Genomic DNA, 57,671 nt, shown 5'->3' on the forward strand with positions numbered 1-57,671 from the left:
AAAGATTGCGTGGAAAGTTTAAAACATTGCATGGAAAGTTCAGAAGATTGTGTGGAAAGTTCAAAACATTAGGTGGAAAGTTTAAAACATTGGGACCAAAGTTGCGAACTTACGTCATATAGTAAACGACTGCTACAACCACGTTAGCGACTACTGCAATGATCTATGAAACTCTTACGCACAACTTTTTAAGAGACGAGACTTTTTTGCAATATGTCTCCGCATTTTCTCACACAATCAATAGGTAAATTTAAGTTTAAATAGTTCCCCATGCAAGAAAACCAAAAGAACAAAGTCGGCATTATGCAAAGCAGGCTGCAATGATCAAACTACAGCCTGCTTTGCAATTAATAGTCTTATTGGCGATATTTGTATTGTGTGGTAATTGAATATGTACCAACAACATTGGACAACGGATACGATACTGAGCTCAGAATTCCTTTCACATCAAAGCCATTGGTAAAAGTCATGTAGTCCTTATTGTTCATTTTTATAGATTGTAACACATTTGTTCCTGGATCGACGCCATAAATAGTATTTGTAAAGGTAAACAGTCTTATCCCATAGAACCATAACAGGTCACCGGCCCTTTGTGTCATAAATTTACCAAGATCGTTGAGTTGCCCGCTTCCATATTGATAGGTATATACAGTGGGGGTATTTTTACCGCTTTCCTGGGTTCTTGATATACGATTTCCCGCGGCTCTTGCTGAAAATGTTAACCACTAATTAATTATAATGCAGCCAGCATAAAAATCTCCAATAAAAAAAGGTGCCCATTCGAGCACCTTTAATTTATCTGTAATAAGTTTTATTTTCATTCTGCTTCATATCTAAAATTTATACATTTTTTTTGGAACTATTATACCATCAGATCGACTTCTTATTAAAATCCCGAATGTAGGAAAATTGAATAATCTTCAACACATCCTTTTTCCCATTTTGCCCTTCGCTAAAGAAAATAAAATCGTAGATAGTTGATCGGAAATTCAGCAATCTCATATCGATGGGTAAGATTATTCATATATTCATATTGCAATAAATTAAGTTTGCAAAAGTACGGATCGCTTATCATCTTTAAGAGAGAATACATTACATAGCTGAATTCCTTTACTTATTGGGTTTGCTTTATAAAATACCATACTTTTATAAAACAAAAATGAAATTGTTAAAATGGGTTAGGTCGTAAAATAATAGATGATAAGCGGACTTAAGCAAGGGACAAAGAACAATAAATCGCGACAAGGGCGAACGCACAACAGGCGGTTTGGCAATATGGTGGAACGACGAATAAATGCTCAACTTTTTGTTCGCTATTCGGCTTCAGTTCCAGACGACGAATAACGCCCGAGCTGTAGTTCTTATCATCATCTTTTGTAACTTAATTCATCAACAGTTACGGGCCGACGATTTTCAAATACCACCACATAGCCAAGTCGTGACCGTTACCTGCCATTGTAAATAAATGACGACATACTATGACATAAATTGGTTAACTGAAAGATTTGAAAGTGGTGACACTTTCAAATATATTTTCTTTTGGGGACATACCAATAAGTATAATGAAGAAGTTGGAAAGTTTTGTTTTAGTCAATGGTTTGAAAGTCCATTTACGGTTGACAACATTGTATATAAAACGGCTGAACATTGGATGATGGCTCACAAAGCACTATTATTCGGGGATAAAAATATTTTTGACAAAATCATTAGTTGTGACAAACCAGGAGAAGCAAAAGAACTTGGGCGACAAGTTTTGGGTTATGACGACCTGACTTGGAACGAAAAGAAATTTGAAATTGTAAAACTTGGCAACATTCACAAATTCAACCAATATCCTGAATTTTCAGATTATCTTTTGAAGACAGAGAACAGAATATTAGTTGAAGCAAGCCCAGTTGACACTATTTGGGGAATTGGATTATCACAAGACAGTAAAGACATAGATAATATTTATGCTTGGCGTGGACAAAACTTACTTGGTTTTGCTTTAATGGAAACAAGAGACTTTTTAAAAGAGTTTGGCCATTTCAAACCACTTGACAACTCAATTCAACCACCTTGGTCTAAATTTCCAAATGTTGACAGCAGCGATATGTTTTGGAGAATGGGAAAAGGCGAAGATTATTTGATAGAATTTAGCAAGTATTATCAAAACCTAACAGACAGAGAAAAAACGATTTATAAATTAATAAATCCACAGCCGTATGAATGGACAGATTTTTACGACTGAAACAAAAAACAACGACACCGATCAATCGCCGATCAACGACATGATCGAATCAGTAAAGCGTTTAGGAAGGAAAGAAAATTCATAATAATTCCAACTTCTCGCTTTTCAAAGCGGCTCTTCCGGAAAAGAAAGAAACGTAGGCTAAAATAATCAATCTTACCAGCAAATCAATTTTATAACTACTGCTGAAAATGTTAACCACTAATTAATGATAATGCAGCCAGCATGAAAATCTCAATAAAAAGGGTGCCCATTCGAGCACCGTTAATTTATCTGTAATCAGTTCTTACTTTTTAACAAGTCGCGCACGATCAAGCATTTTCCCTGCCTCTTCCATCTTTTTGGGAAATAGAATTTTCCCTTTAATTTGCGAAGCAACATATCAATGAGCCGCGATTCCAGGCACATGCTTTGAGTGCGTTAAAGTACCTTCTTATTCGTTTTCTCTATCTGTAGCTTTTGATTACTGGCCGCATCCGATGACTGCAATTGCTGTTGCCTTTCCTTTTCTCTATACCAGATTACGAGCGCTGCGCCTGCTATCACAAGATTTTTAATTATATACTGGCCCGTTAGTGATAAACCATAGGGAATGTGCTGAAAGGTGTCGCCGGGAAAAAGAAAAAGTGGCGCAAAAGTACAGGTTATATGCACGAACAATAATACAAGCATTGGCTTTACCCATTTTCCAAGCATTAGTGCCAGACCAACAACAGTTTCCCACGCCGCCAGTAACCTGATCTCTATGACCTCATTAAAGATCCCGAATGTAAGTTTGGTAATCGTCTTAATAGCCAGGTCTTCTGCGGGGCTGTACCCGTGGAAGAATTTGAGCATGCCAAACCAAAAATAAATGATACCAATACTAATTCTCAATAACGATAAACTGCGGGAAGATTGTGCGATAGTCCTGGTTTTCATACTATATTTTAAACTGAATAAAAGCTGGGACCCGGCATAAATAAGTAATTATGCCGTACATAAAAGTTCAAAAGAAACTGAGCGGTGATTAAGAAAAGCTTGCAGGCTATAGATTTCTGCAAAATACATTTATTTTGACAAAATAAATGGAAAAGATAAAAAAGACTTCCAACCTTTTTTTTCATATACCAGCTTCGTGATTGGAAATATATACCTGTTCGCCATTGGAGCGGCGGTAAATAATTGCAGGCATGGTTCCATGCCAGGAAGAAAAACCTCCATTAACGCCAAACCAGGCTGCAATGATAAAACTACAGCCTGGTTTGCATTTAATAGTCTTATGGCCGGTATTTGTATTGTGTGGTAATAGAATAGGGTCCAGCAGCAACGGTCAGCGGATACGATACTGAACTCAGGTTTCCGTTCACATCAAAGCCATTGGTATAAGTCACATAGTCCTTATTGTTCATTTTTATGGATTGTATCACATTTGTTCCTGGATCGACTCCATGGTTATTATTTGTACGGCTTAAATCTGTTCGGAATCCTTTTTATGGATATCATAATATTTACAAATTTGACGAGCTTCTAGTTCTTTTATATTTTCATTATAATCAAATGAAAAAGTAACACCTCCAACGGTATCGATAAAATGATGGTCGCAGTCTGAAAGTCCAATAAAGGTGCCTGCTGCTGTTTCGATATTATTTAAGGGCTTTGACACTACATATCTTTTATATACAATGCTTTTAGCATTCAATTTTTCTTCCACGAGAGATATTTGTCTATTCTTATAAATCCAGGGCATCCTCACTCCTTTAAAGTCCTTTTTAGGAAATGAAATATCTGGCCTGTAACTTATTCCATTAAACTTCTCATCAATTATATGGAACTCGATAAATCCAACTTTAATTATGCCATAAATCAATCCATTATTTTCAATTTCCTTCACATACCAATGGTCGTGGCCAAATATACACAATAATGTTTCCAGTGAAGTCCCTGGTAAAAGTCCTTCTATATATCCGTTTCTTAAAAAATGATCGAAGTCCTTATCTGATATCATATTTGCTCAATAACTGTAAAATTTTCTATTTGCATAAAATCCCTAATGCAATCATTCATCATCTTTGCAGAAATTTATGGCCCACCTTGCGAGAAATGCGGAAAACCATACCGGACTTCTAAAGCCAGTTTTTGTGCTGGATGTGGGAATAAACGAAATTTGCAAAACGTATGTTAGGCGCCCAAAAACGGAAGCCCCGTAGAAAAGCTCAATTCATTACCCGCAACTTTCTCCAGTTCTTCTTTTAATTCCTGTGATACAAAAATATATCGGTCATATCCCCACACTTTATAGCCATGTTTATTTTCAATATTTATGGTTTGGGGAGATGTCAAATTTAGAAATGTAAGTTCAATATAATCTTCAACCACTGTATTAAACTGGTAGTCGTGTATCTTAATTGGCCGGGTATTTATCTGGTCAAAGGCCAGCAGGAAGATGTCTTCATATTTCCTGTTGATAAGGGTATAACTGCCGTTATTTAAAATAGGACTGTATTTGCCATCCTGTATTACCCTGAAAGCATCCTTTTCAGTACGCCATAGTAACAGCTTAGTATATTCATTGTTATCTACATTCCAAATATGCATACAATTATTCTTGATATTTTACAGATAAATTTAGTTTATGAAGCTAATCTCTTAACTGTCTAATATTATTGCAAACCCCAAATTTTATTGTGGTGGCCCTGCCTGAATGATAAAATCGTCCCCGAACTTGATGCAACCCATTAGTTGAGTTATTGCATCATCTAAATTTGATTGATTACACCAATACTGGTTTATTTCTCCGTACTTGTTATACCTTGAAATGTTAAAGCCTTCTTCAATATCATTATACCAGATAACCCGGTATCCACAAATAGCCACTACCCAAAAGCCACCGCCTTCTTTGCCATATTGCTTTTCTTGCCATTTCTCAGGTATTATTTTTATTGAGCTTCCAAAAGCCGGCTTGTTCACCAATAATTCGATTTTCGGTCTCAATAATTAAATCATACAGTTTGTCAAAAGGAATAGGTGTCCACATTGTTTTTTTCATTGTATCGTAATACTGTCACCGATAGATGCATTTTCAAATATAATGTAAGTGGTAGTAGGTTTGAATATTTAGTAGAAATTTTGAATCCCTGCAAATCCCGTAATAGCCAGGAGTAAATTCCTGATGGGAAAGAGATTTTCCCCCTCACTCATTCTCCTTCCCCCTACCAGTAAGCTCTTGCAGCTCTTCAATCTTTTTGGAAGCCTCAGCCTTCGTCATGTTTTCATCAATCTGCACTTTGGCCTCATCAGCCAGCGTATGCAGGTAAGAACGTTGGGCTTCTGTCATTGGTTCATTGCCGGTTGTCCATTTGTCAGGGTCCTTAATGGCATTTCCTTTATTAGTGTTGTCATCATTCCGCATATACTAATATTTTTAGTATAAATACTATAATTATTGTGCCAACCAGCACCATGACGCCCCTGCCTGGCACAGTGTCAAAATTTCACCTGCTTTGAATTGGTATTTATGTTGTTTACTAAAAATATAAACCAAAAATGAACCTGCGCCATGCAAACCAAATTTTATATTAATTGCCATATTAAAACCCCGGCCGGACCAGAAACCTATGGGCGCTTTGAAATAGGTAACGACCGCCACGCAGCCGCACAGCTCTTCGCAAAACTCAAAGGCGATAAAGAAGTGAACGAACAAAATATACTGTGCATTGAACTTATGGAAACGGTAAATGAACTTCCCTTCAATATCAATATCCTGAGCTGTACACTCGACCAACTAACGGAAAATTGCCGCATTATTACCAAAGAAGTTTTTACCCAATACAATCTTGGTAAACTATTGTAACCCGCCTGCCTTCACCTTTAAAGGCCGGGAACTGCCGTTAGTTTTGACAGCTGTCAAAATTTCAAAGCGCAACGAACCAATTGCTGAAATTTTTGCATAAAAAATGACAAAATTTTAGGGCGACAGCCCCCTGGCACACAACTTGAAAAATGGGTTTTATAAAAATTGTCTTCCTGTTTATGCTTTTGTTTATTGATCATTCAAAAACATATTGTATGGTTAACAATTTTAACAATCCACTCAGCCCGCTTCGCAAAAGCCTGATGGCTAAGCCTCCTCCCCCGGTGCTTAAGAAATTCGCAGCCCATGCAGGGAAGCATATTTTGTATAATAGCTTATAAAAGGAGGTAAAGTATGCGTTATCCTATTAGTAAGTTGTACCATCACGTGTGGACGCCAATAAAAAATTACACCAAAAACCTGATACGCTTTATCAGTAAAAACGATGAAGACGATCATCACTTTAATAACCCCTTTGTTATTTATTAAAGGGGGGATGGTGAATATTTTTTTGATTAGAATTATTTTCAACTCGTTATAAAAAGGAGGATGTATGTCAAACATTTTGAAAAGAGAAAACAGCCGTCAACCGGCCAATTTTGGAAGTGTAGTTGATCAGATCTTCCAGAACAATTTATCCCGTTTTTTCGATGATTCTTTTTGGGGGTTCAATGCCGGTGATATGAACCAGGCCAAAGTGCCGGTAAACCTGCGCGAAACAGCATCGGCCTTTGAAATGGAACTGGTAGCCCCCGGTTTACAAAAAGAAGATTTTCAGTTGAATATTTCCAACGACATGCTTACCGTTTCTTTTGAAGAAAAAAATGAGAACCGGGAAGCAAATAAAGAAGAAGGATGGGTACGCCGGGAATACCGGAAACGTTCATTCAGCCGCAGCTTCCATTTGAATGATGCCATTGATACAAACGGGATCAGTGCGCATTATGAAAATGGCATCTTATACGTGCTGCTTCCTAAAAATGAAAAAACAAAACAGATCTCCAAAACCATTAAGGTTGAGTAATTACAGTTATTCAGTAATAAAAAGGTCTCCCGGTGATGTGGAGACCTTTTTATTTATCAAACCTTCCGGTTTACCTTGCAATTAATAGGCTTATGGCCGGTATTTGTATTGTGTGGTAATAGAATATGAGCCGCCAACAACATTGGTCAACGGATGCGATACTGTGCTCAGGTTTCCGTTCACATCAAAACCATTGGTATACGACAAATAAACTGTATTGTTTCTTTTTACAGTCTGCAACACATTTCCTCCCGCATTCTGGCCAATTTCGGCGTAGGTCAGGAAAAACAGGTTTTTCCTGTAGAACCAAAACAGGTCCCCCGACAATTGCTTTATAAATTTACCATAATCGTTGAGCTGCTCGCTTTGATATTGATAAGTATATACATCGGGGGTATATTTACCGTATTGATAAGTTTCTGTGATCAGGTTCCCGGCTGCATCGTACTCCAATTTATTAACGGAGCTATCAGTTCTATAAGCACTTATTATGGGAAAACTTTTAATATAAACAACTTTATTATTCACCAACGCCTGCTGGTAATAGTCCTGGCCATCTTCATAGTATGACGTATGTTTATGCGCCGAATCCAGGAAAGTAATAAAGGTGGTATCGCCCCGTTTGTCATAAGTAACTGTGCCTTCACTACTGGCCATTACACCATTCTTGTATTGTGACAACACTTTGGTCACCTGTCCATTGGCATTGCGCACAAATTCCATGCGGCTGATGTAAAGATCGGTATAGGCATCTATATGTTCATACAAAACGAGCTGGTTATTGCTATTATAGGTAAAGGTTTGTATAGAAGTATCATTGCTTCGCTTTGCAAGTCCATATTGCTTTAAGATAATTTTATTATTGACAGAGTCAATCTGCACATCGGTACTATCTCCTGAGTAGAAAGCTGTCTTATTAAATGTGGTTTTCAATATAGTTTTCAACTTAAACCAGTCGCGGGTAACCGCCGGCGGATTATTAGTGTCGTTACTGCTATCACTCTTGTTACAGGCAATCAAAAAAATACAGACCAGGCCGGCCAAATACAATAATTTGCTTTTCATGTTTTGAAGGGTTAATTAGTTAACAGGTTTGGCTATCCGGGAAAATTGGCGGTTGGCGATTACAGGGATGGACTTTACGTATTGGGGCCGCAAGATAATACATGTATTATTATAAATAACATTATTATACCATGAATTTTCTAACGTCAACTGCCAGCCATGCGCGTAAACCGGCTTACCCCAATAAAAAAGCCAGGGGAACGCAATCGTTTGCGTGAACCAGGCCCGGTTAGGCTATGGGCTTATGCGGGCGAACCCGTTTAACCATATTTTATGTAATTATATTGTGCACAATTTAATTTTGCCATACCTTTGTGTACAAATAGCGGATCATGGAAGATAAATTATTGTTATCGAGCCAGGTATGTTTTCCCATCTATACGCTGGCCAAAGAAATTGTAAACCAGTACCGGCCCCTGTTAAATGACCTGGACCTTACTTATCCGCAATACCTGGTTATGCTGGTGCTGTGGGAACAGCAGGAGCAAACGGTAAACCAGTTAGGCGAAAAACTAAAACTCGATAGCGGCACACTTACCCCCCTGTTGAAACGGCTGGCCCAAAAAGGGCTGGTAGCCCGGAACAGGGATGAAGCGGATGAACGCGTGGTAAACATTACCCTTACAAAAGAGGGGAAAAAATTAAAAGCCAAAGCGCAGTGTATTCCACAACAGCTGGCAGCGTCGATGAAAGTGTCGGTAAAAGACCTGCAGCTGCTGAAGAATTTGATCGAAAAAATATTAAGCAATTATAATTAAACGGAAATTATGAAAATCATGTATAGCACCGGCGCAACGGCCCGGGGCGGAAGAAATGGCCGTGTAAAAAGTGAGAACGGGATCCTGGACCTACAGGTAAGAATGCCCAAAGCCCTGGGCGGCGCCAATGATGAATACGCCAATCCTGAAATGCTTTTTGCCGCCGGTTATGCAGCCTGTTTCGACAGCGCTTTAAACCGCGTTATTAAGTTATCGAAAATAGCAACCGGTGAAACTTCGGTAACTGCCAGCGTAAGTTTAGGTCAAATTGAAAATGGCGCCTTTGGATTAGCCGTAGCATTACATGCCAACATTCCACAGGTTTCAATAGAAGAAGCGCAACAACTCATTGAAAAAGCGCACCAGGTTTGTCCTTATTCAAACGCTACCCGCGGAAACATCGCCATTACCTTAACCGTTTCGAATAATGAGGCAGTAATGCAGGCATAAAGCCCTATTCATCTATTTATTACAACCATAAAATCTGAATGCTCGCATGTAATTGTTTTTGCAGCCTGGGACAGGGTATACGGAAGAGCGGATAGACCAGGAAATGCCAGGCCGGTTCATCGTATTTTAACTATAGCGATCGAACTTACATTGCCGTACTGACTGCAACAAAGTGGCGTTTCAACTCCATTTTTCCAGTATACAGTTGCACCACCATCACCCCCGCCTACATAAATATCAGATTTATAAAATGCAATAGCCGAAGCGGCAGCGGAATAGCTCCGCCTGGCGAGGGTAATTCTTGCTCCATCTTTCCAGTAAACAGCATCTCCGCGATAACTGCCCGTAACATAAACGCTGTTGTTTACTACGGCAATTGAAGTGGCAGTAACCGGAGCATCACCCGGAAATTTCTCCAACACAACCCGCACGCCATTTTTCCAGTAAACGGCACTTCCCGAGTCGGTTGCACAAACATATACATCGTTACCGTTCGTTGCTATGGAGGTAGCTCCTATATCAATTAACCCCTGTGTGCCCAACAAGGTTTCAACGCCGTTCTTCCAATAAACCGAACGCTCTTCATTATTTGGTCCGGCTTCATACCCGGCTGCATATACATCATTGCCATTGATGGCCAGCGCATTTACCCGCGCATATCCGCCACCGAACATGGGCAAACTGTTCTTTACACCGTTTTTCCAATAAACAGGCCTGTAATTTTCGCTGCCACCTATATAGAGATCGTTGCCAGATAACACAAGGGCTTTTACATCTCCTGCAGAATCGGGCGACGAAATCGTCGTTTTTTTCCCGTTCTTCCAATAGGCCGCCTCGAAACCCGGGTAGGTACTGAAATGTGTATAGCCCCCAACGTACACGTTGGTGTCTGATACCGCAATGCCGTAAGCCCCGCCGATATTATTTTGTGTAGAGGCAAGAAACACTTCCTGCCCGTTCTTCCAGTATACAACTCCCATAGCCGGTGCAGATAAATACACGTCTACAGAGTCAGTAGTATAGGTGAAAACGGGGCCGGTTGCCGTACTTCCGGCTACCGCAACTGTAACGGGGCCCGACGTGCCGTTTGCGGGTGCAATTACAATCAAAGAGTCAACAGCAGATGCAAGCACGGCTGCCGAATCGTTGTTGAACTTAACGATGTTATCTGACGGATCAACCCCAAAATGAGCACCTTTAATGACTACCCTTGTACCTGCCGGGCCGCTGGAAGGAGCAATTGAACTGATCGAAACTTTGTCTGCTTCAGCTGGCCCCGGATCTTTTACACACCCTGAAAAAAAGAGGGCAGGCATTGCCAGTAAACAAACGGAAAGTTTCATGTACTTTTTATTTAGGTCATAAAGTTATTTTAAGGTACCCATAATTGCAATTTTGTAAATAAGTGCGTTGTTTTGGCGTATAACCGTGCACTTTGAGGCAAAATTCGTGCAGGCGTTATCTATAAGGGGCAGGCTATCATATGGGTAAAGGAAAGCGGGCGGATTTTCGGCAGGTAAACCAATATCTTAATTTTTTATCACGCTCAACACCCACAGTACGCGCTCAACCACCCCATTACCTTCCCAAACGCATAACCGCACAGATATCACATTTAAAAATATTCGTGACCGTTTGAACGATTTTTTTTAAATTCATTAAATTTTTATCCTGAAGCACTGTGTTGCCATACTGTTGCTTGCCGTTCACGGGTTTAACCTGGCAGGCTATACGCTGTTGTTCGATTACTTCATACAACAGTCGAATGAACAACTGGTGCAACAGCTCGACAACCACCAATACAACGACAACGAGCTCATTGAAGTGACAATACCCTTACATACGCCCTACCTCACCAGCTGGAGCGATTATGAACGGGTTGATGGGGAAGCGGAAGTAAATGGCTTGTACTATACCTATGTAAAAAGAAAGATCCACAACGATACCCTGTACCTGTTGTGCCTGCCTAATAGAACTAAAACCCAACTAACCGCTGCACGTATTGATTATGCGCACAAAGTGCACGACGTACCCTCCAATGCAGCAGAAACCGGCGCACTCAAAAAAAATCCGGCTGGCAGCGAATACCATCAGCCGGCCGCCCCATTCACCTTCACTGTAATAACCACAGTAACCGGTGAACAGGTTCCCCATGCGCCCACACCGGTTTTGCATGCATATAGTACCGCCCCCTATCATCCGCCCCGGGTATAAGCTCATTTTTACGACCAATGACTGAAACCCGGCCGGGATTAACCTCCCCTGCCCCATTACTAACATGTTGCTTATTATGAACCTCAACCGTTCATAACAGGCTCATAATATATTCTTCCATGACCATTGCCTTTTCCAAAACAAGGCCGGCTATATTCTTATGGCTGGCCATTTCCTGTAACACCCACACTTCGCCCAATAAAGAAATGACCAACCTGCTGTCAACGATAGCAGCCAGTGAAAACAACGTCAAAAACTCGTTTGCCTCCGCCACAAAGCTCCATTTCTTTGATTCGCTGCTACAGGCAGCCACCATTTACCCCGACTCGGCCACCGCCCTGTATGGCAGGGCCAATTGCCTGCTTGAACTGGGACAGGAAGAACAGGCCATCCCCATTTTTGAAGACCTCTTTAAGAACCTGCCGCCGTGGTTGAATGATAACCGCAGAATGATCCTGAAGAACCTGGCCATCTCTTATTTACGGCTGGGTGAAAGAAAGAACTGTATTTACAACCATACCGGCGAATCGTGTATTTACCCCATTGCCAACAAAGGCATACATGTAATTAAACAACCTGCCGAAAAAGCCATTGACCTGTACACCACTTTGTTAAAAGCCGACCCAACTGACCTGGAATCGCGCTGGCTGCTGAATATTGCGTACATGGCTACGGGCGGGTATCCGCAACAGGTTCCACCCGATCTCTTACTGGAACTCACCGGCGCCGATAGCAGCGTTACCGTAAAACCTTTTACCGACCTCGCCGGCCGCCCGGGGCTTAACCTGAAGAACCAGGCCGGTGGCAGCGTGGTGGAAGATTTTAACAATGATGGTTATGTTGATATTATCACCAGCAGCTGGTCGTTGCAGGAAGGCATGCATTACTACATCAATAACGGCAACGGCACCTTTACCGATGCCGCTGCTTCATCGGGCTTACAATCGCTCACCGGCGGCCTGAACCTGCAGCAAACCGATTACAACAACGATGGCTGGAAGGATATTTTTGTACTTCGCGGCGCCTGGCGTGGCCCCTTTGGTAAAGAACCCAATTCGCTGTTGCGGAACAATGGCGATGGCACCTTTACCGATGTTACAAAGGAAGCCGGCCTGCTTTCCTTTTACCCCACCCAAACCGCCACCTGGGCCGATTTTAACAACGATGGCTGGCTCGATGTATTTATCGGTAATGAAACAAGCCCCGGTTCCATGGGCGACTTAAACCCCTGCGAACTGTACATCAATAACCGCAACGGCAGCTTTACCAGCATGGCCGCCAAAGCCGGCTGCGCGGTGATCGGTTTTGTAAAAGGCGTTACTTCGGGCGATTACAACAACGATGGCTGGCCGGATATTTTCATCTCCACCCTCGATGGCAAAAAGGAACTGCTGAAAAATGATGGCGGAACCAATGGCGGCGTTCATTTCACCGATGTATCGCAGGCAGCAGGCATCAGCACCAACAATGCCCGCACGTTCACCACCTGGTTTTGGGATTATGACAACGATGGCTGGCTCGATATACTGGTATGCGGCTATGAATTCAACCGCTCGCTGGCCTGGTATGCTGCCATGGAAGCGTTGCATCAGCCATTGGGCAATTCAGGCAAAATGATCCTGTTCCGCAACAAACACGACGGCACGTTTGAAGACGTATCGGAAAAAATGGGCCTCACCCACATCGCCTTTGCCATGGGCGGTAATTTCGGCGACATCGACAACGATGGCTGGCTCGATTTTTACCTGGGCACCGGCAACCCGCAATACACTTCCCTGGTGCCAAACAAACTGTTTAAAAACGTCGATGGCAAACGCTTTGCCGATGTTACCATTCCGGCACGTGTAGGCAACCTGCAAAAAGGCCATGGCGTTTCATTCGTTGACCTCGACAACGATGGCGACCAGGATATTTATATTGATATGGGCGGCGCTTATGTAGGCGATGCGTATGAAAATGCACTGTATATAAACCCGGGACAGAACAATAACCACCGCGCTTTATTTTCGTTGCAGGGCAACACCTGTAACCGGGCGGCCATTGGGGCCCGGCTGAAAATTTCTTTTACCGATAACGGCCTCAAAAGAGCTGTTTATCGCGACGTAAACTCCGGTGGAAGTTTCGGGAGCAATCCGCTGCTGCAACATATTGGCACCGGCCAGGCCACCCTGCTCGATGAAGTGATGATACAATGGCCCGGCAATAAAACACCACAGGTATTTAAACAGGTGCCTGTTGATGCCATCATCACTATTAAACAGGGTGAAACAACTTACACTACAACAAGATTGAAAAAATTTGATTTTAACCAGGTAACACCGAGTACCATTGAATGTTTCCCCGCTGTAAAAGTGGCAGTTGGCGGGAAGTAGGTTTGAAGTAGGTAAGAGGTAGGAAGTAAGAAGTATGAAGTAAGAAGTATGAAGTAGGAAGAACCCGAAATTCGGGACTCGTAACAATTAGCAAGCGCGAGCTTCAACATTCAGACTCTTCCTACTTCTTACGTCCTACTTCCTACTTCCTATTTCCCTTCCCTTCTTCACTGAAAATCACTTCTTTAAAGGTGCTAAACAGTACCCCAATCGAAATTTGGCCTGTCTCTTGCTATATGTTCGATGTGAAGGGATCGTACATGGAAACATGTATTTCACTAATGATCCTTTTATCTTACAACCAACTCTGATTAGTTCCTAGGAAATTTGCAACCGCTATCCATTTTTGATAGCCATTTTTCCGGTTTTACCCTATCATATTGTACCGGATAACATGGTCCGTAACAAGAAAACCGGCAAACAATTAAACCTGTTTGCTTATCTATTATCCAATTGCAAACTATTTTCAGAGCTATGCGGCGTGAACAAACGACGATATTATATATTGACGACGACCAGGATGATCTGTTGATATTTGAAGAATCGGTAAACGCATTATATCCTGACGTTACGCTGTACAAGGCGCAAAGCAGTGAAGCAGGCATTGATCTGTTGAACCAGCTTGAATTGGAAAGCAAACCTTTCCCCACCCTCATTATGGTAGATATGAATATGCCTAAAATGAATGGCCGGGAAACCCTACAGCATATTCGAAGAAACGAAAAATGGAACGATATCCCGGTGGCCATCTTTACCACTTCGGCCAACCACGAAGACATTGAGTTTTGCAAAAATTATGGTTCGGCCTGTATTACCAAACCCATGAGCTTTACTGATTTCAGCGCTGCTTTACAAAAGTTGTTTAGTCACTGTAATATCATTATCGAAAAGTGATTTCTGAGTGGTTTATTGTTTTGGTTACCGGTTACCTGTTTCCGGTTTCCAGGACCTTACTGTCCAGAATACCCGCCAAAAATCGGACAGTCATTAATTTGAGCCCCGGCAACTGGTAACTGGTAACTGGTAACTGGTAACTGGTAACTGGCATTCACCACTCACTACCCTTAACAACAATCACCGGTCCTAATAACCCCGAAGGCATCAATGGTGCATCTTTTTTGAAGGTGATATTCGTTTTCGTCAATCTTTTCTCCGGTGGCAATGCGGCATCGCCGATGAGGCGGTTTGGCCAGCAATTCACTACCGCAATCTCCAGCACATTATCAGTGGGCTGTAACAAGCCGCTTACTTCCACCCGCCAGGGCGCCGTCCATAAAATGCCCAGCTTTTTTCCATTCAGCGTTAACTCAGCCAGATCTTTTACCACCCCGGTTTCCAGAAAATAACGGGCGCCGGGTTGTATACCGGTCATATTGAACCGCTTTACATAGGTGGCTTTTCCCGAATAATATTTTATGCCTTCTTCGGGCCGTTGCGTCCAGTCTTCGAGCGTGTTGAACTCCACGCTGGCCGGACCGCCCCATTTAGGATCGAAGTGAACCGTCCAGCCGCCGGTGAGTTCCTGCGCCGGGGTAAAGGAAAGAAAATTGGCGGCGCTGCTTTTTGCCGCTACCGTTTTCTGTGGGGCCGCTTTTTTGAAAATAATAAACCACGATTGAAAAGGTGCAAACTGCAGGGGAATGCTGGTATAACCACCCGCCTGGCTAAACTGTTTCACCGGGCTCATTTCACCGGTCACCGCATCCCAGAGCTCCGGCGGGCGGCCCGTAATGCGGAAGCGGCAGCTTCCTTTTTCTTCGCGGTTATTGCGGTTCGTTATAAAATACACCTCGGTATCCCCTACGCTGCGATGAATAAAATCAATAAAGGCATTTTCATTGTCACAAACAAAATCGGGCCCCACGCCTTTTTCTTTCAGCACGGCTTTGAGGGGAACATTCCAGTAGATCTTTCCTTTTCCGTACACCTGTTGTTTAATGGCCTTGCCATCGCATTTTCCCCACACGGCAGCGGCCAGCTGTTTTATTTGCTGATCGCATTGCGGAAAGTCTTTTAACCCGCTGTCGGTTTCGGGTTTTGGTCCTACTACAGTGGCGCCGGCCTGCACCAGCGCTTTTATTTTTTGCAACACCGGCAGCGGCATCACCGTTGTTTCGGGCAGCACCAGCAGGCGGTAGCTCATACCATCGGGCAATACTATTTTGCCGTTTTGCACACTCAGGCGCGTCAGCAGTACTTCTTCATTGCATACATCGTACTCATAGCCTTTGCCTGCTGAGGGGTCAACATGTTTGGGCAGCGCGATGTTCGGCGCTATATCGCCGTTATAATACAGGATATCGGCCACAAACAATCCCTGTTGCAACAGATACTGGCACCGGCTGATATAGTCCAGAAATGGGCCGGACTGGTTCCACCAGGTTACATTGGGGTTGAAGTGCGTGCCGGCGCCATATTCAATACCCGGTTTGCCATCCTGCGGGCGGGTAGCCGTTGAGGTATGAAAAAGAAAGCGGTTTATGCCTTCGCAAAAAGCGCGGTCGGCCGCCTGTTTCATGTTACCGGGATAATCGTACCAGTGCCGGAAAGAAGTGAATGATTCGGCGGACGCCGTTTTCTTCCCGTAAATATGCGCTGCCGAAGCAGTCATTTTAGTCACCTTGTTCTGCCCACCCTCGAGGCGTACCACGCCATAGCCCAGTTTTTCATTGAGCCCTCCTTCTTCATCATGTTTGCCGCCCAACCAGAACTCGCCCTGCGGCATATCGCTGCGGCCCAGGTTTTTCAGGGCATCCATACACATGGTGCCTGAACGGCTGGGGCCCGCTGCTTCATTTTGCACCTTCAACCCATTTTGATGGCAGAGGTCGGCAAAATGTTTATAGTGCTCATCGGCCAGGCAATCGGCTACGGTTTTGCGATAGTCGTTCAGGAAGCGGTCGCACCTATCAACACTTCCGATGATAAAGCCGTTCAATACCGGTAACCAGGGCGTGGGATCGTAACCGCGGTATTTTTTGAATTGGGCAATTATGTTTTCGGTCCAGTTGGGAAAGCCATCTTCAAAACTATCATCACACAAATACATCAACGTTTTACCGGCGAGGTCGCCGGCTTCCTGGATCAGCACCTTTCCTAAATTTTCAAATTGCAGGTCCACACCGGTACGGTTTAACCAATCGACCGAGAGCCCGCTGGCCTCGGGTTGCGCGATCATTACTTTGGAGCCGGTCATGCGGTGGCCGGTACGGATGATGGTCCATTCACCGGCAGGCACTTCCCAGTCGAGTTGCCCATCGGCGCTTACCTTGCCGGTAAGGTCGATCACCTGATCGGGTGCAATGGGTGCATCACCAGGCATGGTTGGCCAGGGGGTTGATACCGGGCCCATTACCTCATTGGCCTTTATAAAATTGCTGGCATCCTTGCGGTTGGTTTTGGCGGGAAACAACGCTTTTCGCGCATCCGTCTTCAGCGGGGTATTACCGGCGCCACCGGGAATGGCCACGATGGCCGTATCGCGGTAATCTATTTGATCGATAGGCAGGTCGAGGTATTCTTTAAAGCCCGGTGCATTCACCAGGTTATCGTAGCCATCGCGATTACCCGGCAGGGGTAGTTTGCCGGAAAAATGTTGCGGGCCGGTTACCGTTAGCGTTGATTGCAGGAACCAGCGGCAGGCATGTTGCGGCGGGATCCAGGGACCGCCCATACACCAGCCGCTACTCATGTTGACGCCCATTTTTATGCCGAGACGGCTGGCTTCTTTCAATGCATGGCGATAGAGGGCGCGCCATTCGGGCGACAGGAATACAGCGCCTTGTGGTACTTTGGCGCCGCCCAGTCCATCGGCTGAATTGATCATCAGCACTTCGCCCATGCCTTTGGCTTTAAATTCCTCCAGGTCGCGCGTAATACCTTCTTTATCTACAAACCCATTGAACCACCACCAGTAACAACCCGGCTGAAAGGGTTGGCCGGGCGCTACAAATTTTTCTTTCAGGGTTGCAAAGGAAGGCGCATCACCAAAATAGGATTCATTTTTCTGTACCCATTGTGCCATTCCACTTTGCATCAATGCCACCTGAAGGCCAGTTAGGGAACTTAATGCTATAAAATTGCGTCTATTGAGATTCATATTTTTAGTAGTTACCAGTTACCGGTTTCCAGTTGCCGGGGATAAATTCAGGATGTTCTACAATTGGCTGGCTACCCTGCTGCCTGCAACTCACTTTCTTCCAAAAAATTTCTTTTTATCACTGTTAGCCGGTGCTAACTCACGAACAGCAGCAGCTGCTTCTATCGCCCTGTCCGCTTCAATTACATCGGCCCCGCTTTTGATGAGCTGCACATAGGCTTTCGCCCGCTCTTCTGCAGTAGGTAGTTTATCATAAGTGGGAGCCGTAGAGATCATGCACATGACGCCACGCTGGTGCAGCAGATCGAACATTTCTTTATTCTCCGGTTTATCGTCAGGGCCTACATAGGCCATGATCTGCGCCCAGGGAATACCGGCCTGTTCATATTCTTCCAGGGCTTTCTTTGTTTTTACAAAAGCCTCGAACAGCAGGTTCTTATTATCGTCGTAATAGAATTTGGCTTCTTTGGCATTGTGCACCGTAAGCATCACCCAGGCTTCGGCATGGTGTTTTTTGATAAGCTTTGCCGTAGTGGCCAGCGGTACATCCTTTTTATCGAGGATGAGCACGGTTTTGCCTTTGGCCCATACAATGGCTTCTTCGAGGGTGGGAACCCGGTAGGGCGTCACCTGGCCATTCACATCTTTCAATCGCAGTTGTTGAACTTCGGCCCAGGTATATTGGTTCAGCTTGCCATGACCGGTAGTGGTGCGGTCGAGCGTATCGTCGTGCAGCAACACGATCACACTGTCTTTGGTTAGCCGCGGATCAATTTCAAAAGTGGCGGGTGTGAACGCCAGCGAATGCGCAAATGCTTCAATACTGTTTTCGGGCGCGCCTTTATCGGGCCCGCCGCGGTGGCCGCTGATGAGCGGAATATCATGACCGGTGTATTTAAAATACTGTTGCAGGTCGTGCGGCGTGTTTATCAGTAACACGTTCCCTTTGTTCGACTGTGCCTGTACGGACACGGCAATAAAACAGGCTACAACTAACGCGAGTTGCCTACATTGTTGAAGGAGCATGGTATTTATTTTTGGCTAAGCGATCAAAATTTTGAATTCAGGTGCCGCAGCACGAACGAACCACCGGGTTCCAGCGTGAACATACTGGGCAATGCATTCTCCATAAAGAACAGGCGGTAATTGCGCAACGGCATACCCAACTTATGCGCCAGGAACAGGCGGTTCACCCCATTATGGGCTGCAACCAGGAAATTACCGCGTTGATATTTTTTCTGTAACCACTGAAAGAAATCATCGACCCGTTGCACGATGGCAGCGCCTGTTTCGCCCGTGCCCCCGGCCTTGTTACCGGCGGGGTCGCGCATCCAGTTGTGCCACAGCTGTGCATTTTCGGCCATAAATTCTTCTTTGGTTTTGCCTTCCCACAAGCCGAAATCGGCTTCTATGAGCCGGTCATCTTTTACCACGTTGGCGCCGCTGGCGAGTGTTGCCGTGGTAAAGGCGCGTTGCAGGGGGGAAGAAAAAACGCCATCCAGTTGAATGTGCTGCAACTGTTGCCGCAATAGTTCGGCCTGTTTCAATCCTTTTTCGGTGAGGGGAAGATCTGTTCTGCCACAATACCGGTTGTTATCGGCGTTCCAGGCTGTTTCCCCATGCCTGATCAAATAAATGTTAAGCATATGCGGTTTTGCTGATATAGCCTTTGCCGGCCAGTACCTCAATAAATTGCTGATAGTTCTGTTGATAAATAGTGGCAGGCCCCGCCTGGGGATGCACTTCTTTTTCAATTTGGGTCAATGCTTTGGCAGCTTCGGTAAGCGACTTAAAATGCGTTTGTGAAGCGGCGATGATGGCGGCGCCTACGGCGCCGGTCACGTGCTTCATTTTATACACGGGCAGGTTGAGCACATTGCTCCTGATCTGCAACCACAGATCGCTGTTACTGCCGCCACCCGCGGTAAACACCGCCTGTACGTTTTCGCCCGACAATTGTTCAATTACTTCATAAGCGTAGCGTTCAATATAAGCCACGCCTTCAAGACAGGCGGCAAACAAAGTGGCCGGCGGTAAGCCAGCCGGTTGAAAACCTGTTGCCTGCGGCGCTATAAAGGGAAAGCGTTCCCCCTGTTGTTTTAAAGGCCAGGCCAGGTGTTTGGTAGGGACCAGTCTCGCAGCCTGTGCCGTTAAAGCAGCCAGGTCAGTACCAAAATCGCGCGTTACCCAATCGGCGCCGGTATTGCTGGCGCCACCGGGCATCCAGTACCCTTCGGGATGGCGATGACAATATAACCTTCCCAGCGGATCATTGATCTCCTGTGTGGTAACGCCTTTTACCACCAACGTTGTTCCTATAGTGGTGTTCCAGTCACCTACCTGTACCGCACCGGAGGCGATCTGTGCCGCACAACCATCCGTCATGCCGGCAACAATTTGTATCGTTTGCGGTAAACCCAATGCGGCTGCCAGTTCGGGCAAAATGGTGCTTACGGTTATGCCGCTGGGTTGTACCATTTGTAACCAGCTTTGCTGGATGGGCAATTTTTCCCAGATATAGGCCGGCCATTCTTTTTTGCGCACATCGTACCCCGATTTCAACGCATTGGTATAATCGGTTATATCGTAACGGCCGCTTAATTTACCAATGATAAAATCGGCGGCATGAATGAATTTACCCAGCTGTTCGGCCTTACCGGGATAGCGGTTGATAAACCATAACATTTTGGGCAATCCGCTGCTGGCATTGAAGGCGGTATAGCCATTGCTGTTCTCTGCGAGCGCCACTTTTTTGCAATAGCTGGCTTCCTCGGCCGACCGCGGATCGCTGTACATGATGGCATTGTATAATGGCTGATTGTTTTTATCGAGCGGGATAATAGTGCCGGAAGTGGAAGTAACGGAAATGGCCTGTATATCGGCCAACCGGATAGTCGCTTTCACCTGCGCTATCACCTGTTGCAGGCACAAAAAACAATCGTGCCACCATTGTTCGGGCGATTGTTCTTCGCGCGACTGGTTGTTTAAGGGAAAGGCCTGTTCGCCACTGCCCAGCACTTCGCCGAGCGAGTTGATCAATACGGCTCTTGCTCCTTGCGTGCCTACATCTATACCTATAAAATATGGACTGTTCATTTTAAGAATAATAATGTTAACCTGGATCCTTTATCGTTTTAAGAAACTGTTACAGGTCTCAAAGTTCAGTTACCGGTTGCCAGTTACCGGTTTCCGGTTACTGGTTGCCGGTTACAAGCTACTGGTTACCGGTTGCCAGCTACTGGTTTCCGGTTACTGGTTGCCGGTTACCGGGCCCTTAATGCGGAATGCTTGCCAGTAATCAGAATGCCATAAATTTGAGCCCGGCAACTGGTACCTGGTAACTGGCACCTGCTTTATTACATTCCCCTGAAACTCATCCTCACTTTCTTCCACTCTTTATACAAAGCAGCGTAATAGGATTGTTTTTCAGGATGAACCACTTCAATGGTATCATCAAATTCAACCGCCACTTTCAATGCTTCATTACAGATAAGCGCACCACCTATCACGGATGATTGTTCGAAGCCGCGGCGCACCTGCACTTTCTTGTTCAGCAAACCGGCAAGCACGGTACGCAGGGCCACGCTTTGCAAACCGCCGCCACAGGCCCATACATAATCGGGCTGGTGACCGGCCACTTCGCATAAGATCTTATAATTCTCTGCAATGGAACAGGCAATATCGACGAGGGTGGCCCATACAAAATGCGCGCGCGTTAACTGATGCGATACCGGGGTGGGAAAAACAAAACCGCCTTTGATCAGCGGGGTTTTTTCATCGGCCACCACCGAGCCCAGCGAGGCCACGCAAAATGCTTCTTTGGTGGCGGCCAGCTCCTGCTCTATCACCGCATAACTTTCGTTGGGATAAAAGATCTCTTTTAACCGTTGAAAGTTTAACCCCGTTACGCCGGCATTGGCTTCAAACACCAGGCGGGTGGGGTCAATATCCCTGCTCGTCCAGGTACGTTGCTGCGCATCGAGCATATAGGTATCAACCAGTTTTACGATGGGCGTGGTGGTGCCGGAGACGATCACCATATCTTCCACCGCCGGCTGCGTGCTGCGGATGGCGAGCTGTGTATCGCCACCGCCCACTACTACAACGGCATCTTTTGAAATATTGAAGTCAGCAGCGATAGCAGGTAATACATTGCCGAGAATAGCACCTGAATTGTTCAGGGGCGGCAGCAGGGAACTGTCTATACTAAAAAGATCACAGAGTTCTTCGCTCCATTGCCTGAACTGTACATCATACAACAGGGTTTCGGAAGCCTGCGAGTGCTCATATTTAATAACACCGCTCAATTTATATTCAACCCAATCGCTGATGCTGACAAAGCTTGCACAGTTCTGCCACACCTCTTTCCACCGCTTTTTTATACCCAGTAATTTGAAAGCAGAGAACAGGGAGGTGGGATACCGGCCGGTGAGCTTATACACGATGGTTTTATCGGGCACTGTTTCTTCCCACTCGCGGCCGCGGTGATCGATGTTGGGCAGGCCAACGAGCGATTCACCGTTCCTGCCCAACAGTACAATGCCTTCGCGCTGGCTGGTGCCTGTTAACGCCCGGATGGTAACACCGGGTAACCCAGCGATGACCTGTTTGGCCAAACGGGTCACCTGTTGCCATAAGGCATCGGCATTAAAGTACAGGGCATCGGGATATTTATCATCGCGGATGTATTGAATATCTTCCCGCGCAACACCCAATACTGTACCATTGACGCTGGTAGCTGCCACGCGTACATTACCGGTGCCGATATCAATAATTATATATGCTTCGTTTTTCATGGTATACTTTAGATCTGTACAGTAAGGATTTCTTTATTGGCCAGCCGTGCGCCGGTTTTTTTATTATGCACGAACCAGTCGACCAGGGTTTTATTTAAAATGGTCACATGATGATCTTCCACCTCAAAAGTGGCGCCGGCAATATGCGGCGTGGGCAGCACATTGGGATGGTCGATGATACGGTAATCGATGGCATCGGGTGGCTCATGATCAAAAACATCAAGGATCGCGCCACGGATCTTCCCTTCTTCCAGCACCCGCAACAGGTCGTCGCGTTTTACCACTACCGCCCGGGCCGTATTTACAAAAATGGCACCGGGTTTCATTTTCGACAACAACGAATAATCGATGAGCCCTTTGGTTTGTTCGGTCACCGGCAAATGTATTGACACAATATCGCTGGTAGCAAACACTTCTTCGAGCGACAGCGATTTGTAGGCTTTGTCGTATTCTGTAACATACGGATCATAGAACTGTATGGGGCAGGGATAGCATTGCAGCATGGTAGCAATGAGCTGACCGATGGCGCCAAAACCAACCAGGCCAACGGTTTTACCTGCCAGCTCGGCGCCCTTGAATTGCAGGTACGAGGTATGCGCCCCTTCGGCCCAGTTGCGGCCCCGTAACCAGTCGATACCCGCAATGGTGTTGCGCATAAAGGTGATCACATTGGCGACAAATAGTTCGGCCACGGCCTGCGCGTTGCGCGCCGGGGTATAAAAAACAGGGATACCGTGTTTGGTAGCCGTTTCAATAGCAACATTTGAAGGCGTTCCCCGGCATACGCCAATAAACTGCAAATGCGTATTGGCATTAATAACCTCGGCGGTTACATGATCGTGCTCGGTGATCAATGCGGTGGCTGCTGTAGACTGTAACAACGCCGTTAATTCATCGGCATAATAAGCACGGCCATGCGGCTTCCAGGGCCTGTAAATTACCTCGCCAAAATGTTGCTGCAATGTTATTAACCCGTTATCATTATACGGCGCCGTCACAAGGATCTTCATAATTTATGTACTTTGATTTTATGTTACTGTATACTATAGGTGAATGGTCAATGGTCAATGGTGAGTGAGCTCGCGATATTTCGGGAGTCTGAACATTTGGAAACCCTTTCACGTTTGCCGATTGCCGATTACCGATTACCGATTACCGATTCTTAATTCTCCAGTTTCAGTTTTTCCATTTCCGCCACCTGTACACTCTTCTCATTCACATGATGCAGGGTCTTCGCATTATCGGGCAGCGTAATGAATTTGGTGAGCACGGCGCTTATGAAATACAGCACCGCCAGGATCCAGATAAGCCCTTCTTCACCCACCAGCGTAAAGAACAGGCCAACCAGCGCGGGCCCAACAAACACAGGCAAACCGGCGCCCAGGTTTAAGATGGCCATGGCGGCGCCTTTGTCTTTTTTCACCAGCGAAGGCACCAGGGCCGATAAAGGCACATAACCGGCCAGACAGGCGCCCCATAAAATACCGGCGGTGAGCACAATGGCGAAATTACCGGGAGCGGCCTGGGGCACATAATACAAACCAAGGGTAGTAATAGCGCAACCTATACCGCCAAACCACATAATGGTATTGCGCCAGCCAAGGCGGTCGCCTACAAAACCGAAGATCAGATTGAAAATGATATTGCTGGTAAAAATGGTTCCCCAGATCTTGAGCCAGGTAATGGTATCGAATCCGTGTTTCTCCATGTACATAGGCAAAAACACGGGGAAGGCAAATTGCGCGGTGGTATTGATGATGCGCACGATACCGCCGATCAGTACTTTCGGTTCTTCTTTTACGATGGTTAACCCTTTCAGCAATTCCCCAGCTTTGCTGGTGGTGTTTTGCCCGTTGGCACCGGTTTTAAAGGAAGCCTTGTTCAACAGCAGGGCGAAGAACGCGCCGATCAATACCCAGAACACCGAGCTCCATAACGTATTGATGTATCCCAGGCTGTGAATGGCCCAGCTTGAGTAAAAAGCGCCGAGCACATTGAGGCCGCCCGTAAATACAAACCAGAACCAGCCCACAGCCCGGCCGAGTTTTTCTTTCGGGCTTTGATAGGCGATCCAAACCATAAAGGAGTACGCAAATAAAGGATAACCAAACCCACGCAGGGCGTAGGTAACGATCATAACGGGATAGTTCAGTTGCGGAAGCCCCATGCCTACAAAACCGCAGGTGCCGGCCAGGTATAATAACAACCCGGCGAGCATGGTCTTCCTGGGGCCAAACCCTTCGGCCAGCACGCCCGAAAACCAGGCCGAAACGGCAACGGTTATTCCATAAGCCGTGAACAGGGTGGCATTTGCTGAAACGCTTAAACCTCTTCCATTTAGGTACGGACTTAACCAGCCGGTTTCCATACCATCGCCCATCATGAATATGAGGATACCTATATAGCCCCAGAGCAGGGACATGGGAATGCCGGTTTTGTCGGCTAATGAATTTTTGTTGGCAGCAGTCATCGTTTATTAAAGTTGTTTGTTTGTGATTCGTTGTATTAAGACCCGGTTGCCGGTTGCCGGTTCCCGGGTACCCGGTACCGGACCTTTATTTCGGAATTGCCGGCAATAATCAACCTGCCAGAAATTTGAGCCCCGGAAACTGGTAACTGGTAACTGGTAACTGGTAACTGGTAACTGGTAACCGGCAACCGGTAACCGGTAACTGACATTCATTTACAAACCTTCACTACAGCATTGTCATCATAACTAAACCCAGCATTCAGGAACCATCGTCCTTTATATGCTTTCAACCCATTTAACTGAAAAACGGTATTTCCCTTGAGATCGATCACCTTATCATTGTACCACTGCTGATCGGTATCGATGGACTGCATCAAAATGGCCGGGTATTTATCACTGGGGCCATTTGAAACGCTTTTCACCCGGGGCAGCGCACATTGCCCGGTAACGGTTCGCTTTGTAAGATCTATCGACCACACTTTGCTGCTGGTAGATAACCACAACGAATCTTTGCCATATAACGGAAAAAGATCGTGACTACCACTAGCGGGCAGGGTTAAACTATCTGTAAGGGTGAGATCGGGCGCCGCACAATTGAAATTATACGTGAAGGCGTACAATTTGTTCCCTGAGGCGGTCCACAGCACCTGTCTTTTTTTATCCCACACCACATTATGCGCATCGGCCACGGTCACTTTTTTGGTATAACCGCTATAGGGATTGGCCGTGGTATCCATTTTCATCAACATGAGGTAACTGCCGGTACTGGCAGCGATCACCAGGTTGCCATCGGGCAGCACTTCGGCTGAATGAATATTGCCATTGCCGGCATAGCCGTAAAACACGGTCTTTTTATCGGCGATCCTGATGAGGGCCACCCCGCCGGCAGATGCATTGGCCAAAATGTACCTGTTGTTGTAAACCGGTTTGGCGTCGCTCATATTCACGAACCATTTTACGTCTCCGGCGGCCACACCCGCCTGGGCCGGTTGCCATTCCCACACCACCTGTTTGGTATCTACATCGGCTATTACCACCCGGTTCACCGATTGATCGGCAAAAACGATCTGCCTAACTGTGGCGCCGGTACCGGTGGAGTCGCCCCCATTATCGGGCGTATTCCCCGACGAAGATTTGGAACATTGAGTAATGAATGCCGCTGCCAGGCCGGTTATGACCATGATCCTGAAAGGAATAGTTTTCATATGCTTAATTGTAATCGCTTTAAATTTTGTTTAAATGTTATACATTACTCCCAGCGATTATTAACAATTGACAACCATTGCCCCAAAAAAGTACTAGAACGGATCAATAAAAGAGCTGCTATTTAATCGGGGCCCAGGGCCCGTACCGTTTAAATCTCTACCAAAGTAAGTAAAATTTACACTATTTAAACAAAAATTAAAAGAAATAAATCTTTTTAAACTTAAAATTAAACCCACTATTCTCCCGCAATCGAGTGCATTAATATTAACTCTTATTTAAAAAATTAAACCCCGCGTAAAGCTTTTTACAATAAATTTGAACCTGGGAATTTGGGATTTAAGGGATAGTGGGATTTCGGGATTTTGCGATTTCGCGATTTTGTGATTTCGGAATTGTGGGAATTTGAGATTTTGAAGATTGGAGTTTCCGAATTAATAAGGAATGCAGCGCATAAAGAAATCTCTAAATCCCTAAATCTATAAATCTCAAAATCTAATCCGCAATTGCCTTCATTATGACTATTACTGACAGACACCAGCTCATTATTCAGAAATTACAGGAAAAAGGACGGGTAGATATTCAGGAACTCAGCGAAGAGCTGCAGGTTTCGGGCGTTACCATTCGCAAGGACCTGAAATTGCTGGAAGAAAAGAACCTGTTATTCCGCACAAAAGGCGGTGGTTCTATCAATAATCCCTATGCCATTGAACGCACCATCAATGAAAAGGAGTTTATCAATGCCGATCAAAAGAAGAAGATCGCGAAAGCGGCGCTTTCCCTGCTGGGGCAGAACGACAGCATAATAATAGGTTCGGGCACTACGGTGTTTGAACTGGCGCAGGCGCTGTACCCACCCAAACATATAACGGTGATAACCCCGGCGTTGCGGGTGGCCATTGAATTATGCAACCGGCCCAATGTTGATATACTGCAAATAGGCGGGCTCATTCATCACAGCTCGGCTTCCGCTGCCGGCGCCTTTGGCGAACGCCTGCTCGAAGATATTTCGTGCGGATTGCTGTTTATGGGTGTTGATGGTATTGAACCCGAATTTGGCTTAAGCATCACCAACCTGGCCGAAGCCAGTCTCGATAAAAAAATGATCTCCGTTGCCCAGCAGGTAGTGGTAATGGCCGACAGCACCAAGTTCGGCCGCCGCGGCATTGGCCGCATCTGCGGGTTAGACCAGGTTGATTACATCATCACCGATGCGGGCGCACCAGCTGAAACCATCAGGCAGTTGGAAGAAAAAGGCGTGAAGACGATCATTGCCGAATGAGTTGCCGGTTACCAGTTACCAGTTACCGGTTACCAGTTACCAGTTACCGGTTACCAGTTTCCAGTTGCCGGTTACCAGTTTCCAGTTACCAGTTACCAGTTACCAGGAAACAGGTACCAGTTACCAGTTTACCTGTTTCCGGTTGCCAGATCCTAACTTCCAGACTCCCGAAAACAGCTGGCATTCCTGATTTCCCGGAAACCGGTACCCGGTAACCGGCAACCAATTCCAGATAATTCATCAACGCAACCAACTTTATCGATTGCCTATTAACTTACTATAATCCTCCTCATTCAAATACTCGAGGATATCGCCCGGCTGACAATTCAGGATCTTACAGATCTCATCGAGTGTGGAGAAGCGAATGGCTTTGGCCTTACCGCTTTTGAGCACACTTAAATTGGCAATGGTGATGCCTACCCTTTCACTGAGCTCGGTGAGGCTCATTTTTCGTTTCGCCAGCATTACGTCCAGATTCACTACAATAGGCATATTAAATAGTTAAGTCCTGTTCTTTTTGCAATTTGTTTCCTTTTTGAAATGCCTTTCCGGTTATATAGATCACAACCACCGCAATAAAAAGCTGCGTCTTAGCAGCTACTTTTGACCAGATACCGGGAAATATAAAATCATCAGGGATCATTTTCCAGAAACAGAGCCGTATGATATAAGGCGACAGGATAGTGCCCACCGTTGCTATCAGTAATGCCAGCGCCATGAGGTTCAACCGCCGCACGTTCTTATCATCAAAAGCATTGCCTCTTGAAATATTGATCAGGATCTGTAAAGGAAATCCCAGAAAGAAATAGCAACCGGCAGCCACCAGCAAACAGCTGGCTAAAGGACCTGCAATACTCAGCACCTTGTATAATTGTGCTGAAACCGGGATGAACAGCATTTTATTTTCGGCCGAATACCGCACCGGTATTTGCTTTCGTTCATAATGGCCATAACGCCAGGTATCACTATGCGACTGTTTTACTGAATCTATTTTCAGATAAGCCAGGTTATACGTCCCATTCTGAACAAAGAACTTTGTGCTTTCAGGCAGGGAATACCCCTGCAGGCTGAGGTAATGCAAATTGTCGGGCATAGGAACCCGCTGGTTCAACATGCGGTTGAAATAAGCCGTGGTATCGCGCAACTGGTCTTTAATGCGCCTGATACTGTCTTCATTGGTAAGCCTGGCTATTTTATTATTGGCTGCAATTGTCAAACTGTCTAACCGGTCAGTAATATGTTTTATTCTTATTTTTTCTTCCAGGCTGGTTATAGGCGTATGCAAGGTATACATACCCAGGGAGCCAAATGCCCAGCCGCCTTCCATTGACACCCCTCTGTTCTCCAACTGCCGCTCCTCATTCATCCGCTTTATGCTATCGGCCAGGTGTTGATACAAATAATGCGGCAGGGAATCATTTACAGGGGCCGGATTCGCGAATAAACCGCCAAAAGCAGTATCGTCGTCGTAAGTTAGATAGATATCTGTAGTAACCCTTCCGCTGAAATTTTCATTGCTGGTGGTTGTACCCCAAAATGTTAGTATGAACCAGGTGATGACTATACCTGTTACGACCAGCGCCAGCACGCTGCGGCTCCGTTTTCGCATAGAAATAAGTTTCCTGCAAAATAACATATTTATCGATAAACGATAAATATGTTATTTAAAAGGGAAATTTAATGCCTTTATTCAGGTCCATCAGACTGAACAAGATGCCATTCGGGGCAAATAAAAAACCCCGGTTGTTGCCGGGGCCTTTCAATATAATCAGCGAGTGTTATTGGGCATTTTCACTGGCCGCTTTTTCGGGAACTGAGGCAGTTGCGGGAACCGGAACGGGTTGAACCGCCACCGCCGCTGTTTGCACAGCCGCTACCGGCGCCGCTTCATCCTCGACCCAGTCGGCCGGCAGATAGCCCTTATACTTTTGCAGCACAGGACTCATTTTCTTCTTTACATATTTGGAAATGATCTCGAACACCACAAAACCAATGATAATGGAGATCATCCATTCCATGGCACTGAAGGTTTGCTTGTCGACCACCGTTTTTTTGGCGGTAAGCCCCCACAGGTTTTTGATGCTGCGGGTGGTAAAGAAATGCGCTACTAAACGTGTGGAGGCCATACCAATGGCAAAGCCAACAAAGTTGCCTGTAAAATTACTGTACATATACTGCAGGAACTTTTGGCTGGTATTGCTTTTCATAGTGTAATGTTTGGTATACACTAAAATAATACCTTCCTGCCGTAATCACACGCCTGTGTAAAAAATAACCTATTTACAACACGATCATCTTACGCACACTGTACTCGAGCAGGCGTTTCAGGTATTTTAAATTCCTGCGGCTGTAACTACTGATGCTCAGGGCAAATAAAGGGGTAATGGCCTTTGAAATGCCGGCGGGCCGGGCCCGGTGCCGTAACCGCATACAGGTGCGGTTTTCATCAACGGCCTGCCACCCGAAGGTGGTTTCCAGCATCATGCCATTGCTTTCGGTTCGCATCACCATTTTTTGACCGGCAATGAACTCCACCACTTCGTAGGTATGTTGCTGATAACGATGCATCACCTGCTCATTGATCACCAGTTGGGTGCCTGCCCGTAAAGGCATTCCTTTACTAAATTCAACCGATCTTATGTGCGTACACCAGTGGGGGGCATTGGCGGGGTCACTGACAAATGCGCTCACTTTTTCCTTGGGGAGATTGATGACAATCTCATTGATTACGTTTACCATAATAATATAACTTCTAAATAAACAATCTCTTACATGGGCGCGCGCGCAGGAACGGTGTTTTTCAAATTATGGCTGGAGGTACCTATGGAGTGCGGATACATAAAGATAAGCACCACCGCTTACCAATCAATACCCTTGTTTGTTATCTTATCGCAAATCAAGCCCCCAGCAGGGGTTCACGTAAATGTTAAATAACCATTGCCCCGGCCCGGGCCAAACCATAAATTGTGACCCAAAAACGGTAAACGTTTTACATTTGCAAAATGGATTATTTCAAAAGCCTGCTCGAACTGCTGAAAACCGAACGTGAAGAGGACCGGCAATTGTACCTGAAATTGAAGCAAACGACCTCTGTTGCACAACGCAGGGCCAACGGACTTACCTGGTACCCCATCGCCATCCGCGACCAGGAAATGAGCCGCGGCGATTACCTCACCGTTGAAGTGGAACGCACTACCCATCACGACGTCATACACCAGTTGCGCTTTGGCATGCCCGCCGTACTGTTCTCGAACCATGATGCAGAAACCAATAAAGTGGAAGGCACCATCAGTTTTGTGAATGGCAACCGGCTGAAGATCACCCTGCGCACCGATGAACTGCCCGATTGGGCCAGCGATGGCAAACTGGGCATCGATCTGCTGTTCGATGAGAACAGCTACGATGAAATGCAGAACGCCTGCAAACAGGCGATGCAACTGGCCGAAAAACCAGCCGAAGGCCGCCTGATCCAGATAATCACCGGGAACAAAGCGCCCACATTCGAAACCACTGTTGCAGCAGCTGTTCCCGCATTGAATACCTCGCAGCAGGCTGCGGTCAATAAAATTCTGCAGGCCAATGACCTGGCCATTGTGCATGGCCCGCCGGGAACCGGTAAAACCACTACCCTGGTGCAGGCCATCAAAGCCATGATAAAACAGGATAACCAGCAGATACTGGTGGTAGCGCCCAGCAATACCGCCGTTGACCTGTTGAGCGAAAAATTAAGCGATGAAGGGTTGAACGTGTTGCGGGTGGGTAACCCCGCGCGGGTGTCGGAACGGTTGCTGTCGCTGACGCTCGATTATAAAATGGCCGAGCACCCCCATACGAAAGAAATAAAGCGCCTGAAAAAACAGGCCTCGGCTTTTCTTGATATGGCGCACAAGTATAAACGCCATTTCGGCAAGGCGGAACGCGACCAGCGCAAAGCCCTGTTTGCCGAAGCGCGCAATATCATGAAAGACGTCGACAATTCGGAACAATATATCATCAACGACCTGGTTGCCAAATCACAGGTGATCACCGCCACCCTGGTGGGCGCCAACCACTATACCGTGCGCAACCTGAAATTTAAAACGGTGGTGATCGATGAGGCCGGGCAGGCACTGGAACCCGCCTGCTGGATCCCCATTCTGAAAGCACAAAAACTGGTGCTGGCGGGCGATCATTGCCAGCTGCCGCCAACGGTAAAAAGTTCGGAGGCAGCGAAGAACGGACTGGCCACTACCCTGCTGGAAAAATGCGTGGCCCTGCATCCCGAGGCGGTGGTATTGCTCGAAGAACAGTACCGCATGCACGAAATGATCATGGGTTACTCTTCCACCGCTTTTTATGACGACAGGTTAAAAGCCCATGCTTCCGTAGCCCGCCATGTGCTGTTCTCGAACGACAACCCGCTGGTGTTTGTTGATACGGCCGGTTGTGGTTTTGATGAAAAGACCGAACAAACCAGTACGTACAATCCGGAAGAAGCGGCCTTCCTGTTCAGGCACCTTACACAGCTGGTATCGGCGCTCGACAGTCATTACAAGCCCGATAATTTCCCCAGCATTGCGATCATTTCGCCTTACAAACAGCAGATAGATACGTTGAAAGAACAATTCCTGAGCTCGCCGGCGCTGCAGGTATATGAACATAAGATCGCCATCAATACCATCGACAGCTTTCAGGGCCAGGAACGCGACATTGTATACATCAGCATGACGCGCAGCAACCCCGACAACCGCATCGGCTTCTTAAGCGATATCCGCCGCATGAACGTGGCCATGACGCGCGCCCGTAAAAAACTGGTTGTCATTGGCGACAGCGCCACCCTGTCGCAATTCCCCTTTTATTCAGATTTTATTTCCTGGGCGCAGGACCGCAATGCGTATCAAAGCGCCTGGGAGTTTGTGGAGTAACAGATGAATGTTACCAGGTAACAGGTACCAGGTACCGGTTACTGGTTGCCGGGCAAAAAATTCGGAGAGCCTGACTACAGACAACCTTTTCGATATTCAATTCCTGGGAACCGGGAACTGGCAACCGGTAACCGGGAACTGGCAACCGGCAACCGGTAACAGCAACATTCTTCATTCACCTTTCAACCCTTTATCTATCCCTCACCTCTTCACTCTCTAAATACCTTTTTGCCTGCATGTTGTACAACGCGGCATATTGTTTATCGAGCAGCATCAGCTCCCGGTGCGAACCGTATTCAATGATGCGGCCATGCTCGAGCAAAATGATCTGATCGGCATTTTTTACGGTACTGAACCGGTGCGTGATGAGGATGACGGTATTGCCCTGCAAATTCTGCTCAAGCGTACTGAAGATCTTTTCTTCCGTTACCGCATCGATGGAAGCCGTGGGTTCATCGAGAATGGTGACGGCCGCATTGCGGTAAAACATGCGGGCAACAGCCAGGCGCTGGTGCTGGCCCTTCGACAGATCGATACCACCGGCAAATTCTTTCCAGATAAGCTGATCATAATCTTTTATAAAATCATCGGCCCCTGAATACTGCGCCGCCCGTTGCAGCCGCTCTTCTTTTTGCGCCGGCAGCTGGCCATTATCCTCAATACGCCCCACCCCAATTGATTCGCGGATGGTGAGGTTGTACACCGGAAAATCCTGGAACAAAATACCGAGGGCGCTTTGCCAGTCTTCGAGGTGAATATCTTTTAAATTAATGCCATTCACATAAATATTCCCTTCGGTAGGATCATAAATGCGGCAAAGCAATTTGATGAGGGTGGTTTTGCCTGAACCGTTCACGCCAACGATGGCCACTTTTTCGCCCGGCTTTATGGTAAAGGAAATATGCTGAAGTACAAAGGGCGTTTCGCCTTCTTCATTGGGATAGCGGAACGATACATTATCAAATTCGATCAACGGCGGTTCTTTAAAGGCAATGCGCACGGCATTCTCTTTTGATACAATGCGGGGTTGCAGCGCAAACAACTCGAACCAGCGCGCCGCATACCGCGATGCTTCTTCGGCGTAGCCAATGCTTTCAATGTACCCGTTAATAGTTTGGTAGAACCGGGTATAGGTGCTGAACGCCAGCAGCAAACCGCCCACTGCAATACCGCCGGTGAGGGCCTCCCGCGTCATAAGGCCAATGGCCGCAAACAGGAACAGCAGATACCAAAGGCTCATGATGCTGTAAGAAATGGCTTTCTTGCGTTCGGCGGCAATGATCTTGTTGTTATACGACATTTTATGGTCCCTGATCTGGTCTTTGAGCCAGGTTTGCAGCTTGAGCAGGATGACATCCACCGCTTTTTGCAATTCTTCAAAATGTGAGATGCGGTTATTGATGATGCGCTGATCGTTGATCGAAAAATACCGGATGCGGAACACCTCCATGCTGTACTTCTTGTAAAAGAAATATACCGGCGCCGCCGCCAGCACCGCAAAAACCACCAGCCAGTGGTTCAGCGACCACAGGATACTGATAGAGGTTATGATGCTGGCAAAATTGGTAGCGGAGTTAAAAAAGAAATCCTGCAGGTTCAGTACGCTGCCATTGCCCCACTCCTGGGCGCTGCGCAACAGGTTCTGGTACGAACTGCTTTCAATAGTGCCGATATCCAGTTTACCCTGCCGCTCAATTTTATACATCTCGAGCCGGACACTTTGCTGCATGCGGAAGATCATGCGGTAATGCGTATTGATGTTGCCTACCATCAATGGCAGCAAAAATGACAGCCCCAGCACTACCGACTGTGTTACCAACTCACTGGTTCGCCCATGCCCCTGTTTTATTTTAATGATCTCATCGACTATGGAAGAAAAACTGGTGAACTGTAGATATACCACTGCCCCCTGGAAAATATGGAACAGCATGATCATGATCATCAATCGCCGGTTGGTTTGCCAGGCAAAATCAATTGATTTGATGGCAACGCCAAACATATTCTTATAGTTCTTCATGCGGAAATGTGTGTTTTGACCTGGTGCCCGCCCCGCCGGGGAACTTACTCCCGACAAGCGGGGGTAAAGATTTTCATTGCAATTTATATTATAATGAAAATTTTGACAAAGAACGTTTCAGGCCTGAAATGTGTGTTTATACTGATGTGAACATAATTTACGGAAAAAAGTTCACCAGGCCTGTTTTGCTGTGAATTTGTTAATAGCTAAAATTTTATTTGGAACATTCGTTCCAATACCTATACCTTTGTTCCGGAATGATCATTCCAATATCATTACCTAAACAATTTAACAGTCATGAGTCGATTACAAAATAAGACCGCCCTTATTACCGGCGGCAACAGCGGAATAGGTTTTGCCACCGCCAAAGAATTCCTGGAACAGGGCGCCACCGTTATCATTACCGGCCGCAGCCAGGCTTCGTTGAACGAGGCCAAAAAAGAATTGAACGGAAAAGTGCATACCATTCTTTCGAACACCAGTAACCTGGGCGAAATTCGCTCGCTGGCCAAACAGGTACAGCAGATAACGCCGCAGCTCGATGTAGTGTTTATCAATGCCGGTATTGGCAAGTTTGCGCCTATTGAAGCGGTTACCGAAGAACATTTCGACGAACAATTCAACACCAATGTAAAGGGCGCTTATTTCACCATTCAGGAATTGTTGCCTTTAATTAAAGATGGCGGCTCCATTATTCTGAATACATCCATCAGTGCACATATGGGTATGGCCACTTCGAGCGTGTATTCGGCCACCAAGGCAGCCCTGCTCACCTTAACGCGCACCCTCTCAGCAGAATTATTGCCCCGCCGCATTCGGGTAAATGCTATTAGTCCGGGCCCGGTAACCACCCCCATATTCGGGAAAATGGGCATACCAGCTGAACAGATAGACGGCCTTAAAACTTCCATACAAGGCCAGGTGCCCATCGGCCGCTTTGGCGAGCCGGCCGAAATTGCCAAAGTTGCCACCTTCTTCGCTTCAGACGATTCTTCCTTCGTACTGGGCGCCGAGCTCATCGCAGATGGCGGCATGATCACTTTGTAAAATTTGTGGTAATTTTGGAACGCAAATTCCAAATACGCCCGATGCCAAAGAAAAAACAGTTCAACGAAACGGAAGTGTTGATGAAAGCAAAGGAGCTTTTCAGTGAAAAAGGATACAATGGCACTTCAATGGACGACCTGGTGCAGGCCACGGGGTTAAGCCGTTCGAGCATCTACGATACGTTTGGCGACAAACATGGCCTGTTCCTGAAAAGCCTTAACCATTACCGTGGTTCGCAACAGGGCGACCTCGAAAAACAATGCGCCCGTACAGACAGCCCGAAGAAAAAGATCAGGTATATTTTTGATTATACCATCAAAGATATACTGGCCGATAAGGAATGCAAAGGCTGTTTAATGATCAATGTGACCATGGAGCTGGGGGCAGTTGACAAGGAGGTGGCCGCAGTGGCCGTATCGAACATGGAAGAAATGGAACAGGTGTTCAGTTCGCTGGTAAAAGAGGGGCAGGCAAAAGGTGAGATCTCCAAAAAATTCACGCCCAAAGCGCTGGGCCGTCATTTATACAGCAGTTTAATGGGACTGCGCGTAACCGGTACAAGCCGGCCCGATGCAGATGCCCTGCGTGAGATCACAAAACTCGCACTCTCTGTTCTGGATGAATAAAGGGTTACCAGGTACCAGTTACCAGGTACCAGTTACCAGGTACCAGTTACCAGGTACCAGTTACCGGGCCATAAATCAATGGCAGGCCGGGGATTTTCCGGCATGCTTGCAATAAGGGCCTGGTAACCGGATACCGGTAACCGGAAACTGAAACATTTATCAACTGATCAGGTTTTATGCTTATGGCTTTTTCTTACTTTCAGGCGGTGATTTAAAAATGATCTTCCCGATGGGCGGCATGGTATCGCCCAATAAAAATCCCCAGGGGTTGAGCGGCGTAATTCTATCAAAAATAACTTTCAGGATGGCGGTAAGCGGCACCGCGAGGAACATGCCCGCAACGCCCCAGATAGCGCCGCCAATAAAGACCACCACAATGGACACCAACGCATTGATGCGCACTTTGGAGGCTACAATGCGCGGCATTATATAATGGTTATCGATAAACTGAACCGCCATATACAACGCCAGTACCCACAGCACATATACCGGCGATTTGGTGGTGTAGGCGATCAACACCGGTAATACCACGGCAACAATACCGCCTATATAGGGAATAATATTCAGCAGGGCCCCTATAATGGCGAGCAGCAGGGCATAATCGATCCCCAACAATAACAAACCAATGCCATTCAGCGCCGCTACAATGGCCGCCTCCAGCAACAACCCCACCAGGTAACTTTGAATAAGGGTTTTGGTTTCGTACAGTACTTCCCCCACCGTTTCATGGCTTTCGCGGCGAAAGACCCGCGAAAAAAAATCGAGCAGCAGGGGTTTATAAAAAAGGAACATGAACACATAAACGGGTATCAGAAAAAACAGCTTCAGCACAGCCGTAGCCGTGATGAGGGTTTGGCCCAGGATAGCGGCGGAGGCATTCAGCTGCCGGTTCTCGGTATCAACTATGTATTTATCAACTTTATCACCACTGACCCTGAATGTTCGCGATGCCCATTGGGTAAACTGCTGTAACAACATATTGAGCTTTTGCTGCAGCACCGGCAAACTGTCGGCAAACCGCAATGACTGGTCAATAACGAAATACATGAGCCCGAAAAACAGGAGTAACAATAAGATAACTGCGATGCCTATGGCCAGTACCCGGTTTATACGGTGCCGGCATAACCGGTTCACCAACGGGTTCAGTAAAACGGCCATGATGGCGGCATATATCACGGGCAAAATGATGCCACTACCTATATATAAAATATAAAAGAAAATGAACAACCCTGTGATCCCCAGGGCTGCAACAATTACAAACGGGGTTTTACCGGTGGTATTCATAATTTTTAGGGCAACAGTACGCCTGTTCCTTATTGTAATACAATTCCCGGGCCGCTGTTACTGACCTGGTTTATGGCAATTTGGCTACACCAATGTAGATTTGCCGGATATGATCCAGGACAACCTATTACTGATCCTTTCCTTGTTATTTGCCATCAGCATTCTTACGATGATCAGTGGCAAATTGAAAATAGCTTATCCTATCTTCCTCGTAATAAGCGGCCTGCTTATCAGTCTTATACCCGGTATTCCCCCTGTTTCGCTGAACCCCGACCTGGTATTCCTTATTTTTTTGCCCCCGCTGTTGTACGCGGCGGCCTGGAACACCAGCTGGAATGATTTCTGGCGGTTGAAACGCCCCATCAGCCTGCTGGGGTTTGGCCTGGTCATCTTCACTTCTGCCGCCGTTGCCTTTGCCTGCCAGCTCATGATCCCCGGTTTTTCGCTGGCAGCCGGTTTTTTGCTGGGCGGTATTATTTCACCGCCCGATGCCATTGCAGCCACGTCGGTATTACAGGGATTGAAAGTGCCCAAAAGAGCCCTTACCATACTCGAAGGCGAAAGCCTGGTAAATGATGCCGCGAGTTTGATCGTATTCCGGTTTGCGCTGGCCGCCGTAATGACGGGCCAGTTCCATATGTGGGAAGCCACCCGCACTTTTTTTGTGGTAGCAGGCATGGGCATATTGATTGGTCTCGTAATTGCGCATGTGGTATATGCCATTCACCGGTTCTTCCCCACTACACCCGCCATCGATGCCGCCTTCACCCTTATTACCCCCTACATCATGTACATTACGGCCGAACATTTTCATGTTTCGGGCGTGCTGGCGGTAGTAAGCGGCGGCCTGTTCCTCACCTACCGTTCGCCCGACCTTTTCAGTTATGATGCCCGCATACAGGTGCTGGGCCTGTGGGATACGCTGGTGTTCCTGTTGAATGGATTTGTATTTATACTGATAGGCCTGCAGTTGCCCGGGATCATTCGCGGTATGGAAAATTATTCAGTGGGCGAAGCCATCTCCTATGCCATTATCATCAGCGTGGTCACCATCCTCATTCGCATCATCTGGGTTTTTCCCGGCGCCTATGTACCGCGTATGCTGTTTAAAAGCATCCGGGCAAAAGAACCCGATCCGGGCTGGCGCAATATATTGCTGATAGGCTGGAGCGGGATGCGCGGCGTGGTATCGCTGGCTTCTGCGCTGGCGGTTCCGTTAACGCTGGCCAATGAACGCGCCTTTCCGCACCGCAATCTTATTTTGTTCATCACCTTTGTGGTGATCCTGTTCACGCTGGTATTGCAGGGCCTGAGCCTGAAACCGGTGATCAGGCTGTTGAAAATAAAAGGCGACCCAACAGAAAAAGAGACCATGCAGGCGCTCGATATGCGGTTACGGTTGGCCAATGCCGTACTGGCGCATATTGATGAAAGGTATGAGAAAGAAATAGGAACGAATGAAACGTATAAACGGGTGCGCGACCGGTATGCCCGCATGATAGAGATCACCCAGCAAAAACTGGATGCCCCGTCAACTAAGGATGAAGGAACGTCGTTTTTGCCGCATTACCGGCAAATGTTGCTGGAGCTGATAGATGTACGCCGCCGCGAGCTCAATCATTTCAGGCACAACAATACATTCAGCGAAGAGCTGATAAAGGAACGTGAATGGGAACTGGACCTGGAAGAAGCAAGACTGAGAAGATAGCCTAGAGGACCAGAAATTCTGAGCCCGGTCCCTGGTTCTTATCAAACACAACCGTTACGGTGCAGCCCTTCCCCGGCGCCGTTCGAATATTGACCTTCCCGTTGAACACATCGGCGCGGTTAAAGATGTTACTTAAACCAATGCCCTTGCGTTTTGCAGCGAGGTCGAAGCCTTTGCCGTTATCGTTGATGGAGAGCGAGATCTTTTTACCCTGTTCTTTTATGGTGATCCCTACTTTTGAGGCCTCTGCATATTTCAGGATATTGCTCATTTGTTCCTGCACAATGCGGTAAATGGTAAGCTTCAACCCATTGTCGAGCTTTGATTCATCGATGCCGCCATGATTGAAACATACTTCCATTTTTTGCGCACTCCTGATATCCCCGATCATATCATTGATGGTTTCAATAATACCCAGGTCGGCAGCGCTGGGCGATACCAGTGATTTTGACAGCTTGCGAATTTCTTCTATGGCCATATGAATATGTTCGGTGGCCTTATTCATGAAATACTCCCGTTCTTCGCTTTCAATAAAAGGCGACGACAGGAACAGTTTGGCCGAAGCCAGGATCTGGTTTACATTATCGTGCAGTTCCTTGCCTATTTCGGAGCGTTCTTTTTCCTGGATATTAATAGTGGCGCGGGTGATCTGCCGCTGGTGGTTCACTTTTTCTTCCACCATTTGGGCCTCCTGGTTCCGCAATTGTTCCTCGGCCTGTTTCTGATTGGTGATATCATGCACCACCCCTATCAGTTTCTCCGATTCACCAAGGTGATTTTTGACCACCTGGCCCTGCGAATGAATGACCCTGATGTCCCCATTGGGTCGAAGGCTTCTGAACTCCAGATCAAATTCGCCTTTACCTTCGGTCACAGCTTTCATTGTGGCCAATACATATTCCCTGTCATCGGGATGAACAACATCAAGACGCTGGTCCATCGTAGGCGCCGCATCAGTGGGTTCCAGGCCAAAGATGCGGAACAGCTCATCTGACCAAATGGTAGCGCCCGTTGCCAGATCGGTTTCCCAACTGCCTAACGAAGCGATGCGTTCTGCCTGTTGCAGTAAACGCTGGTTGCGCAGCATTTGCTCTTCCGACTTTATGCGTTCGGTACTATCAATGCCAATGGCAAAATAACCGGCAATATTCCCCTCATTATCGAACTGCGGTTGTGCCTGCATGGTAAGCCATACCTTGCGGCCCGATTTGGCATAGATCATCATATCAATTTCAAACGTGCGGCCGGCATTCTTATTCTCGATCACCCTTTTAATGGTATTGCGGTCGGTACCTTCCCCATACAAAAAATCTTCGGGCCTTCTGCCCAACACTTCCTCGAGGGTGTATTCTGTTATTTTGGTAAACGCATCATTGATCCATACGATCCTTCTTTTTACATCGGTAAGCACAATGGGGCACAGGGTTTCGCGGGCCACATGCGATAACTTTTTCAACTCTTCCTCTGTCTGCTTTTTGGCGGTTATGTCCCTGATGATCGTACTCATCCGTTCTTCCCCGTTCAGGTCTTTGAATGAGACCGATGAAAATTCACTGGGAAAATGTTCACCATTCTTTTTAATACTTATCTGTTCGCCCTGTATAAACCCTTTTTTCGCCCGTTCTTCCATTAGCTTCAGGAACTCTTCGTCATGAACCACCAACTTTGTACGCCCCAGCTTTTTGAATTCCTCCTCGGTATAACCAAACAATTCGACTGCATTCTTATTTACTTCCAGGATGGTGCCATCGGGTTTACCCAAAATAAAAGCATACAGGCTGCTGTTGGCAATGGACCGGTATTTTTCCTGGTTCAGGTAAATCATTTGCTCGGCCTGCTTATGCTGGGTAATATCCTGAAAGGTGCCAAACAGTTGTATGGTCTTGTTGAGCGCCTGTTTGGGGCGGCCAATGGCCCGCACCCATTTTTTATGGGGCGTACCTGTACAGCAATCCAGATCAAGGTTAAAAGGGGTGCCTTTTTGAATAGCCTGGTGCACAGCCCATTTAAATTGCTGATAAGCTTCCTTACCAACAAAGTTGAGCAGATCGTACCAGGTGATCGTTTTGGTTTTGGGCCGCTCAAGCAACTTGTACATGCCTTCAGTGCATGACAACTGGTTGGTTTGCACATCGAGCTGCCAGCCGCCAATGCCCGCCGCCAGCTCGGTTTCTTCGAGCAGGTGCTTGTAGTTGGTGGTTGCTGTGACATCGGTCATGCAAACCGTCATATACCGGAACCCATCCGGTTCGGTAATTATAGTTACACTGCAATTGGCCACGAATACATGGCCGTCTTTTCGTTGTACAGCAAATTCAGTGATCTTACGGGGAGCGCCTGAAGTAATATCCTCATTAAAGGAGCGCTGCACAAAGTCTTTTTGCATTTCGGGTACAACGGTTAAAAAATGATTGCCGATCAACTCGCTTCGATCGAAGCCGATCATTTGGCAATACGTGTCATTCATATCAATGTAATACCCTTTGCAGTCCAGTATCAGGATCCCTACATCCAGGTTATTGAAAACCGGATTGAATAGTAAACTGGCAGCCCTGGCCGTCGCAGGCTTTTTTTCCCGTTTTGCTTTTGAATGTACTCGCATATCACCCATTTTACCAACCCTGGTCACTCCGCCAGTTGGCGGACCAGCTTAAAAATTATGAATTAATAACTCTTCAGGTACAAATACTAAGGCATGCTTTTTCAGGAACAGGTTGAATTGATGATTTCACGAATACCGGGATAATGAGGTTAAAGTACAGGAGGTTAATGAATACAGGATCAATGATCAGTGTAGTAAAAAGGCTATCGGGAATGGTGTTTGAATAAATTTACTATTTTCTTATCTATCAAAACAGAAATTATTATGCCCGGTAGGGGTTTTATTTAATTTCAAAAGGGTTTTTGGCAATTTCCTGGCCCGGATCAAATTGCTGATAAATATTGCAGTTAAATTCTTCGACTTCGCTCAGAACAAATAAAAACGGACAACCCATTTTACCATGAATTGTCCGTTTTACTTTTTATTGAAAATCGTTGGTTCGCTTACTTCCCGATTTCTTTAAATTTTGTTTTGCTAAAATCATCGGCCAGCTGGTTCAACTGGGCAGGCGACAGGGTGGTAGTTCCCTGGTCAAAAACGATGCGGTAAACAAAACGCACGCTTTCGCCTGGTTTCAGGTGCAGGTTTTTGGCAGCATTACCATTGGTGAATACTTTTTCGCCCAACGGGTTGGCGGCAAACAGGCCATAGCCCCGCGCATGCCAGAAAGTGGGATAATTGACGTTGCCGGGGTGATCGATGATGGCGATACTGATGCTGTCGTTCTTCATTTTTCCATACATCTTGCACCAAACCCCTCTCGTGCTCCAGGCGCTGTCGCCTTCCTTACCGGCGCTGGTAAGGTAATTACCGGTGGCCACCGCATCGGTATTCCCTTTTACGACTGTAACATTTCCTTTATCATCGTTGAACAACTGATCTTTTTTGCTGCTGATCTGTAATTCATGCGCTACCCGCAAACCCAGCAACCCATCTTTGGCATCGGTGAACAGTACATCCTGTACTGCTTTCAGTACGGTGATACGGTCAACGATGCGCTGGTTCCCTGCGCCGCTGAATTCATATTGCGTGGTTTCTTCGAGCAGTACGTCGTTCTTGCTGTTTACCCAGTTGGCATGATAGGCCAGGATGCCTTTGGCCCCGTCTTCTTTTTTGATAATGCGATCGGTTTTGATCGATCCGTACATGCTTTTTCTGGAAGCGGGGATCGCAAAGGAATTATTCCAGAAATCGAGGCCGTTCACATTTTCAAAATTGAACCACAGGCCCACATGATGCGGATGATCGGTAGGATCGCCAGCCATGGGGAAATAGGGATAACCACGGGTAAGCATGGCGCCATTGGCCGAAAAGATCGGGTATAGTACCGGCTTCGCCAGGCTATCGGGAAATATAAAACGGGTGAACAGGTTTGAACCGATAAATACATTGATGGTGCTCTGGTCTTTTTCAGTTACCAGCTTTACCGTTTCTTTTTTCTGGGCAAAGGATACGGATCCAATGAAGCAACCGGTAACCCAAAGAAAAGCTTGTTTCATAAAAGGTATTAAAAATGGTTTTTGATGGATTTCTGATTTTGAGATGTAGCGATTTTGAGATTTCAATTTGCTTTAGCCTTTTTATAAAATCTCAAAATCCCGAAATCCCGAAATCGCTTAATTTTCTCCTAAGGTAAACTTAATATTTAAATACCTTTCCACCTACCATTACTTCCTGTGTTTTTTCATCGAACGTAGCCTTCATGCCTGAGTGAACAGCTGCATTGGTCATGATGGTGGCTATAGAGTGACTGTAACCTGCTTCAACAGGCGCATTGGGTTGTTTGCGGCTGCGGATGCATTCCATCCAGTTGCGTACGTGGTTGCTGGTTAGTTTATCGCCACCGGTATTGGCGCTGGCAATAACAGGCTCTACCGCAGATAAGCTCTGCTCGGGCAACAGGTTGGGCTGCATACCCATTTCATCGGCAAATCTCTTTGTCAACCCGCCTTTGGGCGAAACGGTATTGGTAATGAGGTTGAGCTCACCGCCATTTGAATAATACACTTCAGAAGGCCGTTCATCACCATTATGCATACGGCTGCCAAATACCACCTGAAAGCCGGTTGAAGCATCGTTTAACGGACCGTAATCAAAAACAGCCGTGATGGTGTCCCAGTTCTTACGGCCATCTTTCCACATGTATATGCCGCCATTGGCCACCACACTGCGCGGGTGCTCAATGCCGCTGAACCAATGCACCGTATCGATCTGATGGCTCATCCACTGACCGGGCAAACCTGAAGAATAAGGCCAGAACAAACGATACTCGAGGTATTTACGCGGATCGAATGGTTCATACGGCCGGTTCATGAGGTAGCGTTTCCAATCGGTATCTTCTTCTTTTATTTCTTTCAGCAATGCGGGCCTGCGCCAGCGCCCCGGCTGGTTTACATTCCAGGTAAGTTCTACCATGGTAATGGGGCCGAATTTGCCCGATTTAATAAAGTCATTGGCGGCATGGTAGTTGGAACCGCTTCTGCGCTGTGAACCGATCTGTACAATGCGGTCGGTGGCCTTGATGGCCTTCAGGGCAGCGCGGTTATCTTCCATGGTTTCGGCAAATGGTTTTTCAACATAGGCATCGCAACCGGCCTTTACGGCTTCAATGGCGTGCAGGGCATGTTGAAAATCGGCCGTGCTGATGAATACGGCATCTACCAGTTTCTTGCTGTATAGTTCTTCGTTATTGCGGCAGGCCACAATATCATGGCCCATTTTTTCTTTCCATTGGGCAGCGCCCTCTTCCCTTCTCTTATTCCAGATATCCGATACCGCCACAATATCAAAATTCAGTTCTTTGTAATGGTTCATAAAACAAGGCATGTGCGTGGAGCGATGCCGGTCACTAAAACCAACTACGCCTACCCGTACCCTATCATTTGAACCCAGGATCCTTCTATAACTTTGTGCAGAAAATCCGGCCTTTGCAGCTAACAGTCCGGCTGAGGCCATGGTAGTTTGCTGTATAAACCGGCGACGAGAATTTTTCATATCGGCTTTGTTAAATTGGTTGATTGGAAAGCATTAAAATTAAGTAGAACAATGAGATTTTTTTCATTAAAAAACAACAGGAATATATTAATGAGTTTATTGTTATTATAGGTTAATACCGTTACAGGTTGCAAGACGCAAATTAACAGTTGCAGGTTGCATGAGGAAGTTACCAGTTGCCGGGTACCAGTTACCGGGTACCAGTTACCGGGGCACAAATTATAAGCAGGCTGATTACAGGCGGGCTTTCCGCAATAAGGTTCTGGTAACCGGGAACAGGCAACCGGAAACTATTGAAACTGCAAAGCAAAATATTCAAGGGGTTCTGTACTGGTATTCTTGAGCGAATGCAGGGTATTTGAGGAAAAGAAAATAAGGTCGCCGCCGGTAGCGGTTTGCGTTCCGTCACCTATGAGTGCCAGGGCATTTCCTTTGCGAATGAGAATAATTTCTTCCTGCGGATGTTTATGCGGTGCGTGGCTTACCTGCCCGGGATTCAATGAAGTAACATGCAATTCCATTTTTTGAAACGCGGCCGTGAACCGGTCGAACACTTCTCTTCTTTCGCCTTTTTCAGTTGGCTGAACCGACCAGTTATCCCAGTCGCCGGCGAATGAGCCACCCGCTCCTTTGCCACGCTCTGCATTGATGGGCGTGTTTGTTTTGAACCGCAAAATATAGTACACGGTCAACACCTTACCCGTATTTTCAAAACTGTGTTCATCGCCCGGCATAATGAGCGCCACGCCACCGGGCCCAATGATGGTGGTATTGCCAATGGCCGTCACTTTCAGGTTTCCTTCTTTTACAATGATGAGCTCTTCCACATCGGGATGCACCCGGGGTGGGTACGGCATGCGGCCGGGGTCCAGCTCAACAACCCGCATTTCAAGATTAGCTAAAGTAGCCGTAGGCCCATTGGCCATTTTCATGAAATAAGTGCTGGAATCCTTTTGTACGATCAGGTCTTTCCAGGCAAATACTTTCGAGGTTATTGATGTTGGTGGTTGCGCCCTGGCAAAAAGGCACGCTAAAACCATAATACTCAGCAAGGTAGACTTCATGGCGTAAACATAACATCGTTTTGTTATAAGTCACGGTTCCATTTACTATAACGCCGGCGGGCGGGTGCGGATTGTGGATAAATGCCAATATCGCATGAAAAAAAGGGACATCCATGGTTGCGGATGCCCCTTGTGGCTTATGCTTCTATCTACTCTCTACTCTTTTATCAGTTTGGTAGTGACCACTTTGCCGTTATGCACCATTTTTAATGTATACAAACCGGCTGGCAAATGGCGTGGCTCAAAGCTTGCCCGGTGGCTGCCGGCGGCCAGGTTACCATTCACCAGTATGGCCACTTCTTTGCCGGTAAGGTCATATACCGAGAGGTATACATGGCCAGGCTGTTCCATATTGAACACAATGGTATTGCTTTGTTTGAACGGATTGGGATAGGCCTGCAGCGTAGTGCCTGCTGCTGGTGTGGTTGACCGGTCGATGAGCGAAGCGATGATCCGTGGCTGTACGGTCGTTGTTGTCGTTGTGTTGATCACCAGCTGCGGCGGGTTGTTACCGGCTTCTGAGGAGTTCCACAAAATACGCGGATCGGCCGGGGCCTGGCTCTTCATGACCAGGGAGATCAGTTTACGGCCGGCGGCCATTTCGCTTTTGACGTAATTGGTAATGTCCCAGGTAACATAACTGTAAGCCGCATTGGTTACCGTAGCTGAAGCCAGGGCGGTTGTGCCCGATGCCGGTTTGTTATTCCAGGTCAGTGCACTTTCCGTCCAGCCGGTGTTTGCCACGGAGAAAACCGCAACGGGTATGCTGATGGCTGTTGTGCCGTCTACTTTGCCATACACTTTTAACGCTACTGAGTTAATAGTGCCGGTAACCGCAGTGGCATCGAACAGCAAATAGGTTTCGCGGTTATTACCGGTGGTTGATGTAGGATTCACCTTGGTGATCAGCAGCGTTGAATCGGTAGTGCCATGGGTAACAGTGGCATTCGATCCGTCACGCACATACGCATCCTGTACAGGCAATAAGGTAATGAGCTGGTTATTGCCCGAACCGGTCGTGATCTTCACTTCGGTATAACTGTTCCAGGCATTCACGCTGTTCCCATGCCCCACGATGCGTACATATTTGGCAGAACGCGGCGAAAAGGTGAATGTTTCGAGGTTCAGCGTAGTGCCACTGCTTTTTAAACCGGTAGCGGCATTTGTCCAGGTTTGTCCATCGGTACCTGTTTGCACATCAAATGTAGACGTGCGGGTGTTGCCGCTGTAAAAAGCGATCTGTACGCCCGATACGGTGGTAGCGGTATTCAAGCAGAATTGGATCCACTGGCCGTCACCGCTGGCCGACCACCGGGTGTTGAGATCGCCATCGAGCACATTCGCGGGCAAATTGCCATCGTTACCGCTGGCGGTAACGGGTTCACAGGTGGGTGTTCCACTGCCGGGGAAATCATCGGCCGGGCTCATGATATGGTCCCTGATCCAGCTGCCGGCCGGTTTTAACCGGGCTGTTGTCCACGGACCGTTTGAACAGGTGCCGGTTGTCCATACGGCGCCGGAGCGAAAATCATCCGAATAGTTCCAGTTTGTCCAGCTGATCTTTTTTGTTCGTAACAGATCGAGGTATTTCTGGCTCATGGTGAAATTATTGCCACCATCGCCCGTATACGTTTGCGTACCGAATTCTGTAACGAACACGGGCAACCGGTCTGATGCCCAGTTCAACTCATTGTAATACTCATCACCATGCGAAGCCGCATAGAAATGGAAGGTGTACATGATGTTGGCAAAATTCACCGGGTTGCTAACGATATCCTGCGCCGTGCGGCCATCAGAAATACCGAAAGAAGACCAGCCATGGGTGCCTATCAATATTACGGCATCGTCATCAATGGCGCGGATGACGGGAATGATCTGGTCTGCATAACTTTTGATGCCGGCCCAGCTTACATTATTGGGTTCATTACAAATATCATAAATGATATTGTTCTTGGCCTTGTGCTGGTTGGCAATAGCGGTGAAGAATGTTTTTGCCCGCGCGAGGTTGTAATTGGGATCGCCGGGGTCTAACTGATGCCAGTCGACCAGGGCATACATGCCGCGTTCGGTGGCTTCTTCGATGAGGCGGTTCACCTGGGCGGTAAAGCCTGCGGGGTCGGTTTCATAACCGTCTTCCTGTACGTACAGCGAAATACGCAGTACATCGGCGCCCCAGCCATACGCCAGGGTATCGAGCGAGGCTTCGGTAAGGCAACTTCCCCACCCATACCACTGAATGCCATGGGTGCTCATGCCCCGCAGCTGAATGGGATTGCCATACTGGTTACATAATTTCAAACCAATAACGCGTAGCTGGCCGTTTTTGGCCACCGGCGTTTGTGCCTGCGCGTGCCGGCCCATGGCCAGCAGCAATAACAGGCTCCATAAAAAAGGAAAGGTCGATTTCTTCATTGGGTGTTTTTTTTATTAACAATTCATAATGTGAAAATTTGGTGAGATAATTTGATAATGGAATACAGTTGCCGGTTACCAGTTACCAGTTTCCGGGTCGCAAATCAAGGCCGGCTGAGCATTGGCGGGCATGCTGACATTTAGGGCCTGGCAACCGGAAACCGGGAACCGGAAACTGAATCATTTATCACTTCATTCTTTTACTATTTTTTTAGTAACAATCTTTCCATTATGCACCAGCTTAACCCAATACACACCGGCGGCCAATCCATGTGCATTGAACGGTGTGCGGTAGTTACCGGCTGACTGCTGGCCATTCACCAGCACGGCTACCTGCCGGCCCATGAGGTCCAGAATGCTCAACTGTACCTTACCTTCTTTTTCGAGTGTATAGGTAATGGTGTTACTATTATTGAAAGGATTGGGAGAGCTATTCAGTCCTGTTTTTGTAGTCAGGGTTTCTTCCATTAAACGGGCTGCTACAGAAGCGCTGGTTTGTATTTTTACTTCGGTATAACTGTTCCAGGCGTTTACACTATTGCCATGCCCAACAATGCGCACATATTTGGCAGTGGTGGCAGTAATTGCAAATGTTTCCAGGTTCAGCGAAGTACCGCTGCTTACGCGGCCGCTGGCGGCGGTGTTCCAACTGGCGCCATCGGTACTGGTGAGAAGATCAAAGGTGCTGGTGCGGGTGTTGCCATTATAAAAAGCGATCTGAACTCCGGTAACAGTGGTGGCATTGTCTAAACAAAATTGGATCCATTGCCCGTCGCCGCTGGCCGACCAGCGGGTGTTGAGGTCATTATCGAGCACATTGGCGGGTACATTGCCATCATCGGCGCTGGCAATCACCGGCTGGCAGGTGAGCGGATCGGCTCCATTGTAACCGACCATGCCTGTTGACAATATTTGTGCGATCACCGGGGCCGTGGAAGTTTCATCGGCGCCCACATCAAGAGGCGAGGTACGGCTTTGCCCATCCATATCAACTGTAACCGCGCTATAGGTACCGGTGGCGGCGCCAATGGCCGGGCTCCCCGATTGCAAATGGAAGGTGCCTGTAGCATTACGCGCCAGCAACGGATTCACTGAAGTATAACCGCTTGATGGCATGGCGCCGGCGCCATTGGTTTGATAAATAATATTGCCCGACCATACGGCGCCGGTATACGGTCCTGCAATGGAAGCTGCAGCGCCCCCACCCTGTATAATATTATTGGCAAACGTGGTACTGGTAGCACCTAACCCGTTCGTACGGCCGCTTTGCACGTAGTTGGAAGGGTTATTGACGAGGGTATTGAAAACGATCACACAACGGTCGGGCCGGTCGTGCACGGTGAGCGCATCGCCATCGGCCACTTCTCCGTCACCGTTGCCAATGTTGATGGCCGGATCGCAATTCTCGAAATGATTGCTGAAGATGATATGGTCATCGCCGAAGATGCGGATACCGGGCGTATTGATAAAATAGTTGCCATACACCACATTATGGTTACCATGCCGCAGGGTAAACTGGGCCGGGCAATCCCGGATGGTATTATACCTAATGGTAACTGCCGAGGCTTTTACCGAGATCATTTCATTTTCGCCTTCGCATTGTTCAAACAAATTGTATTCAACAATACTGTTGCTCGAGGAAAGACTGTAGCCACTTAAGCCGAATTGCAGGGTCTCGGCCCCGTTACCCGTTTGTGGTTGCTGATCGAAGAAGTAATTGTGATGAATATGCAGGCGCTGTGCGATCTGGCTGCCCGAACCGCGTACCGCAATAAAGCGGCCCAGCGCGTTCTTATGTTGAAAGGTATTGTAATCTACTTCATGGTCGTTCCCATTGAGTAGCAGGTTTTCGCCTTCACCGGGCGTTTCAAAAATATTACGCGTCCACCGGCAAAAGCTGGTGCCGCTGGCCATGGTAGCCTGGGAAGCGCTGTGCGTGAATTTGAATCCTTTGATGATAATGTATTTGGCCGGACTAACGATATTAAAACCGTTGGTACCGCCAATGATGGCGCCACCAATGGTTTGGGCCTGAATGGTGATGGGCGCTGTGGCCGTGCCCTGTTTACTGACATTGATATCGGCACTGGCCGTATACGTGCCATTGGCCAGAATGATGATATCACCGGCCGCCGCATTATTAATGACAGTTTGCAGGGCCGATAAAGAAGTTACCGTAACGGTGGCCGCAGTGAGCGTGGCCGGAAGAATGTACAACAGTACAAGCAATGCGTAGATCTTTGTGCTCATAAATTTTAATTGTTTTAAGTGCATTTGCGCAGGCATGGCAATCCCGAACAGGAATTGGCGCCCGCCTGTTTAAATAACCAGTAATTAAAGGGGAGAAATACTAATCGTATACGGCCATGTACACACTAATTGCCACACCGGTTGTAAGGGGAACCCGTGCGCACCAGCGATAGCATGGAGCGTATAATTCAATGGCTGATACCTGCCTGCATTTCCGGGAACGTAAAGGAAAGAAGAAGGATTGAAATGCAATCGCCATGCTTCCACATAAATCGCACCGCAATTACAAATGGGGAAAAATAAGGGGGAAATGCAGGGGAATAAATAAAAAGATGCGCTAGTAGTAATAAGAGTATACGTTACCGATATACTCGGGCGTAGTGTTTTTTTTCATGTGACAGGCGTTTTGGTGAATGGTATAGTAAACGAAGTAACATTTTATTGTTTTTTATAGCACCCCCGTTATTAGCTGATGAATAACCTATCTTAACACGAATTGTATTTAACGCTAATATTTTCTGCTGATAGCCCGTGAATTTGTACATTGCGCATTAACCGAACAGTTGCTTTACCATGCACGAACATTTGATAAACGCCATTCAGTATTTAATTCCGCTTGCTGACAACGAGAAAGAATTTATACGCCAACTCTTCAAAGAAAAGCATTTTGCCAAAGGCGATTATTTTTTAAAAGAGGGACAAATATGCCAGCATGCGGGCTTTATTCAACAGGGACTGGTACGTTATTACATCAATAAAGAAGGGGAAGACCTGATCTATGGTTTTGGGAAGGAAGGGAATTTTGTTTGCAGTTATGAAAGCTTTCTCGACCACTCCCCTTCAACCAAGATCATTCAGGCTATTGAAGACACTACGATGCTGACGATCACCTACCAGGAGCTGCAACAATTTTATACTGAAATAAAAGGGGGCCAACAATTCGGCCGCCTGGTAGCCGAGCAGATCTTTGTGGAATCGGTAAAACAGATCACCTCCCTGTATACCGACCCGCCGGAACAACGTTACCGTAATTTTTTAGCGCTCTATCCCGATCTGCAGCAGCGCATTCCGCAATATCATATTTCCAGCTATGTAGGGGTAAAACCGCAATCATTGAGCCGCATCAGAAAAAGATTATTATAGGGGCAATTGCATTTGTTAACCCGGGTGCATGAAATTGTTTGCCGCCGACCTGAAATTTGTACTCAGTTAATCACTACTAAAAAAAGTACAAATGAAAAATTCAGCTAAAAACTTCGCATTCTGGACATCTATCCTTACCGGAGCATTATTGTTATTCATCGGCGGCCGTTTTTTTGCCATACCAGAACCTGCCACTACTGCATATGGCATTCATGTGCCCACTAATGGCGACTTTTCGTTCCAATACATTAAAGGCATTCGCGATATCTTCACCGGCGCCATTTTATTAGTGCTGTTGTTTGCAAAAGAGTTTCGCGCCCTGGGCATCGCTTTATTGGTGGGTTGTATGATTCCCATGGTTGATTTTTCGATCGTGTTAACGCATCCGGGTTCTGAAACTGCGCGACTGTACCCGCATCTGAGTGCCGTACTGATCAGTTTGCCATTAGGCATCTATTATCTTAGAACAGCCAGGGTGAAAAAGGTGTAGGGTTCAGGGCCCGGGCCTGTACAGTTCAATACCCGCGTTTTTTGATAGGCTGGAACTGAGCAGAAAGCTTTCTTCTTTTTTACCATATATGATGCGAAGGAGGGCCGTATTGGGCGGAAACATGCCCAGGCTCTCGGCATAGATCACCAACCGGTTGGGATAAGCAGGATACAGGGGAATTTTAATAATGTATGGTTTTTCTTTTAAACCCAGTTTTGGGACCAGCAGCTGGCCGTTATAGTACACAGTGATAGTATCACCATCAACAATGCCATTATCCATGAAACGGATCTCAACGGAATCGGCGTTTATGATATACCGGTTAGCGGGCGTTACCGGCCTGCCGGCAAAGAAATCACGGCCAACAAGTGAATCCCTGTAAATAGGTTTTGCAAAAGTAAAGCTGGTTCCCCCGGTTTTCACAGCGAGCTGGCGGGGCGTAATATCGGGCTCATAAAGGAATGCAGCTTTATATACCAATGACCCCACGTTCTTTGTATAGCGGGCCACAATGTTACACAGCGTATCGCATTGTCTTTCGCCCTGTAACACCACGCTGTCGCCCTCCTTTTCAAAGGTATACTTCATACTGTCGCACAAAGCGCAATGCTTGGCCCAGGTATATTGGCCCGGCGGGTCCTTGAAGTACAGCACTTCCTTTAATTTGGTCATGATGTGATCGGCATAAATGCGGCCGGTGATGCGGGTATGCAGGCGAACGGTTGTATCGGTGGGCAAAATGCATTGTACCACGCCTTCAAACTGTGAACCCTTCACCTTTGAGATCAGCAGGCGGGTATCAAAGGTTTTGGTGAGCTTGCTTTTTTCGCCAAAATATACACCGTTCCAGTTCCCTGCTATCCATTGGTTATCCTGGCTGAAGCCCTGTAAAAAAGCCAGCGTACAAACCAGACACACAAAAACCAGTATATATTTTTTCATTATTGGTACAGTTGTACAATTGTCATTGTTTGCGCCGATACCCATCGGGCGCAAAATTGAAAAAATTGCCTGTACAGTTCAGGAAGTGTGAAGGGGGTGCGAAAACGAAGCAATATAAAGCCAAAAAACAACCCGGCCAAAACCGAAAACAGGAATGGTAATAGCCTGTGAATTCCGGGGCGAGCATAAAAAAATGAGGCACAGCCTGTAGCCATGCCCCTTCTCTCAAACATGTAGTATTCGGAACCTTATTTAGATACATTTATGCCACATTCAAAACAGGCTCATGCTGTTTATCGAGCACCTGTGCCAATAGATCTTCATTGAGCAGGTCCTTTACCGATTTAATAATAAAATCAGGGGTATAACCAAACTGATCAAGATCAGTTTCCTGGGTTACGCCCGATAAGGTTAGCACAGTGGTAAAGCCCATTGAGCCCGCCCCCAGGATATCGGTGCTCATGGTATCGCCGATCATGATGGTTTCATCGGTTGACAGCTGCAATAGCTTGCGGGCCATACGCATCATCACCGGACTTGGTTTACCCACGCTGAATGCCTGCTTACCGGTAGCAAATTCGAGCATGGCGACAAATGCGCCACAACCGGCCCGGTATTTTCCACTGCCCACGGGGCAATTGGGGTCGAGGTTGGTGGCGATCAGCTTTGAACCGTTCATGATCATATTGATCGCTTTGTCGACCGACTCCAGCATAATGGTGCGGCCCTCGCCGATGATCACATAATCAGGATGATCGTCAACAATGGAATAACCCACATTATGTAGTTCGGTCAACAATCCGCCCTCCCCTATTACATAAGCCGTACCATGCTCTTTACGCGAGGCCAGGTAACGCGCCGTAGCCATGGCACAGGTAAAAATATCTTCATCAGTTACATTAAAACCCATTTTGCGCAATTTGTAGCACACATCGCGGGGTGTACGCTGACTGTTGTTCGTTAAGAACAAAAAAGGAAAACCTCTTTCACGCAATGAATTGATGAACTCAACTGCGCCGGGTATTGGCTCACTGCCTTTGTAAATAACCCCATCCATGTCGATAAGAAAGCCTTTTTGTGCCATAGGTCTAATTTTTTTGTTTTAAAAATTGCTGCTTTTTTCAAAATGGCAGGCATCCTCTGGCTGCGTTCAACGCAAGCAGTTCATGACGAATGGACAAGCGAATAAATAACTCACAGGCAAGAAAAGATCGACGGCAAGAATTTGGCAAGAAGTTAAGTCAGGGGGCGAGTGTAGATTGTAACAGACGTACTATTTACAAACGATAAGTGCGTATCTTTTATTGTAAATAACGAAGCAAATATAAGTGTTATTGATTGAAGATCAGGTTATGTTACCATTAAATATAAATGCACCACAAAGCATGTCAGGTTATTTCATTCCTTACAATGAAAAACAATAGAAAAACATTACACAGATCACATTTTGCACTAAGAAATTTTTTCTTCCAGGTCTTTAAGCGCTTTATTATATCTGTATAGCACTTCTACATATTTTTCCAACACGGGTAATAACAACCAGCCGTTGGCCTTTCCATCAACCAGCATAAAATAATATTGCACGGCGCGTTGGATATCTTTCTGTTCAAGACAGATCCATAAACGGGTAAGCCAGAAATTGATCACTTCCGATGCATGGTATTGTTCATAACCCGGCACCGCCTCGCGAATATCGGTGTGTGCATAGATGTTCTCAAAACGCGTATCCGCTTCTTCCTGTATTAAAGCACCCAGGGCCATGCTAAAATGCAACACCGGGTAATATTTATACATTTTCAACGCATGTTGTTTGGCTACTTCGCACAGGCCATCCAGATCGAGTAAGATCCCCTGCTCATAAATAGTTTGTAATGCCAGCGGATTATGTGCATACTGGTTGGCCAGCGCGATCATGCGCGTTTCAAACTCCTGCATCTGTTGCTCATTGTTACGATCGAGCAAATCGGCCAAATCATCAGTAAGCTTTACCACTTCGGTATGTTCAGCCAAATGTTCTTCCAGTACATTATTGGGTTCTTCGGCCCCATGCCCTATTTCATCCCACATCTCGTGCCATACCAATTCTTCATTCGGCGTGCAGGTATTTATTTCGGGTGGCAGTAAACGCGTCAGCAGCTCGGCATGAATGGTGATCTGTTCCAGCACCGAGCGTTGCTGCACCTTTTCAGTATTCAACATATCATCTGAACGAATGTTCTGCACATTGCTCAAACTCACTTCACCATGTGGTATGGAATCCATCGACATATTGATGGCGGCCGTTTCTTCCCGTAAACGGGGTGGCGCATCAGGATCTTCTACTGTATAATAGTAATTTCCTTCGCCTGCATATTGCTTCAGCTTCAACAGTACATCGGCAAACTGACCGTGTTTTGCCACGATCAAATGTGGCAATCCGTCAGTACCAACAGGCACATCCACTACAGGAACTGCATTATTGTCTTCTTCCAGGATATAGCGGGTAATTTCGAAATTATGATGGGGATGAATATCAAACTCAAGGGCAAAATCGTGACCGGCATAAATGATATTATGCGCCAGGGCATAATCTATTTCCCTGAAATCGGCCAGCTGCTGGCTGTAGGCCAACATAAACTCCTCTTCTGAAGTATTGAAAAAAAACACGGTATCTTTTACGCCCAGGCACAGGAGATCGACCCGGTATAAACCAATCGTAACATTGCCGTTTGCATGTTTTCGCATTACCGATACGTTGGCTATCTGGCTTTCTTCCCAATCTTTATTCACCATACATTTGCTCACAGGCATTGTGCGCGCTTTTGTTTGCACAAATTTCCGGGGAGACAGCGTTTGCATATCCATGTAATTTAATGTTGAGGTTATCGCCCGCCCCAACAAGTGAGCGCGAACGGAGTTGCTATTAGTTGAACAATCGTTTGTAATGCCTTTTCGCAGCAGTTGATCCCAGACCACCAAAGTAAACGTATTTTACACTATGACAACAGAAAAGTTGTTGTCATAATTTTCACACATTTCTTAACATTAATGATAAAAGGTTGTTTGATATTGTTTTGCATGCAACAAACTATTAGATAAGGATCATTAAATTTTCTTACCCCCTTTGTGGTATTGTTCTGACCGTTACAAACCCCTAGATTTGATGTTGCACGAATTACAATCACTCCTGCCCGGCCAACATTAATCGAACTATATGTTTTTGCCTGCAATTTTTAAAAACACACTGTCATTGCTTTTGTTAGCAATCCTGCCTGCAATAACCTGCATAATTACCAGCTGCAGCAGCACTAAAATCATTACGGAATACGATTGTGCCGATGCCGCCAATATCAACAGGGACACTACGGTATGGCATTACTTCTGGGGCTTGAAACAGGCAAAAGACATCAGGCCGCAATGCGACAAACGATACAACCACCTGAACAAAGTGGTGGTAAAAAGCACCCCGGCCCACGTGTTATTAACGGTTATCACCCTGGGCATTGTGATACCACAAAAAATATCCTGGTGTTGCGCGCCCCCCAATCTGCAACCGGGACACCTGGGGAATTAGGAAAAAACGTTGACCATGACATTACCTGAAGGCATAAACTTACTACCGATCACTGACTGGCAAAACGGTCATCAGAATTTCACCGTAAACCTCACAAAAGACGCAAGCTTTAACTTACGGTTGCCTTTTGCATTTACCGAAACAGAAAAGAATTACCAGGCCACTACAAAAAATTTTCAGTGGCTCATACAACATGCTGTTGACAACAACCTCAAATTGCGCGCCCTTGGCAATGGCTGGAGCTTTAGTGATGTGCAGGTTTGTACTGGCGGACTGGTTGATACCCGTGAGCTGCGCACTTTCTTTAGCATTGGCAACAGTTTTTTATCGCCGCAATACCTGGCAAGCGGCAAAACCGCCAAAGACCTGGTATTTACCCAATGCGGCATGAGCATTTTGCAAATGAATAAAGAGCTGGAAGAGGAAAATGGCTGGCTGCGCAGTCTGCGCGCCTCCGGCGCCAGTAACGGACAAACCATTGCCGGCGCTACGGCAACCGGAACACATGGCGCGGGTATTAAAGCAGGGGCGGTTCATGACGCCATTGTAGGGTTACATCTTGTTACCGGCTTCAACCGCCATGTGTGGCTCGAGCGCGCTTCGAACCCCGTGGCATCGCCCGCATTTACCGACTGGCTGGGCGCTGAAATCTTCCGGGACGACGACCTCTTCAACGCCGCTGTGGTAAGCTTTGGAAGTTTTGGTTTTATTCATGGCGTGCTGCTCGAAACAGAACCTATTTACCTGTTGGAAAAATACACCTCGGCGAACATCCCATATAACGACAACCTGAAACAGGCTATCAATGAATGGAAATTTGAAGCATTGAACGATTTTCTC

50 protein-coding genes (1 of these 50 running past the window's edge) are annotated in these 57,671 nt (G+C 46.7%); 19 read left to right on the forward strand and 31 right to left on the reverse strand.

The window, feature by feature from the left end:
• Positions 1-1,465: 1,465 nt before the first annotated feature.
• Positions 1,466-2,230: an NADAR family protein gene (locus A3860_RS03545; RefSeq protein WP_081145178.1), complete on the forward strand. Its 765-nt coding sequence runs from the start codon at positions 1,466-1,468 to the stop codon at positions 2,228-2,230.
• A gap of 420 nt (positions 2,231-2,650) precedes the next feature.
• Here A3860_RS03545 and A3860_RS03550 read toward each other — a convergent pair whose 3' ends face one another.
• From A3860_RS03550 to A3860_RS03575, 6 genes are all read right to left on the reverse strand, one after another.
• Positions 2,651-3,151, reverse strand: coding sequence for a hypothetical protein (locus A3860_RS03550; RefSeq protein ID WP_216823367.1), 501 nt, complete (start codon positions 3,149-3,151; stop codon positions 2,651-2,653).
• A gap of 338 nt (positions 3,152-3,489) precedes the next feature.
• Complete coding sequence (locus A3860_RS42035; protein ID WP_262497277.1) at positions 3,490-3,621, reverse strand: hypothetical protein; 132 nt, start codon at positions 3,619-3,621, stop codon at positions 3,490-3,492.
• A gap of 59 nt (positions 3,622-3,680) precedes the next feature.
• The gene (locus A3860_RS03560; RefSeq protein WP_081145180.1) at positions 3,681-4,217 is read right to left on the reverse strand and encodes a hypothetical protein; all 537 of its coding nucleotides are present in this window, start codon (positions 4,215-4,217) and stop codon (positions 3,681-3,683) included.
• Positions 4,218-4,390: 173 nt separating this feature from the next.
• The gene (locus tag A3860_RS03565) at positions 4,391-4,807 is read right to left on the reverse strand and encodes a hypothetical protein (protein ID WP_081145181.1); all 417 of its coding nucleotides are present in this window, start codon (positions 4,805-4,807) and stop codon (positions 4,391-4,393) included.
• An 84-nt stretch (positions 4,808-4,891) separates the two neighbouring features.
• Positions 4,892-5,179, reverse strand: coding sequence for a hypothetical protein (locus A3860_RS03570; protein ID WP_216823368.1), 288 nt, complete (start codon positions 5,177-5,179; stop codon positions 4,892-4,894).
• A gap of 223 nt (positions 5,180-5,402) precedes the next feature.
• Positions 5,403-5,621: a DUF3072 domain-containing protein gene (locus A3860_RS03575; protein WP_081145182.1), complete on the reverse strand. Its 219-nt coding sequence runs from the start codon at positions 5,619-5,621 to the stop codon at positions 5,403-5,405.
• 147 nt (positions 5,622-5,768) lie between these two features.
• On the opposite strand from A3860_RS03575, the gene A3860_RS03580 reads away from it, so the two are divergent.
• The 3 genes from A3860_RS03580 (at position 5,769) to A3860_RS03590 (ending at position 7,086) form a co-directional block, all read left to right on the forward strand.
• The gene (locus A3860_RS03580) at positions 5,769-6,062 is read left to right on the forward strand and encodes a hypothetical protein (protein WP_081145183.1); all 294 of its coding nucleotides are present in this window, start codon (positions 5,769-5,771) and stop codon (positions 6,060-6,062) included.
• Between the two features lie 354 nt (positions 6,063-6,416).
• On the forward strand, positions 6,417-6,551 hold the full coding sequence (locus A3860_RS42040) for a hypothetical protein (protein WP_262497278.1): 135 nt from the start codon (positions 6,417-6,419) through the stop codon (positions 6,549-6,551).
• 64 nt (positions 6,552-6,615) lie between these two features.
• Positions 6,616-7,086, forward strand: a complete 471-nt coding sequence (locus A3860_RS03590) for an Hsp20/alpha crystallin family protein (protein WP_081145185.1) — start codon at positions 6,616-6,618, stop codon at positions 7,084-7,086.
• A 90-nt stretch (positions 7,087-7,176) separates the two neighbouring features.
• On the opposite strand, the gene A3860_RS03595 is transcribed toward A3860_RS03590, so the two are convergent.
• The gene (locus tag A3860_RS03595; protein WP_081145186.1) at positions 7,177-8,151 is read right to left on the reverse strand and encodes a hypothetical protein; all 975 of its coding nucleotides are present in this window, start codon (positions 8,149-8,151) and stop codon (positions 7,177-7,179) included.
• A 332-nt stretch (positions 8,152-8,483) separates the two neighbouring features.
• On the opposite strand from A3860_RS03595, the gene A3860_RS03600 reads away from it, so the two are divergent.
• Both A3860_RS03600 and A3860_RS03605 read left to right on the forward strand, forming a co-directional pair.
• Complete coding sequence (locus A3860_RS03600; protein ID WP_081145187.1) at positions 8,484-8,909, forward strand: MarR family winged helix-turn-helix transcriptional regulator; 426 nt, start codon at positions 8,484-8,486, stop codon at positions 8,907-8,909.
• Between the two features lie 9 nt (positions 8,910-8,918).
• Positions 8,919-9,359 carry an organic hydroperoxide resistance protein gene (locus A3860_RS03605; protein ID WP_081145188.1) on the forward strand — a complete coding sequence of 147 codons (441 nt, stop codon included), beginning with the start codon at positions 8,919-8,921 and terminating at the stop codon, positions 9,357-9,359.
• Between the two features lie 116 nt (positions 9,360-9,475).
• On the opposite strand, the gene A3860_RS03610 is transcribed toward A3860_RS03605, so the two are convergent.
• Positions 9,476-10,702, reverse strand: a complete 1,227-nt coding sequence (locus A3860_RS03610; RefSeq protein WP_081145189.1) for an IPT/TIG domain-containing protein — start codon at positions 10,700-10,702, stop codon at positions 9,476-9,478.
• A 352-nt stretch (positions 10,703-11,054) separates the two neighbouring features.
• Here A3860_RS03610 and A3860_RS03615 point away from each other — a divergent pair, with 352 nt between their 5' ends.
• The 3 genes from A3860_RS03615 (at position 11,055) to A3860_RS03625 (ending at position 14,839) form a co-directional block, all read left to right on the forward strand.
• On the forward strand, positions 11,055-11,573 hold the full coding sequence (locus tag A3860_RS03615; protein ID WP_081145190.1) for a hypothetical protein: 519 nt from the start codon (positions 11,055-11,057) through the stop codon (positions 11,571-11,573).
• Positions 11,574-11,692: 119 nt separating this feature from the next.
• Positions 11,693-13,945: an FG-GAP-like repeat-containing protein gene (locus A3860_RS03620; protein WP_081145191.1), complete on the forward strand. Its 2,253-nt coding sequence runs from the start codon at positions 11,693-11,695 to the stop codon at positions 13,943-13,945.
• A gap of 474 nt (positions 13,946-14,419) precedes the next feature.
• Positions 14,420-14,839 (forward strand): response regulator, encoded by a 420-nt coding sequence (locus A3860_RS03625; RefSeq protein ID WP_081145192.1) that lies wholly within the window; start codon positions 14,420-14,422, stop codon positions 14,837-14,839.
• 154 nt (positions 14,840-14,993) lie between these two features.
• Here A3860_RS03625 and A3860_RS03630 read toward each other — a convergent pair whose 3' ends face one another.
• From A3860_RS03630 to A3860_RS03670, 8 genes are all read right to left on the reverse strand, one after another.
• Positions 14,994-18,044, reverse strand: a complete 3,051-nt coding sequence (locus A3860_RS03630; protein WP_081145193.1) for a glycosyl hydrolase — start codon at positions 18,042-18,044, stop codon at positions 14,994-14,996.
• 90 nt (positions 18,045-18,134) lie between these two features.
• Positions 18,135-19,070 carry a glycerophosphodiester phosphodiesterase family protein gene (locus tag A3860_RS03635; RefSeq protein ID WP_081145194.1) on the reverse strand — a complete coding sequence of 312 codons (936 nt, stop codon included), beginning with the start codon at positions 19,068-19,070 and terminating at the stop codon, positions 18,135-18,137.
• Between the two features lie 23 nt (positions 19,071-19,093).
• Entirely contained in the window at positions 19,094-19,690 is a 597-nt protein-coding gene (locus A3860_RS03640) for a histidine phosphatase family protein (RefSeq protein ID WP_081145195.1), read from the reverse strand.
• Positions 19,683-21,140: an FGGY-family carbohydrate kinase gene (locus A3860_RS03645; RefSeq protein WP_081145196.1), complete on the reverse strand. Its 1,458-nt coding sequence runs from the start codon at positions 21,138-21,140 to the stop codon at positions 19,683-19,685. The genes A3860_RS03640 and A3860_RS03645 overlap by 8 nt, the downstream gene beginning before the upstream one ends.
• Positions 21,141-21,400: 260 nt before the next feature.
• Positions 21,401-22,840, reverse strand: coding sequence for an FGGY-family carbohydrate kinase (locus A3860_RS03655; protein WP_081145198.1), 1,440 nt, complete (start codon positions 22,838-22,840; stop codon positions 21,401-21,403).
• A gap of 8 nt (positions 22,841-22,848) precedes the next feature.
• Positions 22,849-23,850: a 2-hydroxyacid dehydrogenase gene (locus A3860_RS03660; protein WP_081145199.1), complete on the reverse strand. Its 1,002-nt coding sequence runs from the start codon at positions 23,848-23,850 to the stop codon at positions 22,849-22,851.
• A 152-nt stretch (positions 23,851-24,002) separates the two neighbouring features.
• A complete protein-coding gene (locus A3860_RS03665; protein WP_081145200.1) occupies positions 24,003-25,310 on the reverse strand; it encodes an MFS transporter in 1,308 nt (435 codons plus the stop codon).
• 209 nt (positions 25,311-25,519) lie between these two features.
• Positions 25,520-26,515, reverse strand: coding sequence for a DUF6528 family protein (locus A3860_RS03670; protein WP_081145201.1), 996 nt, complete (start codon positions 26,513-26,515; stop codon positions 25,520-25,522).
• 515 nt (positions 26,516-27,030) lie between these two features.
• On the opposite strand from A3860_RS03670, the gene A3860_RS03675 reads away from it, so the two are divergent.
• On the forward strand, positions 27,031-27,795 hold the full coding sequence (locus tag A3860_RS03675; RefSeq protein WP_081145202.1) for a DeoR/GlpR family DNA-binding transcription regulator: 765 nt from the start codon (positions 27,031-27,033) through the stop codon (positions 27,793-27,795).
• Positions 27,785-27,985, forward strand: coding sequence for a hypothetical protein (locus A3860_RS41595; protein WP_216823369.1), 201 nt, complete (start codon positions 27,785-27,787; stop codon positions 27,983-27,985). The genes A3860_RS03675 and A3860_RS41595 overlap by 11 nt, the downstream gene beginning before the upstream one ends.
• 65 nt (positions 27,986-28,050) lie before the next feature.
• Here A3860_RS41595 and A3860_RS03685 read toward each other — a convergent pair whose 3' ends face one another.
• The 4 genes from A3860_RS03685 to A3860_RS03700 all read right to left on the reverse strand — a co-directional run bounded on the left by A3860_RS03685 (position 28,051) and on the right by A3860_RS03700 (position 30,534).
• On the reverse strand, positions 28,051-28,287 hold the full coding sequence (locus A3860_RS03685) for a helix-turn-helix domain-containing protein (protein ID WP_081145204.1): 237 nt from the start codon (positions 28,285-28,287) through the stop codon (positions 28,051-28,053).
• Between the two features lies 1 nt (position 28,288).
• Positions 28,289-29,404 (reverse strand): DUF2975 domain-containing protein, encoded by a 1,116-nt coding sequence (locus A3860_RS03690; protein ID WP_158085128.1) that lies wholly within the window; start codon positions 29,402-29,404, stop codon positions 28,289-28,291.
• A 169-nt stretch (positions 29,405-29,573) separates the two neighbouring features.
• Entirely contained in the window at positions 29,574-30,002 is a 429-nt protein-coding gene (locus A3860_RS03695; RefSeq protein ID WP_081145206.1) for a hypothetical protein, read from the reverse strand.
• Between the two features lie 73 nt (positions 30,003-30,075).
• Positions 30,076-30,534 carry an SRPBCC family protein gene (locus A3860_RS03700; protein ID WP_081145207.1) on the reverse strand — a complete coding sequence of 153 codons (459 nt, stop codon included), beginning with the start codon at positions 30,532-30,534 and terminating at the stop codon, positions 30,076-30,078.
• A gap of 263 nt (positions 30,535-30,797) precedes the next feature.
• On the opposite strand from A3860_RS03700, the gene A3860_RS03705 reads away from it, so the two are divergent.
• On the forward strand, positions 30,798-32,699 hold the full coding sequence (locus A3860_RS03705; RefSeq protein WP_081145208.1) for an AAA domain-containing protein: 1,902 nt from the start codon (positions 30,798-30,800) through the stop codon (positions 32,697-32,699).
• 190 nt (positions 32,700-32,889) lie between these two features.
• Here A3860_RS03705 and A3860_RS03715 read toward each other — a convergent pair whose 3' ends face one another.
• The gene (locus tag A3860_RS03715; RefSeq protein WP_081145210.1) at positions 32,890-34,716 is read right to left on the reverse strand and encodes an ABC transporter ATP-binding protein; all 1,827 of its coding nucleotides are present in this window, start codon (positions 34,714-34,716) and stop codon (positions 32,890-32,892) included.
• A gap of 297 nt (positions 34,717-35,013) precedes the next feature.
• On the opposite strand from A3860_RS03715, the gene A3860_RS03725 reads away from it, so the two are divergent.
• On the forward strand, positions 35,014-35,763 hold the full coding sequence (locus A3860_RS03725; protein WP_081145212.1) for an SDR family oxidoreductase: 750 nt from the start codon (positions 35,014-35,016) through the stop codon (positions 35,761-35,763).
• 41 nt (positions 35,764-35,804) lie between these two features.
• The gene (locus A3860_RS03730; protein ID WP_081145213.1) at positions 35,805-36,389 is read left to right on the forward strand and encodes a TetR/AcrR family transcriptional regulator; all 585 of its coding nucleotides are present in this window, start codon (positions 35,805-35,807) and stop codon (positions 36,387-36,389) included.
• 180 nt (positions 36,390-36,569) lie between these two features.
• Here A3860_RS03730 and A3860_RS03735 read toward each other — a convergent pair whose 3' ends face one another.
• On the reverse strand, positions 36,570-37,673 hold the full coding sequence (locus tag A3860_RS03735; protein ID WP_081145214.1) for an AI-2E family transporter: 1,104 nt from the start codon (positions 37,671-37,673) through the stop codon (positions 36,570-36,572).
• Positions 37,674-37,782: 109 nt separating this feature from the next.
• Between A3860_RS03735 and A3860_RS03740 the strand changes: the two genes are divergently transcribed.
• The gene (locus tag A3860_RS03740) at positions 37,783-39,381 is read left to right on the forward strand and encodes a Na+/H+ antiporter (RefSeq protein ID WP_081145215.1); all 1,599 of its coding nucleotides are present in this window, start codon (positions 37,783-37,785) and stop codon (positions 39,379-39,381) included.
• Position 39,382: 1 nt separating this feature from the next.
• Here A3860_RS03740 and A3860_RS03745 read toward each other — a convergent pair whose 3' ends face one another.
• The 6 genes from A3860_RS03745 to A3860_RS03775 form a co-directional block, all read right to left on the reverse strand.
• Positions 39,383-41,983, reverse strand: a complete 2,601-nt coding sequence (locus tag A3860_RS03745) for a sensor histidine kinase (protein ID WP_158085129.1) — start codon at positions 41,981-41,983, stop codon at positions 39,383-39,385.
• A 443-nt stretch (positions 41,984-42,426) separates the two neighbouring features.
• Positions 42,427-43,482, reverse strand: a complete 1,056-nt coding sequence (locus A3860_RS03750) for a DUF6807 domain-containing protein (RefSeq protein ID WP_081145217.1) — start codon at positions 43,480-43,482, stop codon at positions 42,427-42,429.
• Between the two features lie 139 nt (positions 43,483-43,621).
• Positions 43,622-44,977 carry a Gfo/Idh/MocA family protein gene (locus A3860_RS03755; RefSeq protein ID WP_081145218.1) on the reverse strand — a complete coding sequence of 452 codons (1,356 nt, stop codon included), beginning with the start codon at positions 44,975-44,977 and terminating at the stop codon, positions 43,622-43,624.
• Between the two features lie 290 nt (positions 44,978-45,267).
• Positions 45,268-46,041 (reverse strand): cupin domain-containing protein, encoded by a 774-nt coding sequence (locus A3860_RS03765; RefSeq protein ID WP_081145220.1) that lies wholly within the window; start codon positions 46,039-46,041, stop codon positions 45,268-45,270.
• A 156-nt stretch (positions 46,042-46,197) separates the two neighbouring features.
• Positions 46,198-48,453: a cellulase family glycosylhydrolase gene (locus tag A3860_RS03770; RefSeq protein WP_081145221.1), complete on the reverse strand. Its 2,256-nt coding sequence runs from the start codon at positions 48,451-48,453 to the stop codon at positions 46,198-46,200.
• 192 nt (positions 48,454-48,645) lie between these two features.
• Entirely contained in the window at positions 48,646-50,703 is a 2,058-nt protein-coding gene (locus A3860_RS03775; protein WP_143773924.1) for a chondroitinase-B domain-containing protein, read from the reverse strand.
• A gap of 573 nt (positions 50,704-51,276) precedes the next feature.
• On the opposite strand from A3860_RS03775, the gene A3860_RS03780 reads away from it, so the two are divergent.
• Together A3860_RS03780 and A3860_RS03785 are read left to right on the forward strand one after the other, a co-directional pair.
• Positions 51,277-51,846 carry a Crp/Fnr family transcriptional regulator gene (locus A3860_RS03780; protein WP_081145223.1) on the forward strand — a complete coding sequence of 190 codons (570 nt, stop codon included), beginning with the start codon at positions 51,277-51,279 and terminating at the stop codon, positions 51,844-51,846.
• A gap of 91 nt (positions 51,847-51,937) precedes the next feature.
• Positions 51,938-52,336, forward strand: a complete 399-nt coding sequence (locus A3860_RS03785) for a DUF4267 domain-containing protein (RefSeq protein WP_081145224.1) — start codon at positions 51,938-51,940, stop codon at positions 52,334-52,336.
• Positions 52,337-52,339: 3 nt separating this feature from the next.
• Here the strand turns inward: A3860_RS03785 and A3860_RS03790 are convergent, their stop codons facing one another.
• The 3 genes from A3860_RS03790 to A3860_RS03800 all read right to left on the reverse strand — a co-directional run bounded on the left by A3860_RS03790 (position 52,340) and on the right by A3860_RS03800 (position 56,116).
• On the reverse strand, positions 52,340-53,278 hold the full coding sequence (locus A3860_RS03790; RefSeq protein ID WP_143773925.1) for a hypothetical protein: 939 nt from the start codon (positions 53,276-53,278) through the stop codon (positions 52,340-52,342).
• A gap of 262 nt (positions 53,279-53,540) precedes the next feature.
• Entirely contained in the window at positions 53,541-54,362 is an 822-nt protein-coding gene (locus tag A3860_RS03795; RefSeq protein WP_081145226.1) for an HAD-IIA family hydrolase, read from the reverse strand.
• Positions 54,363-54,730: 368 nt separating this feature from the next.
• Positions 54,731-56,116: a hypothetical protein gene (locus A3860_RS03800; RefSeq protein WP_143773926.1), complete on the reverse strand. Its 1,386-nt coding sequence runs from the start codon at positions 56,114-56,116 to the stop codon at positions 54,731-54,733.
• Positions 56,117-56,513: 397 nt separating this feature from the next.
• On the opposite strand from A3860_RS03800, the gene A3860_RS03805 reads away from it, so the two are divergent.
• The gene (locus A3860_RS03805; RefSeq protein ID WP_143773927.1) at positions 56,514-56,831 is read left to right on the forward strand and encodes a hypothetical protein; all 318 of its coding nucleotides are present in this window, start codon (positions 56,514-56,516) and stop codon (positions 56,829-56,831) included.
• A gap of 15 nt (positions 56,832-56,846) precedes the next feature.
• Positions 56,847-57,671: the 5' portion of an FAD-binding protein gene (locus tag A3860_RS03810; RefSeq protein WP_081145229.1), read on the forward strand. Its footprint extends 768 nt past the window's final position; 825 of the gene's 1,593 nt are visible here — the first part of the coding sequence; its start codon is at positions 56,847-56,849; its stop codon lies off the right edge, out of view.

The sequence above is a fragment of the Niastella vici genome (assembly GCF_002077945.1).
Classification (GTDB): domain Bacteria; phylum Bacteroidota; class Bacteroidia; order Chitinophagales; family Chitinophagaceae; genus Niastella; species Niastella vici.

What these genes read in the sequence shown, in the direction of transcription:
- A3860_RS03545 (WP_081145178.1), top strand. Translation starts at nt 1,466, where the DNA reads ATGACGACATACTATGACATAAATTGGTTAACTGAAAGATTTGAAAGT.
- A3860_RS03550 (WP_216823367.1), bottom strand. Translation starts at nt 3,151, where the DNA reads ATGAAAACCAGGACTATCGCACAATCTTCCCGCAGTTTATCGTTATTG.
- A3860_RS42035 (WP_262497277.1), bottom strand. Translation starts at nt 3,621, where the DNA reads ATGAACAATAAGGACTATGTGACTTATACCAATGGCTTTGATGTGAAC.
- A3860_RS03560 (WP_081145180.1), bottom strand. Translation starts at nt 4,217, where the DNA reads ATGATATCAGATAAGGACTTCGATCATTTTTTAAGAAACGGATATATA.
- A3860_RS03565 (WP_081145181.1), bottom strand. Translation starts at nt 4,807, where the DNA reads ATGCATATTTGGAATGTAGATAACAATGAATATACTAAGCTGTTACTA.
- A3860_RS03575 (WP_081145182.1), bottom strand. Translation starts at nt 5,621, where the DNA reads ATGCGGAATGATGACAACACTAATAAAGGAAATGCCATTAAGGACCCT.
- A3860_RS03580 (WP_081145183.1), top strand. Translation starts at nt 5,769, where the DNA reads ATGCAAACCAAATTTTATATTAATTGCCATATTAAAACCCCGGCCGGA.
- A3860_RS42040 (WP_262497278.1), top strand. Translation starts at nt 6,417, where the DNA reads ATGCGTTATCCTATTAGTAAGTTGTACCATCACGTGTGGACGCCAATA.
- A3860_RS03590 (WP_081145185.1), top strand. Translation starts at nt 6,616, where the DNA reads ATGTCAAACATTTTGAAAAGAGAAAACAGCCGTCAACCGGCCAATTTT.
- A3860_RS03595 (WP_081145186.1), bottom strand. Translation starts at nt 8,151, where the DNA reads ATGAAAAGCAAATTATTGTATTTGGCCGGCCTGGTCTGTATTTTTTTG.
- A3860_RS03600 (WP_081145187.1), top strand. Translation starts at nt 8,484, where the DNA reads ATGGAAGATAAATTATTGTTATCGAGCCAGGTATGTTTTCCCATCTAT.
- A3860_RS03605 (WP_081145188.1), top strand. Translation starts at nt 8,919, where the DNA reads ATGAAAATCATGTATAGCACCGGCGCAACGGCCCGGGGCGGAAGAAAT.
- A3860_RS03610 (WP_081145189.1), bottom strand. Translation starts at nt 10,702, where the DNA reads ATGAAACTTTCCGTTTGTTTACTGGCAATGCCTGCCCTCTTTTTTTCA.
- A3860_RS03620 (WP_081145191.1), top strand. Translation starts at nt 11,693, where the DNA reads ATGACCATTGCCTTTTCCAAAACAAGGCCGGCTATATTCTTATGGCTG.
- A3860_RS03625 (WP_081145192.1), top strand. Translation starts at nt 14,420, where the DNA reads ATGCGGCGTGAACAAACGACGATATTATATATTGACGACGACCAGGAT.
- A3860_RS03630 (WP_081145193.1), bottom strand. Translation starts at nt 18,044, where the DNA reads ATGAATCTCAATAGACGCAATTTTATAGCATTAAGTTCCCTAACTGGC.
- A3860_RS03635 (WP_081145194.1), bottom strand. Translation starts at nt 19,070, where the DNA reads ATGCTCCTTCAACAATGTAGGCAACTCGCGTTAGTTGTAGCCTGTTTT.
- A3860_RS03640 (WP_081145195.1), bottom strand. Translation starts at nt 19,690, where the DNA reads ATGCTTAACATTTATTTGATCAGGCATGGGGAAACAGCCTGGAACGCC.
- A3860_RS03645 (WP_081145196.1), bottom strand. Translation starts at nt 21,140, where the DNA reads ATGAACAGTCCATATTTTATAGGTATAGATGTAGGCACGCAAGGAGCA.
- A3860_RS03655 (WP_081145198.1), bottom strand. Translation starts at nt 22,840, where the DNA reads ATGAAAAACGAAGCATATATAATTATTGATATCGGCACCGGTAATGTA.
- A3860_RS03660 (WP_081145199.1), bottom strand. Translation starts at nt 23,850, where the DNA reads ATGAAGATCCTTGTGACGGCGCCGTATAATGATAACGGGTTAATAACA.
- A3860_RS03665 (WP_081145200.1), bottom strand. Translation starts at nt 25,310, where the DNA reads ATGACTGCTGCCAACAAAAATTCATTAGCCGACAAAACCGGCATTCCC.
- A3860_RS03670 (WP_081145201.1), bottom strand. Translation starts at nt 26,515, where the DNA reads ATGAAAACTATTCCTTTCAGGATCATGGTCATAACCGGCCTGGCAGCG.
- A3860_RS03675 (WP_081145202.1), top strand. Translation starts at nt 27,031, where the DNA reads ATGACTATTACTGACAGACACCAGCTCATTATTCAGAAATTACAGGAA.
- A3860_RS03685 (WP_081145204.1), bottom strand. Translation starts at nt 28,287, where the DNA reads ATGCCTATTGTAGTGAATCTGGACGTAATGCTGGCGAAACGAAAAATG.
- A3860_RS03690 (WP_158085128.1), bottom strand. Translation starts at nt 29,404, where the DNA reads ATGCGAAAACGGAGCCGCAGCGTGCTGGCGCTGGTCGTAACAGGTATA.
- A3860_RS03695 (WP_081145206.1), bottom strand. Translation starts at nt 30,002, where the DNA reads ATGAAAAGCAATACCAGCCAAAAGTTCCTGCAGTATATGTACAGTAAT.
- A3860_RS03700 (WP_081145207.1), bottom strand. Translation starts at nt 30,534, where the DNA reads ATGGTAAACGTAATCAATGAGATTGTCATCAATCTCCCCAAGGAAAAA.
- A3860_RS03705 (WP_081145208.1), top strand. Translation starts at nt 30,798, where the DNA reads ATGGATTATTTCAAAAGCCTGCTCGAACTGCTGAAAACCGAACGTGAA.
- A3860_RS03715 (WP_081145210.1), bottom strand. Translation starts at nt 34,716, where the DNA reads ATGAAGAACTATAAGAATATGTTTGGCGTTGCCATCAAATCAATTGAT.
- A3860_RS03725 (WP_081145212.1), top strand. Translation starts at nt 35,014, where the DNA reads ATGAGTCGATTACAAAATAAGACCGCCCTTATTACCGGCGGCAACAGC.
- A3860_RS03730 (WP_081145213.1), top strand. Translation starts at nt 35,805, where the DNA reads ATGCCAAAGAAAAAACAGTTCAACGAAACGGAAGTGTTGATGAAAGCA.
- A3860_RS03735 (WP_081145214.1), bottom strand. Translation starts at nt 37,673, where the DNA reads ATGAATACCACCGGTAAAACCCCGTTTGTAATTGTTGCAGCCCTGGGG.
- A3860_RS03740 (WP_081145215.1), top strand. Translation starts at nt 37,783, where the DNA reads ATGATCCAGGACAACCTATTACTGATCCTTTCCTTGTTATTTGCCATC.
- A3860_RS03745 (WP_158085129.1), bottom strand. Translation starts at nt 41,983, where the DNA reads ATGCGAGTACATTCAAAAGCAAAACGGGAAAAAAAGCCTGCGACGGCC.
- A3860_RS03750 (WP_081145217.1), bottom strand. Translation starts at nt 43,482, where the DNA reads ATGAAACAAGCTTTTCTTTGGGTTACCGGTTGCTTCATTGGATCCGTA.
- A3860_RS03755 (WP_081145218.1), bottom strand. Translation starts at nt 44,977, where the DNA reads ATGAAAAATTCTCGTCGCCGGTTTATACAGCAAACTACCATGGCCTCA.
- A3860_RS03765 (WP_081145220.1), bottom strand. Translation starts at nt 46,041, where the DNA reads ATGAAGTCTACCTTGCTGAGTATTATGGTTTTAGCGTGCCTTTTTGCC.
- A3860_RS03770 (WP_081145221.1), bottom strand. Translation starts at nt 48,453, where the DNA reads ATGAAGAAATCGACCTTTCCTTTTTTATGGAGCCTGTTATTGCTGCTG.
- A3860_RS03775 (WP_143773924.1), bottom strand. Translation starts at nt 50,703, where the DNA reads ATGAGCACAAAGATCTACGCATTGCTTGTACTGTTGTACATTCTTCCG.
- A3860_RS03780 (WP_081145223.1), top strand. Translation starts at nt 51,277, where the DNA reads ATGCACGAACATTTGATAAACGCCATTCAGTATTTAATTCCGCTTGCT.
- A3860_RS03785 (WP_081145224.1), top strand. Translation starts at nt 51,938, where the DNA reads ATGAAAAATTCAGCTAAAAACTTCGCATTCTGGACATCTATCCTTACC.
- A3860_RS03790 (WP_143773925.1), bottom strand. Translation starts at nt 53,278, where the DNA reads ATGAAAAAATATATACTGGTTTTTGTGTGTCTGGTTTGTACGCTGGCT.
- A3860_RS03795 (WP_081145226.1), bottom strand. Translation starts at nt 54,362, where the DNA reads ATGGCACAAAAAGGCTTTCTTATCGACATGGATGGGGTTATTTACAAA.
- A3860_RS03800 (WP_143773926.1), bottom strand. Translation starts at nt 56,116, where the DNA reads ATGCAAACGCTGTCTCCCCGGAAATTTGTGCAAACAAAAGCGCGCACA.